General features: G+C 68.3%; 49 protein-coding genes and 1 pseudogene (1 of these 50 cut by a window edge). 26 read left to right on the top strand and 24 right to left on the bottom strand.

Annotated elements, in window-relative coordinates:
• A protein-coding gene (locus AC1Z3O_RS34610) for a LysR substrate-binding domain-containing protein (RefSeq protein ID WP_483521752.1) crosses the window boundary here: on the bottom strand, positions 1–741 show its 5' portion. The gene continues 165 nt to the left of window position 1, outside the view; the window shows 741 of its 906 coding nt (coding positions 1–741); its start codon is at positions 739–741; its stop codon lies beyond the left edge, outside the window.
• Between AC1Z3O_RS34610 and AC1Z3O_RS34605 the strand changes: the two genes are divergently transcribed.
• Both AC1Z3O_RS34605 and AC1Z3O_RS34600 read left to right on the top strand, forming a co-directional pair.
• Positions 740–1900 carry a 4-oxalomesaconate tautomerase gene (locus AC1Z3O_RS34605; RefSeq protein ID WP_483521750.1) on the top strand — a complete coding sequence of 387 codons (1161 nt, stop codon included), beginning with the start codon at positions 740–742 and terminating at the stop codon, positions 1898–1900. The genes AC1Z3O_RS34610 and AC1Z3O_RS34605 overlap by 2 nt on opposite strands.
• Before the next feature lie 102 nt (positions 1901–2002).
• Positions 2003–2992, top strand: coding sequence for a Bug family tripartite tricarboxylate transporter substrate binding protein (locus AC1Z3O_RS34600; RefSeq protein WP_483521748.1), 990 nt, complete (start codon positions 2003–2005; stop codon positions 2990–2992).
• Positions 2993–3013: 21 nt separating this feature from the next.
• Here AC1Z3O_RS34600 and eutC read toward each other — a convergent pair whose 3' ends face one another.
• The gene (gene eutC, locus AC1Z3O_RS34595; protein ID WP_483521746.1) at positions 3014–3826 is read right to left on the bottom strand and encodes an ethanolamine ammonia-lyase subunit EutC; all 813 of its coding nucleotides are present in this window, start codon (positions 3824–3826) and stop codon (positions 3014–3016) included.
• 10 nt (positions 3827–3836) lie between these two features.
• Positions 3837–5219: an ethanolamine ammonia-lyase subunit EutB gene (locus AC1Z3O_RS34590; protein WP_483521744.1), complete on the bottom strand. Its 1383-nt coding sequence runs from the start codon at positions 5217–5219 to the stop codon at positions 3837–3839.
• A 285-nt stretch (positions 5220–5504) separates the two neighbouring features.
• Here AC1Z3O_RS34590 and AC1Z3O_RS34585 point away from each other — a divergent pair, with 285 nt between their 5' ends.
• A complete protein-coding gene (locus AC1Z3O_RS34585; RefSeq protein ID WP_483521742.1) occupies positions 5505–6542 on the top strand; it encodes an AI-2E family transporter in 1038 nt (345 codons plus the stop codon).
• A gap of 108 nt (positions 6543–6650) precedes the next feature.
• On the opposite strand, the gene AC1Z3O_RS34580 is transcribed toward AC1Z3O_RS34585, so the two are convergent.
• Positions 6651–7322 carry a FadR/GntR family transcriptional regulator gene (locus AC1Z3O_RS34580; RefSeq protein WP_483522147.1) on the bottom strand — a complete coding sequence of 224 codons (672 nt, stop codon included), beginning with the start codon at positions 7320–7322 and terminating at the stop codon, positions 6651–6653.
• A 235-nt stretch (positions 7323–7557) separates the two neighbouring features.
• Here AC1Z3O_RS34580 and AC1Z3O_RS34575 point away from each other — a divergent pair, with 235 nt between their 5' ends.
• The 4 genes from AC1Z3O_RS34575 to AC1Z3O_RS34560 all read left to right on the top strand — a co-directional run bounded on the left by AC1Z3O_RS34575 (position 7558) and on the right by AC1Z3O_RS34560 (position 12576).
• The gene (locus tag AC1Z3O_RS34575) at positions 7558–8340 is read left to right on the top strand and encodes a (Fe-S)-binding protein (RefSeq protein ID WP_483521740.1); all 783 of its coding nucleotides are present in this window, start codon (positions 7558–7560) and stop codon (positions 8338–8340) included.
• Entirely contained in the window at positions 8337–9113 is a 777-nt protein-coding gene (locus AC1Z3O_RS34570; RefSeq protein WP_483521738.1) for a LutC/YkgG family protein, read from the top strand. Before AC1Z3O_RS34575 ends, AC1Z3O_RS34570 begins: the two co-directional genes overlap by 4 nt.
• A complete protein-coding gene (locus AC1Z3O_RS34565; protein WP_483521736.1) occupies positions 9110–10555 on the top strand; it encodes a LutB/LldF family L-lactate oxidation iron-sulfur protein in 1446 nt (481 codons plus the stop codon). The genes AC1Z3O_RS34570 and AC1Z3O_RS34565 overlap by 4 nt, the downstream gene beginning before the upstream one ends.
• 311 nt (positions 10556–10866) lie before the next feature.
• Positions 10867–12576 carry a lactate permease LctP family transporter gene (locus AC1Z3O_RS34560; RefSeq protein ID WP_483521734.1) on the top strand — a complete coding sequence of 570 codons (1710 nt, stop codon included), beginning with the start codon at positions 10867–10869 and terminating at the stop codon, positions 12574–12576.
• Between the two features lie 740 nt (positions 12577–13316).
• Here AC1Z3O_RS34560 and AC1Z3O_RS34555 read toward each other — a convergent pair.
• The 5 genes from AC1Z3O_RS34555 to AC1Z3O_RS34535 form a co-directional block, all read right to left on the bottom strand.
• Positions 13317–14459 (bottom strand): CaiB/BaiF CoA transferase family protein, encoded by a 1143-nt coding sequence (locus tag AC1Z3O_RS34555; RefSeq protein WP_483521732.1) that lies wholly within the window; start codon positions 14457–14459, stop codon positions 13317–13319.
• A gap of 53 nt (positions 14460–14512) precedes the next feature.
• Positions 14513–14953, bottom strand: coding sequence for a PaaI family thioesterase (locus tag AC1Z3O_RS34550; protein ID WP_483521730.1), 441 nt, complete (start codon positions 14951–14953; stop codon positions 14513–14515).
• Between the two features lie 75 nt (positions 14954–15028).
• Positions 15029–16015 carry a tripartite tricarboxylate transporter substrate binding protein gene (locus tag AC1Z3O_RS34545; protein WP_483521728.1) on the bottom strand — a complete coding sequence of 329 codons (987 nt, stop codon included), beginning with the start codon at positions 16013–16015 and terminating at the stop codon, positions 15029–15031.
• 118 nt (positions 16016–16133) lie between these two features.
• Positions 16134–17129: a Bug family tripartite tricarboxylate transporter substrate binding protein gene (locus tag AC1Z3O_RS34540; protein WP_483521727.1), complete on the bottom strand. Its 996-nt coding sequence runs from the start codon at positions 17127–17129 to the stop codon at positions 16134–16136.
• Between the two features lie 129 nt (positions 17130–17258).
• Entirely contained in the window at positions 17259–19085 is a 1827-nt protein-coding gene (locus AC1Z3O_RS34535) for an acyl-CoA dehydrogenase family protein (protein ID WP_483521725.1), read from the bottom strand.
• 186 nt (positions 19086–19271) lie between these two features.
• On the opposite strand from AC1Z3O_RS34535, the gene AC1Z3O_RS34530 reads away from it, so the two are divergent.
• The 4 genes from AC1Z3O_RS34530 to AC1Z3O_RS34515 all read left to right on the top strand — a co-directional run bounded on the left by AC1Z3O_RS34530 (position 19272) and on the right by AC1Z3O_RS34515 (position 23093).
• The gene (locus tag AC1Z3O_RS34530; RefSeq protein ID WP_483521723.1) at positions 19272–20186 is read left to right on the top strand and encodes a LysR family transcriptional regulator; all 915 of its coding nucleotides are present in this window, start codon (positions 19272–19274) and stop codon (positions 20184–20186) included.
• 401 nt (positions 20187–20587) lie between these two features.
• Positions 20588–20896, top strand: a complete 309-nt coding sequence (locus tag AC1Z3O_RS34525) for a FeoA family protein (RefSeq protein ID WP_483521721.1) — start codon at positions 20588–20590, stop codon at positions 20894–20896.
• A gap of 20 nt (positions 20897–20916) precedes the next feature.
• Complete coding sequence (feoB, locus tag AC1Z3O_RS34520; protein WP_483521719.1) at positions 20917–22770, top strand: ferrous iron transport protein B; 1854 nt, start codon at positions 20917–20919, stop codon at positions 22768–22770.
• 32 nt (positions 22771–22802) lie between these two features.
• Complete coding sequence (locus AC1Z3O_RS34515) at positions 22803–23093, top strand: DUF6587 family protein (protein ID WP_483521717.1); 291 nt, start codon at positions 22803–22805, stop codon at positions 23091–23093.
• Positions 23094–23707: 614 nt separating this feature from the next.
• On the opposite strand, the gene AC1Z3O_RS34510 is transcribed toward AC1Z3O_RS34515, so the two are convergent.
• Positions 23708–25081: a hypothetical protein gene (locus AC1Z3O_RS34510; RefSeq protein ID WP_483521715.1), complete on the bottom strand. Its 1374-nt coding sequence runs from the start codon at positions 25079–25081 to the stop codon at positions 23708–23710.
• 596 nt (positions 25082–25677) lie between these two features.
• Between AC1Z3O_RS34510 and leuA the strand changes: the two genes are divergently transcribed.
• Both leuA and AC1Z3O_RS34500 read left to right on the top strand, forming a co-directional pair.
• Complete coding sequence (gene leuA, locus AC1Z3O_RS34505) at positions 25678–27399, top strand: 2-isopropylmalate synthase (protein ID WP_483521713.1); 1722 nt, start codon at positions 25678–25680, stop codon at positions 27397–27399.
• 313 nt (positions 27400–27712) lie between these two features.
• On the top strand, positions 27713–28354 hold the full coding sequence (locus tag AC1Z3O_RS34500; RefSeq protein ID WP_483521712.1) for an OmpW/AlkL family protein: 642 nt from the start codon (positions 27713–27715) through the stop codon (positions 28352–28354).
• Positions 28355–28503: 149 nt separating this feature from the next.
• Here the strand turns inward: AC1Z3O_RS34500 and AC1Z3O_RS34495 are convergent, their stop codons facing one another.
• Entirely contained in the window at positions 28504–29991 is a 1488-nt protein-coding gene (locus AC1Z3O_RS34495; protein ID WP_483521711.1) for an AMP nucleosidase, read from the bottom strand.
• 189 nt (positions 29992–30180) lie between these two features.
• Between AC1Z3O_RS34495 and AC1Z3O_RS34490 the strand changes: the two genes are divergently transcribed.
• The 3 genes from AC1Z3O_RS34490 to AC1Z3O_RS34480 are packed head-to-tail and all read left to right on the top strand — an operon-like array spanning position 30181 to position 31584.
• Entirely contained in the window at positions 30181–30570 is a 390-nt protein-coding gene (locus AC1Z3O_RS34490; protein WP_483521709.1) for a GNAT family N-acetyltransferase, read from the top strand.
• A 19-nt stretch (positions 30571–30589) separates the two neighbouring features.
• On the top strand, positions 30590–31024 hold the full coding sequence (locus AC1Z3O_RS34485; RefSeq protein ID WP_483521708.1) for an EamA family transporter: 435 nt from the start codon (positions 30590–30592) through the stop codon (positions 31022–31024).
• 56 nt (positions 31025–31080) lie between these two features.
• Positions 31081–31584 carry a cupin domain-containing protein gene (locus AC1Z3O_RS34480; protein WP_483521706.1) on the top strand — a complete coding sequence of 168 codons (504 nt, stop codon included), beginning with the start codon at positions 31081–31083 and terminating at the stop codon, positions 31582–31584.
• Positions 31585–31631: 47 nt separating this feature from the next.
• On the opposite strand, the gene AC1Z3O_RS34475 is transcribed toward AC1Z3O_RS34480, so the two are convergent.
• The 4 genes from AC1Z3O_RS34475 to AC1Z3O_RS34460 form a co-directional block, all read right to left on the bottom strand.
• Positions 31632–32195, bottom strand: coding sequence for a hypothetical protein (locus AC1Z3O_RS34475; RefSeq protein ID WP_483521704.1), 564 nt, complete (start codon positions 32193–32195; stop codon positions 31632–31634).
• 161 nt (positions 32196–32356) lie between these two features.
• Positions 32357–33328 (bottom strand): Bug family tripartite tricarboxylate transporter substrate binding protein, encoded by a 972-nt coding sequence (locus tag AC1Z3O_RS34470; protein ID WP_483521702.1) that lies wholly within the window; start codon positions 33326–33328, stop codon positions 32357–32359.
• 124 nt (positions 33329–33452) lie between these two features.
• The gene (locus AC1Z3O_RS34465) at positions 33453–33794 is read right to left on the bottom strand and encodes an AtuA-related protein (RefSeq protein WP_483521700.1); all 342 of its coding nucleotides are present in this window, start codon (positions 33792–33794) and stop codon (positions 33453–33455) included.
• Entirely contained in the window at positions 33791–35155 is a 1365-nt protein-coding gene (locus tag AC1Z3O_RS34460; protein ID WP_483521699.1) for an acyclic terpene utilization AtuA family protein, read from the bottom strand. The genes AC1Z3O_RS34465 and AC1Z3O_RS34460 overlap by 4 nt, the downstream gene beginning before the upstream one ends.
• A gap of 136 nt (positions 35156–35291) precedes the next feature.
• Here AC1Z3O_RS34460 and AC1Z3O_RS34455 point away from each other — a divergent pair, with 136 nt between their 5' ends.
• Complete coding sequence (locus tag AC1Z3O_RS34455) at positions 35292–36227, top strand: LysR family transcriptional regulator (protein ID WP_483522145.1); 936 nt, start codon at positions 35292–35294, stop codon at positions 36225–36227.
• 20 nt (positions 36228–36247) lie between these two features.
• Here AC1Z3O_RS34455 and AC1Z3O_RS34450 read toward each other — a convergent pair whose 3' ends face one another.
• The 7 genes from AC1Z3O_RS34450 to AC1Z3O_RS34420 form a co-directional block, all read right to left on the bottom strand.
• Complete coding sequence (locus AC1Z3O_RS34450; RefSeq protein ID WP_483521697.1) at positions 36248–37021, bottom strand: SDR family oxidoreductase; 774 nt, start codon at positions 37019–37021, stop codon at positions 36248–36250.
• Between the two features lie 232 nt (positions 37022–37253).
• The gene (locus AC1Z3O_RS34445) at positions 37254–37766 is read right to left on the bottom strand and encodes a DUF1269 domain-containing protein (RefSeq protein WP_483521696.1); all 513 of its coding nucleotides are present in this window, start codon (positions 37764–37766) and stop codon (positions 37254–37256) included.
• A 157-nt stretch (positions 37767–37923) separates the two neighbouring features.
• Positions 37924–39393: an acetate kinase gene (locus AC1Z3O_RS34440; protein ID WP_483521694.1), complete on the bottom strand. Its 1470-nt coding sequence runs from the start codon at positions 39391–39393 to the stop codon at positions 37924–37926.
• 84 nt (positions 39394–39477) lie between these two features.
• Positions 39478–40269, bottom strand: a complete 792-nt coding sequence (locus tag AC1Z3O_RS34435; RefSeq protein ID WP_483521693.1) for a flagellin — start codon at positions 40267–40269, stop codon at positions 39478–39480.
• A gap of 26 nt (positions 40270–40295) precedes the next feature.
• Entirely contained in the window at positions 40296–40997 is a 702-nt protein-coding gene (locus AC1Z3O_RS34430; RefSeq protein ID WP_483521692.1) for a C39 family peptidase, read from the bottom strand.
• Positions 40994–41380, bottom strand: coding sequence for a hypothetical protein (locus AC1Z3O_RS34425; protein ID WP_483521691.1), 387 nt, complete (start codon positions 41378–41380; stop codon positions 40994–40996). Before AC1Z3O_RS34425 ends, AC1Z3O_RS34430 begins: the two co-directional genes overlap by 4 nt.
• A 196-nt stretch (positions 41381–41576) precedes the next feature.
• Positions 41577–43043 (bottom strand): hypothetical protein, encoded by a 1467-nt coding sequence (locus AC1Z3O_RS34420; RefSeq protein WP_483521689.1) that lies wholly within the window; start codon positions 43041–43043, stop codon positions 41577–41579.
• A gap of 544 nt (positions 43044–43587) precedes the next feature.
• Between AC1Z3O_RS34420 and AC1Z3O_RS34415 the strand changes: the two genes are divergently transcribed.
• From AC1Z3O_RS34415 to AC1Z3O_RS34400, 4 genes are all read left to right on the top strand, one after another.
• The gene (locus AC1Z3O_RS34415) at positions 43588–44370 is read left to right on the top strand and encodes a GntR family transcriptional regulator (RefSeq protein ID WP_483521687.1); all 783 of its coding nucleotides are present in this window, start codon (positions 43588–43590) and stop codon (positions 44368–44370) included.
• 95 nt (positions 44371–44465) lie between these two features.
• The gene (locus AC1Z3O_RS34410) at positions 44466–45497 is read left to right on the top strand and encodes a tripartite tricarboxylate transporter substrate binding protein (protein WP_483521685.1); all 1032 of its coding nucleotides are present in this window, start codon (positions 44466–44468) and stop codon (positions 45495–45497) included.
• 4 nt (positions 45498–45501) lie between these two features.
• Positions 45502–46785, top strand: a complete 1284-nt coding sequence (locus AC1Z3O_RS34405) for a 3-isopropylmalate dehydratase large subunit (RefSeq protein ID WP_483521683.1) — start codon at positions 45502–45504, stop codon at positions 46783–46785.
• A complete protein-coding gene (locus AC1Z3O_RS34400; protein WP_483521681.1) occupies positions 46782–47297 on the top strand; it encodes a LeuD/DmdB family oxidoreductase small subunit in 516 nt (171 codons plus the stop codon). The genes AC1Z3O_RS34405 and AC1Z3O_RS34400 overlap by 4 nt, the downstream gene beginning before the upstream one ends.
• 56 nt (positions 47298–47353) lie before the next feature.
• Here the strand turns inward: AC1Z3O_RS34400 and AC1Z3O_RS34395 are convergent, their stop codons facing one another.
• Positions 47354–48052 (bottom strand): phosphoribosyltransferase, encoded by a 699-nt coding sequence (locus tag AC1Z3O_RS34395; protein WP_483521679.1) that lies wholly within the window; start codon positions 48050–48052, stop codon positions 47354–47356.
• A 767-nt stretch (positions 48053–48819) separates the two neighbouring features.
• Between AC1Z3O_RS34395 and AC1Z3O_RS34390 the strand changes: the two genes are divergently transcribed.
• The 5 genes and pseudogenes from AC1Z3O_RS34390 to AC1Z3O_RS34370 form a co-directional block, all read left to right on the top strand.
• Entirely contained in the window at positions 48820–49140 is a 321-nt protein-coding gene (locus AC1Z3O_RS34390) for a hypothetical protein (RefSeq protein ID WP_483521678.1), read from the top strand.
• Positions 49141–49888: 748 nt separating this feature from the next.
• Positions 49889–50776: a response regulator transcription factor gene (locus AC1Z3O_RS34385; RefSeq protein ID WP_483521676.1), complete on the top strand. Its 888-nt coding sequence runs from the start codon at positions 49889–49891 to the stop codon at positions 50774–50776.
• 90 nt (positions 50777–50866) lie between these two features.
• Positions 50867–51142, top strand: coding sequence for a glycosyltransferase family 2 protein (locus tag AC1Z3O_RS34380; RefSeq protein ID WP_483521675.1), 276 nt, complete (start codon positions 50867–50869; stop codon positions 51140–51142).
• A 375-nt stretch (positions 51143–51517) separates the two neighbouring features.
• Positions 51518–53494, top strand: a complete 1977-nt coding sequence (locus AC1Z3O_RS34375; RefSeq protein WP_483522143.1) for a polysaccharide biosynthesis protein — start codon at positions 51518–51520, stop codon at positions 53492–53494.
• A gap of 438 nt (positions 53495–53932) precedes the next feature.
• Positions 53933–54136, top strand: a pseudogene (locus AC1Z3O_RS34370) (transposase domain-containing protein); the annotation flags it as partial.
• Between the two features lie 238 nt (positions 54137–54374).
• On the opposite strand, the gene AC1Z3O_RS34365 reads toward AC1Z3O_RS34370, so the two are convergent.
• The gene (locus AC1Z3O_RS34365) at positions 54375–55649 is read right to left on the bottom strand and encodes an NAD(P)-binding domain-containing protein (RefSeq protein WP_483521673.1); all 1275 of its coding nucleotides are present in this window, start codon (positions 55647–55649) and stop codon (positions 54375–54377) included.
• Between the last annotated feature and the right edge of the window lie 335 nt (positions 55650–55984).

The raw sequence follows: 55984 nt of genomic DNA, 5'->3' as shown, positions 1-55984 counted from the left end.
CCTCGGCACGGCCGCCACGCCCAGTCCGGCCTCGACCAGGCCAAGCAGGGAGGACACGTGCGCCACCTCGAAGAATCCCGTGGGCCGGCGCGGCAACTCTGCCAGCGCGGCATCGAGCAGCACGCGGTTCCCACTCGAACGGTCGACCGTCATGAAACGTTCGTCGGCCAGTTCTTCCCAACGCACCCTGCGCCGTGATGCCAGGCGGTGGTCGTTGCGCACGGCGAGGACGAAGCGTTCGCTGAAGATGCGCTCGAAGCGCACCTCCGGCTCCTGCGTGCCCAGGAAACTGACACCGAAATCCGCCCGTCCCGCGATCACCGCATTGAGCACCGTGTTGGCGCTCTCGTCGAGGATGCGTACCCGGATGCGCGGATAGCGTTCCGAGAATTCCGCCATCACGGAAGGCAGGAAGTAGTAGGCGGCGGATGGCACGCAGGCTACCGTGACCAGGCCGCTGCGTTGCAAAGCCAGGTCGGAAATGCCAAGCAGGCCGCTCTCCAGTTCCTCCAGCGCAGCACGCGCGTGGTCGAGGAACAGCCGCCCCACATTGGTCACGGTGACGTGGCGCGTGCTGCGTTCGAACAGGCGGGCACCCAGCAAACCCTCCAGCTTTTCGATGCGGCGGCTCAATGCGGGGGCCGACAGGTGCAGGTCCTCGGCAGCGGCGCGAAAGGAGCTCCGTTCCGCGACAGCAACAAAGGCCTGCAGCTCCTGCAAATCGAAATTGATGCGTGCCATGCAACTGTCCTTCCGATCATTGCAATTCACAAAGTATGGCACGCCAACCAAGATGGCAGCCATGCACAAGGACATTCCCTGCGTACTGATGCGCGGCGGCACCTCGCGCGGACCCGTGTTCCGCGCCGACTGGCTGCCCGCAGACCCGGCCAGGCGGGATCGCATCTTGCTGGCGGCGCTCGGTTCGCCGCATGAACTGCAGGTCGACGGCATCGGTGGCGGCAACCCGCTGACCAGCAAGGCCGCCATCGTGGCGCGCTCGACGCGCGCCGGCTGCGACATCGACTACCTGTTCGCCCAGGTCGCCACGCAGCAGGCGCTGGTGGACACACGGCCCAACTGCGGAAATATGCTCGCGGCCGTGGCGCCTTTCGCGGTGGAAGAGGGCCTGGTGACTGCCCGCGATGGCGAGACCCGCGTGCGCATCTTCAACGTCAACACCAGCTCGGTGGTGGAGGCGATCGTGCAGACACCGGGCGGTAGCGTCACTTATGAGGGCGACACACGCATCGACGGCGTAGCCGGCACCGGCGCGCCCATCCTGATCGACTTCGCCGGCGCCTGGGGCGGTGTGACCGGCGCACTGTTCCCCACCGGCAAGCGGCTCGAGCTGATCGACGGCGTGCCGGTGACCTGCATTGACGCGGCCATGCCGCTGATGATCGTGGCCGCCGATGCGCTCGGGCTGCGCGGCGACGAAACGCCGGCGGAACTCGACGCCCAGGCCGCGCTGCTGGCCCGGCTGGAGGCGCTGCGGCGCGAAGCCGGCCGGCGCATGGGCATGGGCGAGGTGGGCGGCAGCGTCGTGCCCAAGCCGGCGGTGATCGGCGCCGCCGGGCGGCCGGCCGCAGTGCTGTCACGCTACTTCACGCCGGCATGCTGCCACCGCGCGCATGCGGTGACCGGGGCCATCGGCATCGCGGTGGCCATGTTCACGCCGGGCACGCTGGTCCGGCGCTATGCCGGCCTTGCCGACGGCAGCGGGCAAGCGGCGGGGGGACGCGCAGCCATCCTGCACCCTGCCGGTTGTATCGAGATTGCGGTACGTGCGGAACGCATCGGCCCAGACGTACAGGTGCGCGGCGCCAGCGTGATACGGACAGCGCGCCGGATCATGAAAGGCCAGCTGTCCGTGCCGCTCGACGCCCTTGGCGGCTGAGTCTTACCACGCCGGCGCTCCCCTGATCGCTGGGCAATCCCGAGACACCGGGCTGCGCGCGCACAGCCGCCTGCCCGGTCCACAAGAACCAGGAGACAAGACATGAAGCACGCGATCCACGCGCCCACAATCTGGCGGCTGGCAACCGCGCTGGCCGTCGCCCTGCTGGCCGCGCTGCCTTTCGGCCCGGCCCAGGCTTTCCCCGACAAGACCGTCACCATTGTGGTACCCACTGCCGCCGGCGGCGCCAACGACGCCATGGCCCGCGTGCTGGCACAGCACATGACAAGCACGCTGGGCAAGCCGGTGATCGTCGAGAACAAGGCCGGGGCCAACGGGGCGATCGCCGCGGAGTATGTCGCACGCGCCAGCCCCGACGGCCACACCATCCTGTTCGGCTACATCGCCACGCACGGCATCAGCCCCGCGCTGCAGAAGCTGCGCTACGACCCGGTCAAGGATTTCGCCCCCATCGGCCTGGTGGCCAGCTCGCCCACCGTGCTGGTCGTCAACGATGGCGTCGCGGCGAAGGACGTCGGGCAGTTTGTCGCGCTGGCGCGAAGGAGGGAGGCGCGGCTGAACTACGCTTCCGCCGGCAACGGCACGGCGCCGCATGTTACCGCCGAGCTGTTCCGCCTGGTCACCGGCGCCGAGCTGCTGCACGTGCCCTATAAGGGATCGGCACCCGCGCTGTTGGATGTGGTGGCAGGCAATGCGCAGGTGATGTTCCCCAGCTTGTTCACCGCCTACCCGCAGATCAAGAGCGGCAAGCTGCGCGCGCTGGCGGTGGCGGGCGACCGCCGCACGCCGCTGCTGCCGGACGTGCCCACGCTCAGGGAAGCCGGCGTGGGCGGCGTCTCGGTGGATCAGTGGTATGCGATGTTCGCGCCGGCCGGCACGCCGCCGGCCGTGGTTGCCAGGCTCCATCGTGCACTCGGCCAGGCACTGGCGGACCCCACCGTCGCGGCACGGATCGCCGACCAGGGCGCCTATGTGCAGGCCAGCACGCCGGCCCAGCTGGGCGAAAGAGTCAGCGCCGAACTGCGCCGGTGGCGCGGCGTGGTGCAGGCGGCCGGCCTGCGCCCGGACTGAGCCGGGGCCGGCCTGGGCGTTTCAGTGTGATTCAGGCGGCGCCAGCTGCGTCGCACTGTCGTCCTTCAGATCGACGCCCGAGCGCCCCAGCGCCAGCGCCCCGCGCAGCAGGAAGGCCAGCCGCGCCGCCGCCTGCGTATAGGACAAGCCTTCCGGGCGCACATTGGAGATGCAGTTGCGCTCGGCATCGGTACGGCCGACGCGCGGCGCGTGGGTCAGGTAGATGCCCAGGCTGTCCGGTGAGCTGAGGCCGGGCCGCTCGCCGATCAGCATCACGACCTGGCGCGTACCCATTTCTGCGCCGATCTCATCGCCCAATGCCACCCGCGCCTGTTCAGCGACGACCACCGGGCCGATGCGCCAGCCAGGCAGCAGCCCGCGCACGGCCTCCAGCACCGGCAGGGCGTGGCGCTGTGCCGCGATGGCCGACAGGCCGTCGGCGATCACGAAGACCACGTCGGGGCCGGGGTTCGTGCGTGCCTGCGCCAGCGCGGCACGGCCGGCGTCATCCAGGCGGCGGCCCAGGTCGGGCCGGCGCAGGTAGTGCTGGCGGTCGGCGGCGGCACTGTGCACGCCCAGCCAGGCCAGCCCGGCGGCATCCAGGGCCTGGCCGATGGCCGCGCGCGCCAGCGGTTCGTGCACGGCGTCGCGCGCCTGGGCGTGCGCCAGGCCGAAGGCCAGTACCGTTTCCGTGGTCTGGCTGTGGCCTGCACGGCCGAGGGCGATGCGCGCGGGGGTGAAGCGGCGCAGGCGGTCCCAGGCATCGCTCGGCGTGCCGGAATCGGACGGTGCCGCAGGTACTGTCGGTGCGGCTGGCTTGGCCGGCTCGGTCATGGCGGTGACCTCACAAGTCGTGCGCGAGTTGCAGCAGCGGCTGGCGTTCCGGGGGCTGCTGCAAGCGGCCGGCGTCGTCGACGATGCCCATGCGCCGCAGCCAGGCTTCGAACTCGGGGGCCGGGCGCAGGCCCTGCGTCTCGCGCAGGTAGAGGGCGTCGTGGAAGGACGTGCTCTGGTAGTTCAGCATGATGTCGTCGGCCCCCGGCACGCCCATGATGAAGTTGATGCCCGCCACGCCGAACAGGGTCAGCAGCGTGTCCATGTCGTCCTGGTCGGCCTCGGCGTGGTTGGTGTAGCAGACGTCGCAGCCCATCGGCAGGCCCAGCAGCTTGCCGCAGAAATGGTCTTCCAGCCCGGCGCGGATGATCTGCTTGCCGTCGTACAGGTACTCCGGCCCGATGAAGCCGACCACGGTGTTGACCAGCAGCGGCGAGAAGGCGCGCGCCACGGCATAGGCGCGCGCTTCCATGGTCTGCTGGTCGACGCCGTGGTGCGCATTGGCCGAAAGTGCGCTGCCCTGCCCCGTCTCGAAGTACATCAGGTTGTCGCCCACGGTGCCGCGCGCCAGCGCGCGCGCCGCATCCCGCGCTTCGGCCAGCAGCGCCAGGTCGATCCCGAAGGCGGCATTGGCGCGCTGGCTGCCGGCCACCGACTGGAACACCAGGTCCACCGGGGCGCCCTGCTCGATGGCGCGCAGCGTGTTGGTGACGTGCGTGAGCACGCAGGACTGCGTGGGCACGTCGAAGCGGCAGCGCAGCTCGTCCACCAGGCGCAGCAGGGCGACGATGGCGGCCAGGTTGTCGGAGGCGGGATTGATGCCGATGGTGGCGTCGCCGCAGCCGTAGAGCAGGCCGTCGATGATGGCAGCGGCGATGCCCTTGGGGTCGTCGGTGGGGTGGTTGGGCTGCAGGCGCACCGACAGCCTGCCCGGCAGGCCGATGGTATTGCGGAAACGCGTGACCACGCGGCACTTGCGCGCGACCGAGATCAGGTCCTGGTTGCGCATCAGCTTGCTGGCCGCCGCCGCCATCTCCGGGGTGATGCCGGGCGCCACGCGCGCCAGCACGGCGGCATCGGTCTCGTGCAGCAGCAGCCAGTCGCGCAGGCCGCCCACGGTCAGCGCCGCGATCTCGCGGAAGGCAGCGGCGTCGTGGCCGTCGACGATCAGACGGGTGACTTCGTCATCTTCGTAGGGTACAACCGCCTCGGACAGGAAATGCGACAGCGGCAGCTCGGCCAGCGCCATGCGGGCGGCCATGCGCTCCGCCTCGCTGGCGGCGGCCACGCCGGCCAGGCAGTCGCCCGAGCGCGCCGGGCCGGCCTTGGCCAGCAGGGTCTTCAGGTCGGCGAAGACATGGCGCTGCGCGCCGACGGTATGGGTGAAGGCCACGGCGTTCAACCTCCCTGGGCGAAACGACAGGCGCCGGGAGCGGCGGAGACGGCGAGGGCTGACGGTGTCGGGACTGGCACGTTGGCTCCTGCGGTTGGCGGCTCGCGTGACGAAGCCACGGGCGGCACGCATCGAGCGCGCATCCGGCTCGCTGCGCGCGCTACACGCATCATCGCGCAAACCCTGCCCTGCGCGCCACCTGCCGCCCTTGCCATCGGCCCCGGCCGCGCAGACAATCGTTGCAGAGAGACGGTGCCGGCACATCGGCACCGCATTGGAGAACTCATGAAGGAACCCGAACCTAACCCGTCGCAGCGCAACGCGCTGCCGGCCTGGGTCAACGTCGGCACGATCGCCTATACGCTGAGCGCGCTGTCACTCTGGGTGGTGCTGCAGGCCAACCTGGTCGCCGCGCTGCTCTCGGGGCTGCTGCTGTATTCGCTGGTCGACGTGCTGGCGCCGAAGCTGAAGCGCCTGCACCAGAAGCATGATGCGCTGGCCGTGGCCATTCTCAGCGCCCTGATCCTGCTGGCGCTGGGCCTGGCCGGCTGGGCGCTGGCGCGCTTCGTCGGCGGCGAAGGCAGGACCCTCGACAGCCTGCTCGACCACGTGGCCGACATCATCGACCGCTCGCGCGGCCAGCTGCCGGCCTGGATCAGCGATGCGCTGCCGCGCGGCGTGGACGAACTGGCCAACACGCTGATCCACTGGCTGCGCGAGCACGCGCAGATGGCACAGAAGCTGGGTGCCGAGGTGCTGCGCACGCTGGTGCACATCCTGGTGGGCTGCGTGATCGGCGCCCTGGTGGCGCTCTACCGCGCCATCTCCAAGCCGAACCGGCGGCCGCTGGCGGCCGCGCTGGTGGAGCGCGCGCGCATGCTGCAGCGCGCCTTCGCGCAGTTCATCTTCGCGCAGGTCCAGATCTCCCTGATCAACACCGCGATGACGGCCATCTACCTGCTGCTGGTGCTGCCGCTGTTCGGCGTGCACCTGCCGCTGGGCAAGACGCTGGTGGTCATCACCTTCATCGTCGGCCTGCTGCCGGTGCTGGGCAACCTGATCTCGAACACCGCCATCGTGGTGTCGTCGCTGTCGGTGTCCCTGCCCATCGCCGTGGCCTCGCTGTTCTACCTGGTGTTGATCCACAAGCTGGAGTACTTCCTCAATGCCCGCATCATCGGCGCGCGCATTCAGGCCGCGGCCTGGGAACTGCTGACGGTGATGCTGCTGATGGAGACCTTGTACGGCATTCCCGGCGTCATCGCCGGCCCCATCTTCTACGCCTACCTGAAGCGCGAGCTCGCGGCAGTCGAGCTGATCTGAGTCCGACGCGCCGCCCGGCGCGTCAGATCGAACCCGGGTTGGCCCCGGGTTGGACCAATTCCCCGCTCTCCGAGGGGCCCGGCATGCCCCTGCCGGGCCTAGCCAGGCTCAGTCGGCCTCGCGCTCGACCTCGCTGCGCACGAAATCGATATGGGCCTGCATGGCCGTGCGCGCCTCCTCGGGGCGGCGCGCGCAGATGGCCTCGCACAGGGTACGGTGCTGCAGCAGCAATCGTTCGGACGCGCTGGCGTCCTGCTCGCGCAGGCCGGTGCCGTTGATGGTGATGTGCTCGCGCAGCATGCCGATCACGCTGGTGTGCAGGTGCAGGAACATGGTGTTGTGCGAGGCCTGGGCGATGGCGTCATGCAGGCGCGCGTCGGCATCGGCTTCGGCTGCCTTGTCGTCGGTCGCGCGCGTGCGCTCCAGTTCCTGCAGCAGGGCGCGGATGCGCTGGATATCGCCGGCGTCGGCGCGCAGCGCCGCAAAGTAGGCAGTGGCGCCCTCCAGCACGCGGCGGAACTCCAGGATGTCGTCGCGCAGCGCGGGGTGGTCGGCCACCAGCTGCCCCCAGGGCGAGGCGATGCCCGAGCGCAGCTGGTCGGTCACATAGACGCCAGCGCCACGCCGGCTCTGCAGCAGCCCGCGCGCGGCCAGCCGCTGGATGGCCTCGCGCACCGTATTGCGCGCCACCGCGTACTGCTCGGCCAGCTGGCGCTCGGCCGGCAGCCGCATGCCGGGTGTCCAGGTGCCGTCCAGCAGGGCCGTCTCCATCTGGCGCATCACCGCCTCCACGCGCCCGCGCGCGCCGCCGGCCACCGTCATCGACCTCACCGCCGCCATCGTCCACTCCTTCCTGCCCGGCCGCCGCCACGACTGGTCCAACCAATTTGAACTGCCGCGCGGAAGCGGGAATTATGCGCCGAAACACGCCGAGCGGCAGCAGGTCGCACCGGCGTGCCGGCGTCCCCCACCCCCAGACAAAGGCAGGCACAGTCCGAGCCTAGCGGAGCGAGACATGATTCCACGGCAATATCCCGCCGCCCCGGCGCAGGTCTACCTGTTCGCCACCTGCCTGGTCGACCTGTTCGTGCCGCAGGCCGGGCTCGACGCGGTCCGGCTGCTCGAACGCGAAGGCCTGACCGTCCACTTTCCCCGCAAGCAGAGCTGCTGCGGCCAGCCCGCCTACAGCAGCGGCAATCCCGAGGACGCGCGCGCCGTGGCGCGCGCCCAGCTTGACCTGTTCAGCGAGCCCTGGCCCATCGTGGTGCCCTCCGGCTCCTGCGCCGGCATGATGCGCCACCACTGGCCGCGCCTGTTCGAGGACGATGCCGAGAACGGCCCCAAGGCGCGCGCGCTGGCCGAGCGCGTGTTCGAGCTCACCGAATTCCTGCTGCACGTGCTGAAGCTGGACGTGGCCGCCCTCGCGCCGGCCGGCCAGCCGCACGAGCGGGTGGTACTGCACACCTCCTGCGGCGCACGTCGAGAAATGGGTACGCGCGAGCATGGCGTGGCCATGGTCGACGCCCTGCCCGGTGTGACCCGCGTCGAACATGCGCGCGAATCCGAATGCTGCGGCTTCGGCGGCACCTTCTCCTTGAAGCACCCCGACATCTCAGGCGCCATGGTCCAGGACAAGATCGCCTCGGCCTGCGCCACCGGCTGCGAGCGGCTGGTCTCGGCCGACTGCGGCTGCCTGCTCAATATCGGCCACGCCGCCACCCACCAGGGCGCGCCGCTGCCGGTCGAGCACCTGGCCAGCTTCCTGTGGCGCCGCACCGGCGGGGAGGGCAAGGCATGAGCGCACCGAACCTCGCCAAGGGCGGCCAGGGCGCGCGCGAGCGCATGCTCGGCCGGCTGCGCGCGGCCGCAGCCACCGTGCCGCCAGGCGCGAACCAGCCGGCCACAGCGGCCGATGCAGCAGCGCTAGACCGGCGCATCGACGCCCACTACGCGGCACGCCGCCCGGCCACCGCCCCGTCGGCCGCCGCACTGGCGCAAGCCATGCAGGGCGCGCTGGAGGCCTCGCACGCCGAGGTCTGGCGCACCGACTCTGCTTCCTGGCCCGCGCTGCTGGCCACGCAACTGGCCGCGGCCGGGGTGCGCCGCCTGCTGCTCGATGTGGCCAGCGCCGAAGGCGCCGCGCTGGCGCGCGCCCTGCCGGCCGCCGTGCAGCCGATGTCCTACACGCGGCCTCTGGAGCAATGGAAGGCCGAGCTGTTCGACACCGTGGACGCCGGCTTCACCGTCGCCCGCTCCGGCATCGCCGCCACCGGCACGCTGGTGCTGGCGCCCGATGCCGGCAGCCCGCGCACGGTCTCGCTGGTGCCGCCGCTGCATGTGGCGCTGGTCTACGCCAGCGCGCTGCACGCCGACCTGCACGCAGCGGTGCAGGCCGAACGCTGGGCGGACGGCATGCCGACCAACCTGGTGATGGTGTCCGGGCCCTCCAAGACCTCCGACATCCAGCAGACGCTCGCCTACGGCGCGCACGGTCCGCGCCGGCTGTGGGTACTGATCGTCGAAGATGGCGCCGCGCAGGCGCCCGCAGGAGAGCCAGGAGAGCCGCGATGAGCGCCCAACCCATGCATTTCGTGCCCGCCGCCGATTTCAAGGCGCGCGCCCGCGCCGCGCTGGATGACCCCAAGCTGCGCGCCAGCTTCCGCGGCGCGATGGACTTCCTGCAAGGCAAGCGCGCCGTGCAGTTCCCCGACGGCGACGAACTGGAACAGTTGCGCGACCTGGGCGAGGCGGTGCGCCAGCATGCGCTGGCACGCCTGCCCGAACTGCTGGTGCAGCTTGAGGAAAATCTCAGCGCCGCCGGCGTGCAGGTGCACTGGGCCGAGACCGCCGACGAGGCCAACGCCATCATCCACGGCATCGCCCAGGAGCGCGGCGCGCGCCGGGTGATCAAGGGCAAGTCGATGGCCAGCGAGGAGATGGAGCTGAACCATTACCTCGCCGAGCGCGGCGTGGACTGCATCGAATCCGATATGGGCGAGTACATCGTGCAGCTCGCCGGCGAGAAGCCCTCGCACATCGTGATGCCCGCCATCCACAAGACGCGCGGCGACATCGCCGAGCTGTTCGAGAAACACATCCCGGGCACGCCCTATACCGAGGACGTCGACGAACTGATCCAGACCGGCCGGCGCGCGCTGCGCCAGGCTTTCGTCGAGGCCGACATCGGCCTGTCGGGGGTCAACTTCGCCGCCGCCGACACCGGCACGCTGTGGCTGGTGGAGAACGAGGGCAACGGCCGCCTGTCCACCACCGTGCCCGACGTGCACATCGCCATCATGGGCATGGAGAAGGTGGTGGCGAAGCTGGAGCACATCGTGCCGCTGTCGAGCCTGCTGACGCGCTCGGCCACCGGCCAGGCCATCACCACCTATTTCAACCTGATCTCGGGCCCGCGCCGCGCCGGCGAGATGGACGGCCCGCGCGAGCTGCACCTGGTGCTGCTCGACAACGGCCGCAGCCAGGCCTATGCCGACTCTCAGCTGCGCGCCACGCTGCAGTGCATCCGCTGCGGCGCGTGCATGAACCACTGCCCCGTCTATACGCGCATCGGCGGCCACGCCTACGGCACCACCTATCCGGGCCCGATCGGCAAGATCATCTCGCCCCACCTGCTGGGGCTGGAAGCCACCGCCGACCTGCCCACCGCCTCCAGCCTGTGCGGCGCCTGCGGCGAGGTATGCCCGGTACGCATTCCGATCCCGGAGCTGCTGGTGCGGCTGCGCACCGAGGCCAACCGCGACCCGCACGAACAGGTGGCCCACCCGCTGCGCGGCCAGGGCGCCAAGTACAGCCGCGGCGAACACCTGATCTGGCGTTTCTGGAGCGGCGCCTTCGCCCATCCGGCGCGCTACCGGCTGTTCCGCTGGGCCGCCACGCGGCTGCGCGCGCTGGCGCCAGCGCAGCAGATGGGCTGGACCCGGCACCGCGCGCCGCTGGTACCTGCCGAGCGCAGCCTGTCGGACCTGCTGCGCGAGCGCGGGCAGCCGGAGTAGCGAGGGAAGTACCAGCAAAGCGACAGTCTGCTCCCCTCTCCCGCTTGCGGGAGAGGGGTCGGGGGAGAGGGCAGGCGTTCGCCAGAACGAAGGCGTTTGCTTTGCTCGAGCGCTTGCCCTCTCCCCCGGCCCCTCTCCCATTGCATGGGAGAGGGGAGCAAACCGAGCGCGGCGCGGCCGCACGTTAGAAGAACACAGACGAGACACGACGGGAATGCCGCCGCCGAACGCGGCAGCAACGGCGACAAGACAAACAGTAGCCGCCCCCAAGCACCACCACCCATTCACCAAAATCCCTCAGGAGACGACAAGTGCAACCCTGGACCCAGATCTACACGCCGCTCGGCAGCCTCGGGCTGTCCGCGCTGGCGGCGGCCATTCCCATCCTGTTCTTCTTCGTGGCGCTGACCGCGCTGCGCCTGAAGGGCCATGTGGCGGCGGCCATCACCCTGCTGCTGGCGCTCGGCGTGGCCGTGTTCGCCTACGGCATGCCGGCGCAGCAGGCGCTGGCGGCGGCCGGCTTCGGCTTCGCCTACGGCCTGTGGCCGATCGCCTGGATCATCGTGACCGCGGTGTTCCTCTACAAGATCGTGGTCAAGACCGGGCAGTTCGACGTGATCCGCGCTTCGGTGCTGGCCATCACCGACGACCAGCGGCTGCAGATGCTGCTGATCGGCTTCGCATTCGGCGCCTTCCTCGAAGGCGCGGCGGGCTTCGGCGCGCCGGTGGCGATCACCGCGGCGCTGCTGGTGGGCCTGGGCTTCAATCCGCTGTACGCGGCCGGGCTGTGCCTGATCGCCAACACGGCGCCGGTTGCCTTCGGCGCGATGGGCATTCCCATCATCGTGGCGGGCCAGGTGACCGGCATCGACGCCATGCACATCGGCGCCATGGCCGGCCGCCAGCTGCCGCTGCTGTCGCTGGCGGTGCCGTTCTGGCTGGTGTTCATGATGGACGGCGCCAAGGGCGTCAAGGAAACCTGGCCGGCGGCGCTGGTCGCCGGCGGCAGCTTCGCCGTGTCGCAGTACTTCACCTCCAACCATATCGGCCCGGAACTGCCGGACATCACCTCGGCCCTGGTCAGCCTGGTCTCGCTGGCAGCCTTCCTGAAGGTGTGGCAACCGCGCGGCGCGCGCCAGGCAGCGGGCGCCGCTGCCGCCGTCGGCGGCGGCACGGCGGCACTGGCGGGCTTCGGCGGCGGCCTGGGTGGCGGCATGGCGCGCGCGCGCACCGCCTCGCCCTACAGCGCCGGCCAGACGCTGCGCGCCTGGTCGCCCTTCCTGATCCTGACCGCCGTGGTCACCGTATGGAGCCTGGCCCCGTTCAAGGCCCTGTTCGCCGGCAACGGCGCGCTGGCGGGCACGGTGCTGAAGTTCAAGATCCCCGGCCTGGACCAGATGGTGGTCAAGGCCGCGCCGATCGTGGCCTCGCCCAAGCCCTACGAGGCCGTGCTGAAGCTCGACCTGCTGTCGGCGGTGGGCACCGCCATCCTGTTGACGGCGCTGATCTCGGCGGTGCTGCTGCGCATGAAGCCGCGCGCTCTGCTGGCCACCTTCGGCGAGACACTGCTGGAACTGCGCCGGCCCATCCTGTCGATCGGCCTGGTGCTGGCCTTCGCCTTCGTCGCCAACTACTCGGGCATGTCGTCCACGCTGGCGCTGCTGCTGGCGGGCACCGGCGCCGCCTTCCCCTTCTTCTCGCCCTTCCTGGGCTGGCTGGGCGTGTTCCTGACCGGTTCGGACACCTCGTCTAACGCGCTGTTCTGCTCGCTGCAGAGCACCACCGCACACCAGATCGGCGTGCACGATACCCTGCTGGTGGCGGCCAACACCACCGGCGGCGTGACCGGCAAGATGATTTCGCCGCAGTCGATCGCCGTGGCCTGCGCGGCTACCGGGCTGGTGGGCAAGGAATCGGAGCTGTTCCGCTTCACGGTGAAGCACAGCCTGTTGTTTGCGGTGATCGTCGGCATCATCACCATGGTGCAGGCGTACTGGCTGACGGGGATGATTCCGGGCTGAGTCACGGGTGGAATGCGATAGCGCTGCGGGCGTGTAGAACACCGAGGGCTTCGCTTGTACATGACGCCTTGCTAGACCACCCCTCACCCCAACCCTCTCCCCTGAGGGGAGAGGGGGTCAAGACACTGTGCATGGCCGACGGTGTTGGCGCATCCTGTCGGCTTCGTCTTGCCTTGGCGGCTGAACAACACCGACGGCTTCGTTGTTCGTGGCGCCTTGCTAGACCACCCCTCTCCCCAACCCTCTCCCCATGAGGGGAGAGGGGGTCAAGACACTATGCTTGGCCGACGGTGTTGGCGCATCTTGTCGGCTTCGTCTCGCCTTGGCGGCTGGGCAACACCAACGGCTTCGTTGTTCGTTGCGCCTTGCTAGACCACCCCTCACCCCAACCCTCTCCCCATGAGGGGAGAGGGAGCCAAGACACTATGCTTGGCCGACGGTGTTGGCGCATCCTGTCGGCTTCGTCTTGCCTTGGCGGCTGAACAACACCGACGGCTTCGTTGTTCGTTGCGCCTTGCTAGACCACCCCTCACCCCAACCCTCTCCCCATGAGGGGAGAGGGAGCCAAGACACTATGCTTGGCGATTGGTGTTGGCGCATCTGGTCGGCTTCGGCTGGCGCCGGGCTTCGCGCCGCGCCGGTTTGCTCCCCTCTCCCGCTTGCGGGAGAGGGGTCGGGGGTGAGGGCAGGCGCTCGCCAATACCGAACACCTTCGCTCCAGCATACGCCCCCTCCCGCCGCTACTCCTCACGCGGCAAGAACGCCTCCCCTTCCGTCAGCGGCGCGTGCCGGTACGTGGCCGGCGTGCGGCTGAGCTTGACCGGCGCGCCCAGCCCCGTGTAGCCGCCCTCCATCTCCACCACCATGCCGCGATGGGCGGTGTGCGGATGGCGCAGCGCGTCCGGCACCGACAGCACCGGCGCGCACGGCACGCCGGCGGCGACCAGCGTGTCGGCCAGTGTCTTGCCGTCCAACTTCGCCATGCAGCGCTCCAGTTCCACCTTCAGCGTGGCGCGATTGACCGAGCGCGCGCCGGCGGTGGCGTAGCGCTCATCGTCGGCCAGCGCGGCGATGCCGAGGTGCTCGCACAGGATGCGGAACTGCTTGTCGTTGCCCACCGCCAGGAAGATCGGATCGGTGGCGGTGGCCACGGTGTCGTAAGGGTAGATGTTGGGATGCGCATTGCCGGTGCGGCCCGGGGTCTTGCCGTTCATGAACCAGTTGGCGGCATGCGGGTGCAGCAGCGACAGGCCGGAGTCGTACAGCGCGGCCTCGACGAACTGGCCGCGGCCGCTGCGCTCGCGCTCCTGCAGCGCCAGCAGCACGCCCAGCGCTGCGTTCAGGCCGGTCACCATGTCGACCACCGGCAGACCCGCGCGCAGGGGATCGCCGTCGGCCTCGCCGTTGATGCTCATGATGCCGGTCATCGCCTGGATGGCGGCGTCGTAGCCGGGCAGGCCGCCGAGCGGGCCGTCCGCGCCGAAGCCGGACACCCGGCAGTGCACCAGGCGCGGGAAGCGCTGCGACAGCGTGTCATAGCCCAGGCCCCACTTCTCCATGGTGCCGGTCTTGAAGTTCTCGATCAGCACGTCGGCATCGGCCAGCAGGGCCAGCAGCACCTCGCGCTCGGTGGGCTGGGTGAGGTCCAGCTTCATCACGCGCTTGTTGCGGTTCAGGCCGAAGTAGTACGAGGCCACGCCGTCCTTGAACGGCGGGCCCCAGGTACGGGTGTCATCGCCCTGCGGCGGCTCGATCTTCAGCACGTCGGCGCCATGGTCGCCCAGGATCTGCCCGCAGTACGGGCCGCCCAGGATGCGCGACAGGTCGACCACGCGGATGCCGGCAAGCGCGCCGGCGGTGGCGGCAGCAGGTGCAGCGTTCATGTGTAGGGTTCCTCGATGCAACGGATGGGATAAAGGGCGGCCAGTGCGCGCCGTCAGGCGGCGCGCTCGACCAGCTTGAAGGTACCGGTGGCGAGCGCGAGCAGCTCGCCGGCTTCGTCGCGGACTTCGCCGCGCACGAAGCTCAGCGCGCGGCCGCGCCGTTCGCAGAAGCCATGGCCGATGACATCGCCGCGCCCCGGTGCGATGAAGTGCACGGTCAGGTCGACGGTGACCACGCCGTAGCGGGACGGATCGTGCGCGCGCGCCGCGCACGACAGCGCGCAGTCGAGCAGCGTGGCGATGGCGCCACCGTGGACGTCGCCCCGGCTGTTGGTGTAGTCGGCGTTGTGCTGCATGCGCACGCGCGCGCGGTCATCGCCGATGGCCTCGCCGCGCAGGCCGAAGGCGCGTGCCATCGGCATCGGCAGGCCGAACAGCACGCCGGGCGCCTCGTTGGAGAAATCGTAGGCGGGGGTCTCGTTGGGTTGATGCATTGCAGTTCAGAAGCAGGGACAGTCGGATCCGCCATGATACGGCGCCCGCGCCCGCGTTGCAGGCGCCGCCTGTGCTCAGTCCACCAGGCCGCGCTCACGCAGGCTGGCCACGCGCGCCTGCTCGCGCGCGGTGGCCTTGAGTGCGTAGCTGCGGTAGGCCTCGGCGCCCATGTAGTTCATCGGCTGGTTGAGCTGGTCGAGCACGCGCTGGCCGGGCGCGGATTCCAGCGCCTTGCGGAAGGCTTCCTGCACGGCCTGGATGTGCTCCGGCGCCATGCCGGCCGGGCCGGCGATGCCGTAGGGCGAGTCGATGTAGGCATCGATGCCCTGCTCGCGCAGCGTGGGCAGCTCGGGATAGCGCTTGACGCGCTTGGGCGTGAGCATCACGAGGTAGCGCAGCTTGCCCGCGTCGATGTGCGGCACGGCCACGCCGGACAGCGGTGCCGCATCGATATGGCCGCCCAGCAGCGCATTGGTCAGCTCGGCATCGCCCTTGTAGGGCACGATGTTGAACTGCAGCTTGGCGGCGGCGGCCACCTCGTCCATCACGATGCGCGGCGTGCCCACCGCGCCGGTGGCGCCGATATTGACGCGCCCCGGACGACGCTTCGCCTCGGCGGCGAGGTCGCCCCAGCTCTTCCACGGCGAATCGGCACGCACCGCCAGGCCGAAGGCATAGTCGGACAGCAGCGCGATATAGCTGAAGCTGGTGGCCGGCGCGAAGCCGACCTTGTTGATGTACGGCTCGCGGAACACGGAGGCCGGCAGCACCGCCAGCGTGTAGCCGTCGGGCCGGGCCCGCACCAGCGCTGCGGCGCCGTTGGTGCCGCTGGCGCCGGGCCGGTTGTCCAGCACGATGGACTGGCCCAGCAGCTTGCCGGCCTCGTCCGCCAGCACGCGCAGGTGCTGGTCGGTGGGACCGCCCGGGGCGTAGGGAACGATCAGGGTGATGGGGCGCTGCGGGTAGCGCTCGGCCAGCGCGAGCGCGGGCACCGCGCCCAGGCCGGCGGCCGACAGCGCCAGCGCGCTGCGCAGCCATTGTCTGCGGGTAGTCGATGTCATGCTTGTCTCCGTTGCGGGCGGTCCTGCCGCGGCGCCGAACGCCGCCGCAGGGAACCGCTTTCTCGTGGTCGTTCTTGTTCTCGTCATCGCCGGCCGTCGCGGCGCGGCCGCACGGCAATCAGTCGAGCTGCGCCCCGGACTTCTTCACCACGTCGCGCCACTTGACGACCTCGGACTTGATGAAGCCCTCGAGCTGCTGCGGCGCCGTGGACGAGGCGAACTCCAGCCCCTGCGCCTGCAGGGTCTTGCGCACGGACGGCTGCTGCAGCGCGTCGGCAAAGGCATGGTTGAGCTTGCCGATCACCTCCGGCGGTGTCCCGGCCGGCGCGACCACGCCGAAGAAGACGGAGACGTCGAAGCCCGGCACGCCCTGCTCGGCCACCGTGGGCAGCTCGGGCAGCGCCTGCGAGCGCGCCTTGGTGGTCACGCCCAGCGCGCGCACCTTGCCGCTCTTGATGAAGGGCAGCGCGGTCAGCACGTCGGTGAAGGTCATGCTGACCTGGCCGCCGAGCAGGTCATTAAGCGCGGGGCCGGTGCCCTTGTAGGGGATGTGCTGGAAGTCGGTGCCGGCCAGGTTGTTGAACAGCACGCCGGCCAGGTGCGAGGACGCGCCGTTGCCCGAAGAGGCATAGCTGAGCTTGCCCGGGTGCGCCTTGCCATAGGCGATCAGCTCGCTCACGTTCTTGGCCGGCACGCTCGGGTTGACCACCAGCACATTGGGCAGCTGGCCGATCTCGATCACCGGCGTGAAGCTCTTGACCGGGTCATAGTTGATCTTGCGGTATAGGCTGACGTTGATGGCCAGCGGCGCCGAGGTGCCGAACATCAGCGTGTAGCCGTCGGCTTCCGCGCGTGCTACCGCCTCGGCACCGATATTGCCGCCGGCGCCGGCACGGTTCTCCACCACCACGGGCTGGCCGAGGCTGGTCCTCAGCGCGGCGGCCAGCGTGCGCGCCATCGCATCGGTCGGGCCGCCCGGCGGATAGGTCACGACCAGCATGATGGGCTTGCTGGGGAATTCCTTCTGCGCGTAGGCGGGCGCGGCGGCCAGGCTCAGGGCGCAGGCGGCAAGCGCGGCGAAGCGTTGCCAGAGGGGCGTCTTGAGGAAAGTCATGCTTGTCTCCAGGTGTTGTCTTATCTCGGCACGGCCGGCCAGAACGGCGCAAGCGGTGCCGGCGCCCGCGCGCGGATGCCGTGGCGGGCGGTTGCGGAACCTCGCCGCGCGGCGAGGCTCGAGTGCACGTTAGAACAGGTTGACGGCGTCAACCGGGCCGGCCGTCCGCACCGCGCCGTCGGCGGGCGGTGCAACGGTGTCGGCCAGCCACTCAGGTTCGGCCGCGCCGGCCAGCGGATCCTGCGGCAGCACCCGGTGCAGCAGCACCAGTTGCGCCAGGCGCATGCGCCGTGCCGAGCCGATGCGGCCCGCTTCCCACGCCATCGCGACGGCGGTGGTCACGTGGTACAGGGCGGAGGCGGCCTGGCGCGCCAGCACGTCGCCGTCGGCGCCAGCCTCGGCGGCGTGCGCGGCCAGCGCGGCCGCGCGCGCGACTGCCGCCTCGAAGGCCTTGCGCGCCTCGGCATGCAGCGGCGTATCGGCCAGCAGGCCGGCGAGGTGGGCCTGCAGCACCGGCAGCGCGCCTTCGCGGCGGATGGCGCGCAGCACGTCGAGCGCGACGATATTACTGGTGCCCTCCCAGATCGAGCCGAGATGGGCATCGCGCACCAGGCGCGGATCGCTCCACTCCTCGATGTAGCCGCAGCCGCCGCGCACTTCCATGGCGTCGCCGGTGACCTTGCGCGCGTCGCGGCAGGCGCGGAACTTGATCAGCGGCGTGAGGATGCGCATCAGCGGGTAGGCGTCGGCCTCGCCGGCATCGGCGCGGCGCAGCGCCTCGGCGGTCTGGAACACCATGGTGCGCGCCTGCTCGGTGGGCAGCGTCAGCTTGAGCATCTGGCGGCGCATCAGCGGCATGCCGTCGAGCCGCTTGCCGAAGGCCTGGCGCTCGCGCGCGATGAACTGCGCCTCGGTCAGCGCGCGCCGCATCAGGCCGGCCGCGCGCACGCCGTTGGACAGGCGTGAGTTGTTGATCATGTCGGCCATCTGCACGAAGCCGCGGCCCAGCTCGCCGACCAGGTAGGCGTGCGCGCCCTCCAGGCGGATCTCGCCGCTGGCCATCGAGCGGGTGCCCAGCTTGTCCTTCAGGCGGATGATGCGGAAATGGTTGGCGCTGCCGTCGGACAGGGCGCGCGGCAGCAGGAACAGCGACACGCCCTTGATGCCGGGGGCCGCGTTGCCTTGCTCGTCCTCCACGCGCGCCAGCACCATGGCCAGGCCGGCGTCGGGGTTGGAGCAGAACCATTTGTCGCCAGACAGGCGCCAGCCGCCCTCGACCTGCGGGTCACGCACGGCGCGCGTGGTGGTGGCCGCCACGTCGGAACCGGCGCCCTGCTCGGTCATGAACATGGCGCCCTGGTACAGGTCCTCGAAGACCTGGGTGGTCAGGCTGGGCAGGTAGCGCTCGACCAGGGCCGGGTCGCCGAACTTGCGCAGCGTGCGCGTCAGCGAATCGGTCATCGACAGCGGGCAGCACAGGCCGAACTCGGCCTGCACGAAGAGATAGGTGAGCGCGTACTTAGCTGCCGGCGGCATCGGCGCGTCCCAGCCCAGCACGCCGCCGCGGTGCGACAGCGCGGCCAGGCCGAACTCCGAGAAGGCCACGCGCTCCATCTGGATGTAGGCGGGATGCTTGTCGATGCGCTGGGCGTCGACGCCGCTACGGGTGCGGTAGGACAGCGTGGGCGGGTTCTGGTCGGCGGTGCGCGCCAGCTCGTCCAGCACGCCGCCCGCGAGCGCCCCCATGTGTTCCAGGTGGGGCACCAGGTGCGAGAACAGCGCCTGGGGCAGGTAGAGCGGCAGCAGCGCGCGCAGTTCGGGATCGTCGGCGAACAGGTTGCTGCCATGCCGGTCGGGCACCGGATGCGCCACCGCGGCGGCGTCGGGAACGGCATTGGCGGTGGATTCGCGGTACGCAGAAACGGGTACGGCCTGGCGGGTGGCGCTGTTCGGCATGGGTGGTCTCCTGATTTTCTGCCCCGCCGCCGACATCGGCTCCGCAAGCGGCATGTGCCGGGAGAGCATCCCGGTGGGCCGGTGCGATGCCAGGCGCGGGGGGACTGGCTCAGTCGCATTATTCAAACCCCGGCGATTCGTGTCTAATTCTAAAATTGGCTCGATCAATATATTTTTTGTATTGCCATGGAATTCCGCCACCTGCGCTATTTCCTCGTGCTGGCCGAGGAACTGCACTTCGGCCGGGCCGCGCGCCGGCTCTCGATCTCGCAGCCGCCGCTGTCGCTCAATATCCAGCAGCTGGAGGCCTCGGTGGGCGCGCGCCTGTTCGAGCGCGACAGCCGCGGCGTGCGCCTGACCGCGGCCGGGCGCGCCTTCCGCGAGTCCGCCACCGCCTTGCTGGCGCAGGCCGAGGAGGCGCGGCTGCTGGCGCGCCAGATCGAGGCCGGCGCCGTGGGCCGGCTGCGGGTGGGCTTCGTCGGCTCGATGCTGTACCGGGGGCTGCCACAGCGCCTGCGCGAGTTCCAGGCGCGTTTCCCCGGCATCGAGGTGGCGCTGACCGAGCTGAACTCGCAAGAGCAGATCGATGCCCTGCTGCACGGCCAGCTCGACGCGGGCTTCGTCCACACCCGCCACCTGCCGGACGAGCTGGGCGCCACGCTGGCGCACAGCGAGCCCTTCGTGTGCTGCATGCCGCACGATCATCCGCTGGCGGCCCGGCAGTCGGTGGCGCTGGCCGAGCTGCGCGGCGAACCCTTCGTGCTGTTCTCGCGCAAGGCCTCGCCCGACTACTACAACCGGATCTTCGAGATGTGCGCGGCGCAGGGCTTCTACCCGCAGATCCGCCACGAGGTGCGGCACTGGCTGTCGGTGGTGTCGCTGGTGTCGCAGGGCATGGGGGTGGCGGTGGTGCCGGCGGCACTACAGCGCTCGGGCATGGCGGGCGCCGCTTTCCGGCCGCTGGCGGAATCCACCGTGCCGTCCGAGGTCTACTGCGCGTGGAAGCTGCTGCCGGACCACCCGGCGCGCGAGCACTTCGTGGAGATGGTGCGGCAGGCGGCCGCGGCGGACGGCGTCGCGGCCGGGCCCGCGCGGCCGTGAGAAAAAAGCCACCCGCCCTGGGGGCCGGTGGCCTTGAAGTACGCGTGGAACGGGGGTGTTCAGCGTGCGTGCAGCTTACTTGCGGGGGCAGGTTTCAACCAATAACGCAATTGCGTTAATCGGCTCCGCTGTCCTTCCGCTGTCCTGTTTCTCTGCAGGCCGAGTCCGCGCGATCCTCCTGTCACCAGCGTCGCTGGATTCGTTGCCCTGGCGGGAACGAAGGCGGCCGGACAAATCACTTGAAGCGCGCGAACAGTGGTGAAAACCACGCCGAGAAACGACGCACCACCCATAATGAGATACAATGAAAACGATTTTCATTCACGTATCCAGGATGCGGTTTCCCCGTTCCTTCCAGAGGGGATCCTCGTTGGGAAACCGGTCCACGCACTGGAAACATCATGCGGTTGCCTGAATTGCCGCGGCGCACCGCCGCCATCGTGACCTCCGTCGAGGACGCCATGCCGAACGACCCGGTTTCGCGCCGCTTGCGCGAACTCGGCTTCGTGCCCGGCGAGACGGTGCAGGTGGTGGCGCACGGCCCCTTCGGCAGGGATCCGCTGGTGGCCCAGGTCGGCTTCACACGCTTCGCGCTGCGGCGCGCGGAAGCCGACCGCATCGCGGTCGAGGTTGCCAGTGCATCCATCTCCAGCATCGCGCCAGCCACGCAAGACGGGCATGCCCCGCAAGCGCGGCGCTCGGCTGCCTGACTGAGTCTCTCCCAAACAACATGTCAGTCGCTTCGACTATTCCGGCCCTTCGCATCGCGCTGGTCGGCAATCCCAACTGCGGCAAGACCGCGTTGTTCAACCGCCTGACCGGCTCCCGCCAGAAGGTGGCCAACTATGCCGGCGTCACCGTCGAGCGCAAGGAAGGCCATTTCGTCTCGCCCGCCGGCCGGCAGGTGCGCATCCTCGACCTGCCCGGCGCCTACAGCCTGCACGCCGCCAGCCTGGACGAGGCCATCACGCGCGACATCTGCCTGGGCCAGCGCGCGGACGAGCCGCGCCCGGACCTGCTGGTGTCGGTGGTGGATGCCACCAACCTGCGCCTGCACCTGCGCTTCGTACTCGAACTGCGCCGGCTTGGCCTGCCCATGGTGCTGGTGCTCAATATGTGCGACGCGGCCGCAAAGCGCGGCATCCACGTCGATGCCGGCAAGCTGTCCGCCGCGCTGGGCGTGCCCGTGGTGGAAACCGTGGCGATCAAGCGCAATGGCGCTGCGGCACTGCTGGGGCTGCTGGACGAGGCGCTGCCGGCGCCGCCGGTGGTAGCGGCGGTGGAAGGCGACGTGCATGCCGAGGTCAAGCGCCTGCTCGATGCCGCCATCACCATGCCGGCCCGTACCGCGGCGCTGGACGACCGGCTCGACGCCATCGTGCTGCACCCCGTGTTCGGCCTGCTGATCCTGGCCGTGCTGCTGTTCCTGATGTTCCAGGCCGTGTTCTCCTGGGCCGCTCCGCTGATGGACGGCATCGAGGCCGGCGTACATGCCTTTGGCGAACTGCTCGGCACCTACATGCCGGACGGCATGCTCAAGAGCCTGCTGGTCGACGGCCTGATCGCCGGTGCCGGCAGCGTGGTCGTCTTCCTGCCGCAGATCCTGATCCTGTTCCTGTTCATCCTGTCGCTGGAGGAATCCGGCTACCTGCCGCGGGCGGCCTTCCTGCTCGACCGGCTGATGATGAATGCGGGCCTGTCGGGTCGCTCTTTCATCCCGCTGCTGTCGAGCTTCGCCTGCGCGATTCCAGGCATCATGGCCACGCGCACCATCCAGGACCCGCGCGACCGGCTCACCACCATCCTGGTGGCCCCGCTGATGACCTGCTCGGCACGCCTGCCGGTCTATACGCTGCTGATCGCCGCCTTCATTCCGCAGCGCACGGTGATGGGCCTGTTCAACCTGCAGGGGCTGGTGCTGTTCGCCCTGTACGTGGTCGGCATCCTCAGCGCGCTGGCGGTGGCCTACGTGCTCAAGTACTTCCGCCGCGACCGCACCGACCACCCCCTGCTGATGGAGCTGCCGTCCTACCGCATCCCCAACCCGCGCGACCTCGCCCTGGGCCTGTGGGAGCGTGCCCGCATCTTCCTGTCGCGCGTCGGCAAAGTGATCCTGGCCCTGACCGTGCTGCTGTGGTTCCTGGGCAGCTTTCCGGCGCCGCCGGCCGGCGCCACGGGTCCGGCCATCGACTACAGCTTCGCCGGCATGATCGGCCAGGCCCTGGAAAAGGTGTTCGCGCCGATCGGCTTCAACTGGCAGATCTGTGTGGCGCTGGTGCCCGGCCTGGCCGCGCGCGAGGTGGCCGTCGGCGCCCTCGCCACGGTTTACGCGCTGTCCGGCGGCGGCGGCGACGATGCGATGGCCGCGCAGCTGGCGCCCGTGATCGCCGCGCAATGGTCGCTGGCCACCGCGCTGGCGCTGCTGGCCTGGTACGTGTTCGCGCCGCAGTGCATCTCGACGATGGCGGTGATCCGCCGCGAAACCAACTCGTGGAAGGTGATGGCCGCGTCGGTCGGCTACCAGGCAGGCCTGGCCTACCTGGCCGCCTTCGTCACCTACCGCGTCGCACTGCACTTCAGCTGAGCAGGCCGCCCCCCAATCGCAGGAGCCACGCCATGAGCCTATACCACGCCTTCGAAAGCCTGCTGGTGCCGCTGATCGTGCTGGTGTGCGCGCTGTCGGTGGCGGCCCGCTACGCGCCGCGCACGCGCGAACGCGTCAAGGCCGCGCTGGCGGCCCGGCTGGGTGGCAGCGGGGCGACCGGCTGGCGTGCCCGGCTGGTGGCGAGGCTGGCCCCGCAGGCAGCCGCCGGCTGCGCCAGCGGCTGCGACAGCGGCGGCTGCAATACCTGCGCATCAAGCACGGCGCCGGCCGAGCAACCGGTGCGGCTGGTACGCAAGCCCTGAACGGCCAGCATCGCCGCACTGCCTCACAAGCGTCCCGCCCCGGGCCTCCGTGCCCCCTCTTCCCCGCCTGCATCGGCCGGGCAAACCTTCCCTTCCCCCGCCCCCTCCAACGCCTTGCCGCCTGCCCCTTGAAGGCCGGCGCATGGCCGCGCGCTGGGCGTGCGCTCGTCTTTCCACGTCCCGCCGACGCACGCCAGAGGCAGGGTCGAATGCCTTCCCCCAGGGGCGGCCGACGGGCACGCAGAAATGGGTACGCTCGTACCTCACGATGCAGCGAGCCACGGTGTGAGCGAGGGCTGCGACCCCGTCATGTCATGGGATTTTCGCCGCCGATGCCGCGCTTGGGGAGGTCGACAGGCCTTGGCCCGACGCACGCAGAAATGGGTACGCTCGGGCCATCCGGCACTGCGCGCGGGTGTTTTGCGGCACGTCGGGGAGGGCCCTTTCGGTCGTCGGGACGCAAGGAAACTGCATGAAACACCCCCTTCGGGGCCTCACCAAGGCGCACGCAGAAATGGGTACGCCCAGCGGCACGGCAGTGCCCGGGGCCCCAAAAAAAGAAGCCCCCGCGAGGGGGCTTGCACTGGCGGCACCGCCTGCCGCGGCACCAATGGCTACATCGCCGTGCCAGTAATGAGCAGCGACAGAGGCTCGCTATCCTTGACCGTGGTGCACGTCACCGTCAGCGTGACGGGACCGGATGCCACCGGCGTGACCAGCTTCTGCGCATCGCTGATGCCCGGAGCCAGGGTCACGTTCGCACTGCCGCTCCATGACCAGTTCGCGCAGTTCAGGTAGGTATCGCTGCTGCCCAGGTGCTTGAGCGTCGCCGTGATCGGCAGCGTGCCGGGAAACCGCAATGGCATCGGCCCATCGTAGGCCAGTGCCCAGGTCGGCTGCTCGGTGATGACAAGGTTGGCCTTGGGCTTGTCCGGCAGTGTGGTGCTGGCCGCCATCACCTGCAGCAGGCCCGGCAGCGGGCTCTGGCCATTGGCACGGCTGGTGCTGATCTGCGCGCTGCGCGTGCTCGCATCGGCTGCCACGGTCAGGGTGGGCGAGTTCGTCGTGTAGGTCCACGCGCCATCGAAGCTGGCGGTGGCATCCTGCCCGTCACTGCGCAATACGCGCGCCGCCACCGTCTGCGCGTAGCCGTTGAGCACGGACAGCGCACTGATGGGCGTGCCGTTCTGCGACAGTTCGAGCCGATAGCCCAGGGCGCCGTTCTTCAGCACGGTGACGAGGATCTGCGCGGCCAGCGCGTTGCCGTTGGGCGCGGTGAGCGCTACCGTCACGGTGCCGATCAGCGGGGTCGTGGTCGAACTGTTCTGGCCCAGCAGCGTCGCGCTGTTCTGATTGGCGCTGACCTGCACCCCGCTGGTGTTGCTGGTCCAGATCCAGTTCTGCACCGATGACGAGACATCGCTGCCGTTGCTGTCCAGCAGCACCGCCTTGACCGGCAGCGATTGGCCGTTGGCAAGTTCCATCACTGGATTGGGCACGGCCAGTGTGTAGCTGCGGCTGCCTCCGGCGAGCACGGCAACGGCGGCGCTCAATGGCGCGAGCTGGGTCGTGCTGCCGTCTGCGGCGGTGACTGCGATCTGCGCCTGGATGGTGGCATTGCCCGCCGCCACACCACCGATCACAGCGCTGCCCGCCACACCGGCACCGGCGGCAACCGTCGCGATGGCGCTGCTTGAGGTGCTCCAGTTGACCGCGCTGTTGCCGGTCACGTCATTGCCGTTGTTGTCCACCACCGTGGCGGCAATGGGGATGGTGCTGCCCGCCGGCACCTGTACCGTGACTGGGCTCAATGTCGCGGTATAGCTGGTAGGTGCGACGGTACCGCTCCCTGCGCCGGCACCGGAGCCGCTACCGCTACCGCTACCGCTGCCGGTACCGCTACTGCTGCTGCTGGCGGCGGCGTTGGAACCGGCACTGTCACCACCGCCGCCTCCGCCGCCACAGGCGGCCAGAACGAATGCCGCCACGCAAATCAGCCAGGCTGACCCGAGCCTCCTCACCATGGTGCCGCTCCCTTGTTCTTCTTCTTTCGTACTCTCAGGCTAGGCGCTACGCGCGTCCGCATGTACCGAACAGAAGGTTGAGGCCCGGGCTCGGCCAGCAGCGCCAAGGCTGTGCGCCCGCAGATTTCTTCATTCCTTTGGCTGAGCTGCAAGGCGTGGCGCGCCACTTTTCTTCATCCCCACCCAGCCGTCCAGCCGAGTCCGCGAAGACCGCGCGAAGTCCGCGAAATGCGCTGCGCGGCGTGTTCACGCAAGCAGGCGCCGCCTTGACATCGGGCGCGCTTCTCACCTACCCTCCATGCACTCATCCTCTTCCGGCATGATGACCCGACCGAACCACCTCTCCCGCCACGCTTCCGGTGCCCTGCGCACCGAGGTGTCCGCGCGCGTGCTGGTGGCGGCCCTGGCCTCGTGCCGCGCCCTGCGCGCTTCCTCGCTAGCGCTACGCCTACCGACCGGTTGCCGGGCCTAGTGCCCCGTGGCAGTTCGGCAGCCTCGCGCCACCCTTTTGCGTTTTTCCCTTTGTGTATCGCATCTTCCCGCGAGGAAGGAGATCGTCCATGCTGTCCAATCCCGCCGTCAAATACCGCCCCGCCGCCACCGTCGACCTGCCTGACCGCACCTGGCCCAACCGCACCATCACGCACGCTCCGCAATGGATGAGCACCGACCTGCGCGACGGCAACCAGGCGCTGATCGAGCCGATGGACGCGCAGCGCAAGCTGCGCTTCTTCGAACAACTGGTGAAGATCGGCCTGAAGCAGATCGAGGTGGCCTTCCCCGCGGCATCGCAGACCGACTTCGACTTCGTGCGCATGCTGATCGAGGAGGACCGCATTCCCGCGGACGTGACCATCGTGGTGCTGACGCAGTCGCGCGATGACCTGATCCGCCGCACTGTCGAGTCGGTCCGTGGCGCGCGGCGCGCGGTGGTCCACCTGTACAACCCGATCGCGCCGGCGTGGCGCCGCATCGTCTTCAATGCCAGCCGCGAGGAGATCAAGGAAGTGGCGCTGGCCGGTACGCGCCTGATCCGCGAGCTGACGGATGCGATGCCGGAGACGGCCTGGACCTACGAGTATTCGCCCGAGACCTTCAGCCTGGCCGAGCTGGACTACGCACTGGAAGTGTCCGATGCGGTCTCGGCAATCTGGGAGCCCGGCCCCGCGCGCCCGATGATCCTGAATCTGCCGACCACGGTGGAATGCAGCACGCCCAATATCTTCGCCGACCAGGTCGAATGGATGCACCGCCATCTGGCGCGCCGCGAGCACATCGTGCTCTCGGTGCATCCCCACAATGACCGTGGCACCGCGGTGGCCGCAGCCGAACTGGCGGTGATGGCTGGCGCAGACCGTGTTGAAGGCTGCCTGTTCGGCAACGGCGAGCGCACCGGCAACGTGGACCTCGTCACGCTCGCGCTCAATCTCTATACGCAGGGTGTTTCGCCCGGGCTCGACTTCTCCGACATCGACGAAGTCCGTCAGTGCGTGGAGCACTGCAACCAGCTGCCCGTGCATCCGCGCCACCCTTATGTCGGCGACCTGGTCTTCACGGCCTTCTCCGGTTCGCACCAGGACGCCATCCGCAAGGGCTTCGCCCAGCAGAAGGCCGATGCGATCTGGGAAGTGCCCTACCTGCCGATCGACCCTGCGGACCTCGGCCGCAGCTACGACGCCGTGATCCGCGTCAACAGCCAGTCCGGCAAGGGTGGCATGGCCTATCTGCTCGAACAGGTGCACGGCATCTATATGCCGCGCCGGCTGCAGATCGAGTTCAGCCGCGCCGTGCAGCGCATGACCGACGAGACCGGACTCGAAGCGAGCGCCGACGACCTCTATGCGCTGTTCCGCAGCGAGTACCTGGACCAGCGGTCGCCGCTGGTGTATGTGTCGCACCGGATGGTGTCGGACGCCGGCGCGCGGGTCGAGATCGAGATGACACTGCAGCGCGACGGCGAGGCTCGCCGCGTGCGCGGCAGCGGCAATGGCCCGATCGATGCCGTGGTGAATGCGCTCGCCACCGAGCTCGGCACGACGGTGCGCGTGATGGATTACCACGAACACGCGATGACGCCCGGCGCAAGCGCGAACGCGGCCTGCTATGTGGAAGTGCGTGTCGGCGATTCGGCCACCGGCTTCGGCGCCGGTGTCGACGCCAGCCTGGTGACGGCCTCGCTCAAGGCCGTGCTGTCGGGTGTCAACCGCCACCTGGCCGCAGGCGCGGCAGGCGCGATGTGTGCGGACACGGCGGCCCAAACCCGCGAGACAGCCACGGCCTGACGGCCGCAAAAGAAGGCCGGTGCGCCCCGCCCCCACGGGGCGCACCGGGAAAGACGCCCTTGCGGACATCCACGACATGCTCGTTGCATAGACCGTGCGCATAGCGTAAAGGCAGGCGCAGCGCAGCGCCACGAAGGATTCCGCATGTGCATAGACGCACCGCACGCGATGCGCGTTCGCATGCGCGCGCGACTGCGCTCCGCTCTTCTTGTTTTGGGTCAAGGCCAAAAAGAGTGGCCTCGTTCACACTGTCTTCGACATTGGGCCGAGCCGATCGGCCACAGCGACTTTAGAGACCTGAAGCAAGAAGACCATGACTTTGAGAAATCCCCTTCCGACACGAGCCGCCTGCATCGCCCTTGCCGCGCTGTCCCTGTGCGCCGCCGCACCCGCCTCCGCCGCCGATACCGAGCCGGAAGGCAACTGGATGGTGCGCATGCGCGGCACCTATCTGAAGATGGACAATTCGTCGGACCCGATCGGCGGCGTCGGCGCGCACGACCGCGCGACGGTCAACAACAAGTGGATCCCGGAACTCGACGTCACCTACTTCATCACGCCACACTTCGCCACGGAACTGGTGCTGACCGTGCCGCAGTCGCAAGACGTCTATCTCGATGGCAGCAAGATCGGCTCGTTCAAGCACCTGCCTCCCTCGATCATGCTGCAGTACCACCTGCAGCCTGAGGGCACCTTCCGTCCGTACCTGGGCGTGGGCCTGAACGTTACGCGCATCTGGGGCGCGGATCTCGCCGGCGGCCTGGCGCTCGACAAGTGGAGCGTGGGTCCGGCCCTGCAGGTCGGCATGGACTACAGGCTGAGCAAGCACTGGTTCCTGAACGCCGACATCAAGAAGATCTGGATCTCCAGCGACATCAAGTCCAACGGCACCAAGGTCTCGGCCGTCAGCCTCGATCCGTGGCTGTTCAGCATGGGCGTGGGCTACCGCTTCTGATCGCACCACGGACACCGCGCCATGCGGCCCGCTTGCGCGCCGGCGTGATCCCCGTGATCCTCGCCTGCGGCGCAGGTGCTGGTCCTGTCTTTGGATTCTTGGCGGACGGCGGCAGGCTCCGCCCGCCGCCGCCTCAGCGCCTCAACGCCTCAGCGGAAAGCCGGCTCGTCGAAGCTGCGCAGCTTGCGCGAATGCAACTGGTCCACGCCATTCTCACGCAGGATGCGGATCGCCTCCAGGCCGATCGTCATGTGCTGGCTGACGCGCTGGCGGTAGAAGGCGTTGGCCATGCCGCGCAGCTTGAGCTCGCCATGCAGCGGCTTGTCCGACACGCACAGCAGCGTGCCGTAGGGCACGCGCAGCCGGAAGCCGTTGGCGGCCACCGTGGCGCTCTCCATGTCGATGGCGATCGCGCGTGACTGGTTGAAGCGCGCATACAGCGTCTTGGACTTCAATTCCCAGTTGCGGTCGTCGGTCGACACGACCGTGCCGGTGCGCATGCGCGTCTTCATCTCGGTGCCCGACAGCCCGGTCACGCGCGCCACGGCCTCCTGCAGTGCCACCTGGATCTCGGCGATGGGCGGCACCGGCACCCAGGGCGGCAGGTCCTGGTCGAGCACGTGGTCGTCCCGTACGTAGGCATGGGCCAGCACGTAGTCGCCTAGCTGCTGCGAGCGGCGCAGGCCGCCGCAGTGGCCGACCATCAGCCAGCAATGCGGGCGCAGCACCGCCAGGTGGTCGGTCATGGTCTTGGCATTGGACGGGCCCACGCCGATATTGACCAGGGTCACGCCCAGCTTGTCGCCCCGCACCAGGTGGTAGGCCGGCATCTGCGGCAGCGCGCGCGGGCGGCCGGCGTCGTCCGGCACCGGGCTGCCGCGCTCCTGCACCACATCGCCGGGCTCGACGAAGCTCACGTAGTCATCGCCCGCGTCGTCCGGCGGCGCTGCCATCCAGGAGCGGCCCAGTTCGATGAACTCGTCGACGTAGCGCTGGTAGTTGGTGAACAGCACGAAGCGCTGGAAGTGCTCGGGCGCAGTGCCGGTGTAGTGGTACAGGCGCTGCAGCGCGAGATCGACACGCTCGGCCGGGAACATCGACAGCGGATCGGCCTCGCCCGACACCGGCTCGAAGGTGCCGTTGGCGATGGCGTCGTCGATGCGGCTCAGCTCCGGCAGGACGAAGGACGCGGCGAGCTCGCGCGCCTGCACGTCGCTGATGTCGGTGGTCGATGCCTCGATCACGAAAGGCAGCGGGATCGGGCGGCGGCTGGTGCCGACCACCACCGGCACGCGGTGGTAGCGCATCAGGCGCTCGATCTGGTCGCGGAAGTATTCGGCGAACAGGTCCGGCCGCGTCAGCGTGGTGCCGTAGACGCCGGGGTAGGCGACCGTGCCCCACGAAGGCCGGCTGTCGGTCACCATGGTCTCCAGGTTGACCGAGATGCCCAGGTAGGGATAACAGGCATGCGCCGCCGAGGGCAGCGGCCGGCCCTGCGCGAAGGCCTCGAAGCGTGCCTTGATGGCGTCGACCGAGTGCTTGTAGATCTCGGTGATGCGCGCCAGCGCGGCATCCGCGTCGGCATACTCGGCCAGTTGGTCGGCGGGATGGGCGGAGGAGTAGATCGCGGCGTTCATGCAGTGATGATACCGCGCTGCCCGCGCCGGCGGGCCCTCCCGTGAAATTGACGCTGGCGCACCCGCTCGCTAAACTCTGCGCCAAGTTACGCCGCCCGGCACATGCGGGCGGCGTCCCGGACTCACTGCGCGACCGACGGCATGGACGCGCAGCGGAGGGCTGTACACGCTTGGCAAGGAGAGCCGTTGATGGAAATCCGAAATCTGGTGCCCGAAGACATTGAGGCCGCCAGGCGGCTCCTTCTAGATACCGGCTGGACGCAGCGGGTCAACAATCCCGAACGCTTCGCGCTGCTGATCGCCAATTCGCAGCACGTGGCCGTCGCGGTCGACCAAGGCCAGATCGTCGGCTTCGCGCGCGCGCTGTGCGACGGCGTCTGCAACGGCTACCTGTCGATGGTGGCGGTCGCCCCGAGCCACCGGCGCCAGGGCGTGGGCCGCGCCCTGGTGCGGCACATCATGGGGGACGATCCGGATATCACCTGGGTGCTGCGCGCCGCGCGCTCGTCCGAAGCGGCCTTTTTCGGCCAGCTCGGATTCACGCCCTCCATGGTGGCGATGGAACACCGCCGCTCCTGACCCCCGTTCCCTCGCCCCCATGTCCTCTTCCGCCACCTGGTTCCACTGGGCGCTGCTGTCGGCTGGTTTCGCCGCGCTCACGGCGATCTTCGCCAAGATCGGCCTGGAGGGCGTCAATTCCGACCTCGCCACGCTGATCCGCACGGCGGTCATCATCGTGGTGCTGAGCCTCTTCGTCCTGTATACGGGCAAGTGGAGCAATCCGCTCGCCCTCTCACCCAGGACCTGGACCTTCCTGGTGCTGTCGGGCCTGGCCACGGGCGCCTCCTGGGTCTGCTACTTCCGCGCGCTCAAGGTGGGCGACGCGTCCAAGGTGGCCCCGGTGGACAAGCTCAGCCTGCTGCTGGTGGCCGTGTTCGCTGTGATCTTCCTCGGCGAGCGGCCCAGCCTGCGCGAATGGGCCGGCATCCTGCTGGTGGGCGCCGGCGTGCTGGTGCTCGGCTTCAAGCGCTAGTCCGGCCGCAGGTTCTAGACTGAAGGCAGCAGCTTTTCGTCGAGGAGAGCGCGGCCATGAAAGACAGTCATCCCCTGCTGCTGCGTGCCGACCAGGTTCAGGCGCGCATGCACACCTTCCGCCACCCGTGGAACCCCAACTCGGAGATCACCGGCGCCAGGCTGGGCCGCATGCTCGGCTTGCGACGCACCGGCGTCAATTTCACCACGGTGCCGGTCGGCAAGGAATCCTTCGTGTATCACGCGCATCACCTGGAAGAGGAGTGGATCTATATCCTCTCCGGCCGCGGCGTTGCCGAGATCGATGGTGAGGTCTTCGAGGTAGGTGCGGGCGATTTCATGGCCTTCCCGGCGACCGGCATCGCCCACCACCTGGTCAATGCCGGCGACCAGGAGCTGGTCTACCTTTGCGGTGGCGAAAACCGCGAGGCCGAGATCGTCGACTTCCCGCGCCTGGGCAAGCGCTCCGTGCGCACCGGCGACACGGTCGAAGTGTTCGACCGCGCCAGCGCCGAGCCGCTTGGGCCGCAGGCACCGGAGCCATGCCCGCCTGACTCATGATGCGCGGCCGGGCGGCATCCAGTGCCGCCGTGACCGGGCACCAGCCGTCATGCGCCGGCTGCGGCCAGGAAGCGCAGCACAGGCGCGAGCCCTTCCAGTGCGGGTGCACTGGCGCCGGCCTGCGCTGCGTCGCACCAAGGATATGGCAGCCGGGCCAGCCAGCCGTCGATGACGGCCGCCGCGTCCGCGGCCGGCAGGATCTCCATCGCCTCGATGACGATGTCCAGCGCCTGCACGCGGCGCGGTGAGGTGGTGCCCAGGCGCCAGTCGTAATAGCCGCAGCCCACGCGCACGCCGCCGCTTTCCTTGTCGGTCATGCCCACCAGCCATGTGCAGGCGTGCACGCCGGCATCGGCGGCGGGCGGCTCGCCCAGGCAGAAGGTGTAGACGTTGTCGTAGCGCTGGCCGAACCGGCGCACCAGCACGTCGGCGATCTGGTCGACGCCCTCGCTGGCCGCCGGGAAGGCGATGGCCTCGCTCTTCACCGTCATGCGCAGGCGCGCATCGGGGGCAAAGGCACGGGCCATCAGATGGGGACGGTTCTCGTCCTTGGCGCGGATATAGGTTTCGATCAGCGCCTGGGCATTGTTGGCAGGTACGGATGCGGACATGGGTTGAGGCTGGGGCTCCGATAGGGACTGCGATAGGGACTGCCCCATCTTAGCCGCCCGCACGCCTGCGTGGCGGCGAGCCCCTGCCGTCCGCAGGGCCAAGCCGGGCCGGCCCGCGCGGGGGGACGGGCCGGACGGGTCGGCAAAGCAGCGCGCCTGCCTTATTCCGGCTGGATGTTCGCGGCCTTGATGATGCGGCCCCACTTGGCGGATTCCTGCGCCTGGAACTTCGCCAGTTCCGCCGGGCTGCTGGTGAAGACCTCGGTGCCGGTGGTCTGGTAGAAGGTGGCCGCGGTCTCGCTGTGCGCGGCCTTGACCAGCAGCGTGTTGAGCCTGGCCACCACCGCCGGGGGCGTGCCCGCCGGCGCATAGGCGGCGAACCAGTAGCTCATCTCATACCCCTTCACGCCGGCCTCGTCGATGGTGGGCACGTCCGGCGCCAGCGGCGAGCGCGCCTTGCCTGACACGCCCAGCGCGCGCAGCTTGCCGCTCTTGACCTGGGGCAGGCCTGTAGCGGTGTCGGTGATCATCATCTGGATCTGGTTGCCCAGCAGATCGGTAATCGCCAGCGGATTGCTCTTGTAAGGCACGTGCAGCAGTTCCACGTGGGCCATCTGCTGGAACAGCTCGCCGGCGATGCGCGAGGACGAGCTGCCGCTGCCGAAGCTGAGCTTGCCCGGCTGCTTCTTCGCCAGCGCGATGAAATCGCCCACGGTCTTCACCGGCAACTGCGGGTTGACCACCATGATCTGGCCGCCCCGCCCCAGCGCGGTCAGCGGCGCATAGTCCTTGACCGGATCGTAGGGCAGCTTCTTGAACAGGTGCTCGTTGGCCGCGTGCGTGGTGTTGGTACTGATCAGCACGGTATAGCCGTCCGGGCTGGCCTTGGCCACGTCACTGGCGGCGATGAAGCCGTTCGCGCCCGGCTTGTTGTCCACCACCACAGTGACCTTGGCATCCACCGTCATCGCCTGGCCGACCGCGCGGGCGAGCTGGTCGGTGGCGCTGCCGGCGGCAAAGGGCACCACGAAGCGGATGGGCTTGTCCGGGAACTCGGCCCACGCGCTGCCTGCCGGCAAGGCGAACACGGCGAGCGTGGCTGCGGCGATCATGGCGCGGCGGATGGCTGGCATGATGGTTGTCTCCTGTTGGAATGGTCTGGATCGGAAAGCGGATCTATGCAGATCTATGCGGAAAGATGCGGGTCTATGTGGAACGTTGCGGGTCTCGATGGCCTCCTGCCGGTCTCAGCCGACTTCAGCCGGCTTCGCGCAGGCGCGGGGGCAGCGGGATCTCCATCTGCAGCAGCAGGAAGGCCAGGGCCTTGCCATGCGTGTCGAGATTCAGGGCATCGTTGACGCCGCCGTCCAGCACGCCATCGATGACGAAATTCATCGCATGCAGCGAGGGCACCAGATAGCGCTGGATGGCGGTCGGCCGGCGATGGCGGAAGAGCGCGGCGACGGCCTGCTCGGTAACGTGCTCGACGAGGTGGGGAAAGTCCTGCGACTCGTAGGCGATCACGCTGATGTTGCAGCGATTGCCCTTGTCCCCGGTGCGGCCGTGGGCGAAACGATGGAGCGCGGCGGTGGCGGTCATGATGCGATCAGGGTATGGCTGGGGGACACGGCGCTGCGCGGCACCAGGCAGGAAGCGGCATTGAGGCGCGAGCGCAGTGCCGTGCGCACGCCGCCGCCGCCGGCGGGACCACAGGTATAGAGTGCATTCACCTCGCGCAGCAGCGCCTGCGCCACGGCGCGGTCCTCGTGCGCGAGCGCGGCGCGCAGGCGCACGTCGTCGGCTTCGGCTTCGCGCGGCTGCGGCTGTTCGATCAGCACGCCGCCGTCGTCTGCAAACACGCTGAGCACGCCGATCAGGTCGAAGCGGATCGGCACGGCATGGCCGAGCATCGCCATGCGCTGGCGCACGATCTGCGCAGCCAGCCGCGCGCGCGCTGCCGCATTGGGTCCGGCGTAGGAAATCTCGCCCTCCGCGATCCAGCCGCCCTCATAGAACAGATTGGCCTTGAGCTGAGCGGGACGCGCATGGCCGCGCACATTGCGCACGGCAACGCGATCCGGGCCGAGTTGTTCGAGCGTGACCGCGCTGATATCGGCCACCACGTCCGGCGTCAGGTAGGCCGCGGGATCATGCACCTCGTACAGCAACTGTTCCTTCACGGTGCGCAGGTCCACGCATCCGCCGGTGCCCGCGGCCTTGAATATCTCGATAGCGCCGTCGGCGCCGAGCCGGGCGATCGGGTAACCCAGCGCATGCACATCCGGAACGTCCTTGAAGCCGGGATCGGCAAAGTAGCCGCCAGTCACTTGTGCGCCGCATTCGAGCAGGTGGCCCGCCATGGTGGCGCAGGCCAGCCTGTCCCAGTCCTGCCAGGACCAGCCGAAGTGCGCCATCGCCGGACCGACCGCGAGCGCCGGATCGGCCACGCGGCCGCACACCACGACCTGCGCACCCGCCAGCAAGGCATCCGCGATGCCTTGCGCGCCGATGTAGGCATTGGCGCAGACCAGGCGCCCTTCATCGAAGCCTTCGCCTGCGATGCTGCGCAGCAGGGCGCGGCCTGCCGGGTGCGACAGGTCATCGCCTTCCACCACCGCGACACGCGGCGCCGGCAGGTCCAGGCTGGCGGCCAGCGCGAGCACCCGGCGCGCCGCGGCGCGCGGATTGGCGGCGCCGAAATTGCCGACGATGGGAATGCCGTGGGCCAGGCAGGGGCCCAGCACGGGAGCCAGCAGCGCATCGAGCAGCGGCTCGTAGCCTCCCTCAGGATCCTGGCGGCGCGCCAACTGGGCCAGCGCGAGCGTGCGCTCGGCCAGCGTCTCGAAGATCAGCACGCCAGGCTGTGCCGCCTCGATCAGGGTGCGTACCACGGGCAGGGCGGCGTCGGTGCGATCGCCGGAAAAGCCGGCGCCCGAGCCAATCAACAACGGTGCGGTCATGAAGCGGACCATCCAGGTCTGGCGCGGGCCGATTCCCGCGGACCAGGCCATTCTAGGGCCGGCCTGCTTATCTCAGAAATGGATAGTTTGGATTAATCTATCGAAATTCCAGATGAGAATGCACGGGACCGCCAGCATGAATCTCTCGGTCAAGCACCTGCGCGCCTTCGTGGCGCTCGCCGAACACCGCAACTTCACCCGCGCGGCAAACGCGTGCCACCTGTCGCAATCCGCATTCAGCACGCTGATCCACACGCTGGAGGAGCAGGCCGGCAGCCGCCTGTTCGAGCGCACCACCCGCCATGTGGAGCTCAGTACCGACGGGCGGCGCTTCGAGGAAGTGGCGCGCCGCCTGCTGGCGGATTTCGAGGGCGCGCTGGCCGACCTGCGCGACCACGCGCTGCGCCGCAAGGGCCGCGTCTCGATCGCAGCGCTGCCCTCGCTCGCCGCCGGCGACCTGCCGCCGCTGCTGTCGGCGTTCCGCACGCGTTATCCCGGCATCGACATCGAACTGTTCGACCTGCTGGCCGATGGCTGCATCGACCTGGTACGGCGCGCCCGCGCAGACTTCGCGCTGGCACCCGCACCGGCACAGGCGGCCGACCTGCGCGTCGAGCCGCTGCTGCGCGAGCGCTTCCACCTGGTCTGCCCGGCCGGCCACCCACTGGCGGCGCGGCGCAGCGTCACGCCGCAGGCGCTGGCCGGGCATCCTTTCATTCAACTGTCGCGCACCAGCAGCGTGCGCCAGCGTCTGGATGCCGCGCTGCATCCGGTGCAGCTCGCAGGCGTGATGGAGGTCGAGCAGCTCGCCACACTGGCCGGCCTGGTGGCGGCCGGGCTGGGCATCACCGCGGTGCCCACGCTGGCGCTGTTCCAGTTCCGCCGCGAAGGCCTGGCCATCCGGCCGCTGCAGATTCCGGGGCTGGTGCGCGACATATGCCTGGTCCGGCTCAAGGACCGCGGGGACACCGCTGCGGCCGCGGCCATGATCGAGGAACTGCGCGCGCACTACGACGGCCGCAGGGCCACCGAGGGGCGCCGCCGCCCTCGGTCGGTATCGGTAAAGGAATAGCGGGAGGGGCCGCGGCGCGGCTAGAAGTGCGCCAGGTAGCCGCCATCCACCGCCAGCACGTGGCCGGTGATGTAGGAAGCCGCCGGCGACGCCAGGAACACCGCAGCGCCGGCCACCTCGCCGGGCTGCCCCCAGCGGCCCAGTGCGGTGCGGTCGCGCAGCCACTGCGCCACGCCGGCGTCGGCCACCATGGGCTGGTTCGGCTCGGTGGCGAAGTAGCCCGGGGCGATGGCATTGACGGTGACACCGTCGCGTCCGAGTTCCGCCGCCATCGCCCGCGTAAGCGCATCGAGGCCGCCCTTGGTGGCGGGATACAGCACGTCTCCGTAGCGGGCCACCTGGCCGGCGATCGAGCTGACGTTGACGATGCGTCCGTAGCCGCCGGCGCGCATGCGCCGCGCCGCCTGGCGGCACAGCGAGTAGGGCGCCACCAGGTTGGTTTCCAACATGGCGCGCAGATCGGTCGCGTCGAGCTCGGCCATGGTGCTGCGCTGGCGCGCGCCGGCATTGTTGACCAGGATATCGAGACGGCCGTGCGCGGCGTCGACATGAGCGAAGGCGGCCTCCACCGCGGCCTCGTCGGTGATGTCCAGCGGCAGGCCTTCGGCACTGGCGCCGCGCTCGCGCAGTTGGGCCACGGCATCGGCCACGCGCTGCGTGGAGCGCGCCACCACCAGCACATGGGCGCCGGCGCCGGCCAGTCCCTCGGCAATGGCCAGGCCCAGGCCCTGCGCGCCGCCCGTGACCAAGGCCACGCGGCCATGGAGAGAGAACGGGGACGCCGCATCACGCATGGACGACTGCGTGCCGGAAGATGCGGAGGAGGCAGGGGAAGGCGAAGCGGATGGCGTGGTCATGCGCAGACTATACCGCAGCAAAGGCATGCCGCGCCGCGCTGCCGGCCCCGGGCGCAACGGGTGAATGGGGCAAGAGAAAAGCCGCATCCCGCCCACGCCGGGCAGGGATGCGGCTCACGCCAGCGTCGCTGGCGGTCGCCGGCCTGGTATGACCGGCAACGGCGGCCTCCTAGGGGAAGGCCGGAACGGCGGGATCCAGCCCGGCGAAGCGGGCCTCCGGATGCGTGGCCTGCAGCATCTGCTCGATCTCATCGACGCGGCTGCGCGGCACGTCCACCATCAGCAGGATCTTGCCAGCCTCGATATCGTTGGTGAAAGAGCGCAGCCGGCTGTTGGGCACGGAGCTGCCGATCATACTGGCCGCCCAGGCCCCGATGATTGCCCCCAGCACCGCCAGTACGCCCACCAGGCCCCATTGCGGCGAGTCGCTGACGATCGGGAACATGGCCACTACCACGCCCGCCACGATCCCCACACCGCCTCCGACCATCAGGCCCATCTCGGCCGCGTGCACGATGTCGGAGGTCTGGAACACATTGGCCTCGTGCAAGCCGGTCATATCCGTGTCCTCGCGCGCCACGAAGTGGATACGGCTGTGCTCGATGCGGGCCAGCAGCAGATCATCCATCGCGCGCCGGGCGCAGGATACGTCCGGTAACACCCAGAAGATACGTTTGCGCATGATCGTCTCCTCCTTTGCGCACATCACCTTCTCTGCACCCCGCCGGCCGTCGCCGTCCGCGCAGAGCGGCTGACTTCTTTGTACGCCAGCCACTTGCCGAGCGCAAGGCTGCCGCCCGGCAATGGATCGCGCGCATCACCCGGCGCCGCACGCGCCGTCAGAATGTGATGGGCAGGCGTATGGTGACCTGCAGATCCGGCGTGTCGCGCGTGAGGCCGGCGCCGACCGACAGGTTCAGCGTATAGCGGTCGTTGAAGCGGTAGGAATAGCCCACCAGCAGCGTGCCCAGCGTGACGCGCACCGAACCCGGCACGGTGGACCCGTTCAGCTTGGTCGGCCAGATGATGCTCTGGTCGTAGCCGATACTGAACGATGCCTTCTCGTTCAGCGCAAGGCCGAGGCCGAAGCTGAACTCGAAGATGTCGCCCGCCTTGATATCCCCCAGGAACTCCTGCCCCCCGGCCAGCACGTTGCGGCTGACGTTGTCGCGCGTGAAATTGTGCAGATAGCTGAACGTGCCGAAGAACACCGCAGGATCGCTCGGGAACAGCCACGTGACGCCGGGCTGGATGGCCTGGAAGCCGGTGCCAGTCGGCATCGACAGCGGCAGGCCCGTTCCCGTCGTATTGGCCACGCAGCGCGTGACGCAGTCCGTGGTCACCTCGAAGGGGTCCCTGCCGGTGCGTGACTTATAGCGCAGCCAGCCGATGAAATAGGGCAACTTCTCGGTGCCTTGGTTGAGCTGGTAGCGGAGCGTCGCCTCGACGTCGCCAAGGCCCGATCCCGATGCGCTGAACGCGGTGTCGGTGGCCGAGCCGGTGAAGATCTCGCGGCTGATCGTGTCCGTAGCCGCGTGCACGTAGGGCACCTTGACTTCCATCTCGAGCCGGTTGGTCAGCCCGTAGCGGAAGGCCAGCGCGGAGATGTAGGTCGAGGTCTTGACCTGGCGTACGTCGATCAGGCCGATCAGGATGGCGGGAATGATCGTATAGCCGATCAGCGCCGCGCGATCGGTGGCCGAATAGCCGTATTGGAAGGACGGCTCGACCACCAGTTTTCTGGCCGGCGTCAGCACACCTGGCTGTTCGGTGATCGGGGCGATCGCAGGGGGGCGCGAATCGCGCTCCGGCGCCGTGCCAACCGGCTCGGGATCGCCGGCCAGCGGCGTGCCGTCGCCCTGCGCGTTGCCCTGTGCGTTGCCCTGTGCGTCGCCGTTGGTCGCAGCGTTTGCGGCCGGCGCGCCCTGCACGACGTTTGGCTGCACGTTCGGCACGGTCTGCGCGGCGCCGGCCGAGGCAGCTGCCGCGCCGGCCGTCGCCGAGGTCGCGGCATCGCTCGGCGTCACCAGCGCGCCGCCGGCACGCTGGCCGCCTCGCTTGCGCGCCAGCGCGTCCAGTCCCAGCACATTGCGCAGTTCATGGATGGTCGCCTCCTGCTGCGCCATCGACTGCTTCATCGCATCGAGCGCGGCGGCCTGCTCGGCCACCTGCTGCTTGAGTGCCTCCAGCTTCGCGGCGGATGCGTCGACGTCGTCCGCTGTCGGCTGCGCCTGGGCGTGCGCCAGCGAACCGATCAGAAGTGTCGAACATCCAGCCAGGCCGATCCCCCGCAACGACCATGTCCTCATCGCGTCTTCCCTCCCCCGGACGGCGAATTGTTTGCGCAGGCGTCCGCGCCTGCTTGCCTGCTCCGGCTCTATAGCCTCAATTGTTCAACGTGATACCGCCGATCGGATCAGCGTACTGTTCAGTAGCGCACCAGCCTGCATAGCGCGAAAGGCGCCCAAGGTATTGACGGCTGCGCTGATGTTGGTCAGGCTCGTGATGGCCTGATTGCTTAGAGTGTTCTGGATGACCGTGGCGGGCATCGTGGCGGGCACGGTGCCGGGCGCGATACCGTTGCCGCCGCCGTTCTGGACGAGCGTCAGCAGGCCGTTCGTGGCCACGGTCGTGGTGCCGTTGCTGGCCACGCTGGCCGGCAGGCCCGGAACGCTCACCAGCGCGGCCGCGGCTGCGGCTGCGCTGGAGCCAGCGCTGCCCCCGTGCGCGCCGCCCGCGGATGCCGCCGCGGCATTGTTGGCGTTTGCCACCACCGTGCTGACGTTGCCGAGCACCGAGGCGAGCTGCGTGGCCTGCGCGGACGTGATCTTGCTGACGTCAGGAATGGTCAGGCTGGTCGACACCACGAGCTGCCCGTTGATGAAGACGGCACGATCGATGCCGAACGATACCTGCAGCCCGGTTCCGACATCGAAGCCGCCGCGCAGCGTTTCAAGCCGTTCTGCCGCGACCGGCTTCCAGGCCGCCATGTCATCGCGCGCCCGCGCCAGTGGCGACAGCACGCTGGCGCCGTCGGCCCTGGCGGAGGCGCCATCCATCGCGTCACCCGCACCATCGTCGCGCGGCGGCAGGGTCATCGATTGCGCGGTGCCGCACCAGGCCATGCCGAGGCACAGCAGCGCCATCGCTGCCCGGGCGCCGGTACGTCTGCTCGTGCGGGACATTGAGGTTGCCCACATGATCTCGATCCCTAGAAATCTCCAGGGCCATGCTTCGGCATGACCTTGAAAAACAGGTTGTCGCGATCCATCCCCACCTCCAGCGGCCCGCTGGGCGCCACGCGCCAGTCGGCGGCCAGGTTGAAGCGCGCCGCCTCCTCATGGTTGTGGATCACAAACAGCAAGTGGCTGTCCCAGATCTTCTCGAAGTGCTCACGCGAGATCGCGCGCGTGCCCATGGCCGGATCGCCGATCAGCACGCGCGAGCCGCGTACACCCTTGACGACAACGAAGTGGTGATAGCCGTTCTCGACCACCAGCACGATGGCTGGCATCTGCGCTTCCTCGAGCTTGGACAAGGGCAGCTCATAGCCGTCCGCGATGAAGCCGCGCGTCTCCAGAAAGCGCTTCATGTCGAGCAGCGAAAATCCTTCACGGCGGATCTTCGGTTGGTCGCCGTGCAGGAACATCTCCTGGAATATCGTCGCCTCGTCGATCCGGTAGCCGTACTGGTAGGTGAGGAGGGTAGCCACCGCGGCCGAGCCGCAACTGAAGTCGTACTGCTGCCGGATGGTGGTCTTGAAGCGCGCTTCCTTGAGGCTGACCACCCGGACCTGGTAGTTCTCACCCTGGCTGCCGGTCAGGCTGATGATGTCTGCGCGCGCGGCAACGAAGGGCAGAAGCCCCAGCACCAGCAGCTGCGCCGCGCTCAACAGGGAACGCGCCAGTCTCATGGCTTGAACTGGATGTTAAGGATCGTCGCGTTCTGGATCAGCACGTTCGCCCCGGAATTCTGGATCAAGGTCGGCAGGCCTGAGGCATTGGCGAACGAGCCGCCGTCGATGAGGTTCGAGCCGGTCTGGACGTTGGTCGCAACATTGTTCGAGGTCGTGCCGCTCACGCGCATATTGTTGGAGGTCTGGTACAGGTCCTCTGCGCCGCCGCGCAGTTCACCCAGGCGCGCGCTCGACACCGGCTTGCCCATGGCGGCGAACGCGTCGCCGCCGGCCACGCCGGCATCCGCCAGCGCGGGTGAGGCATCGGCCCAGGCCATCGCTCCCGCACAGGACAGGAACACGCCTGCCAGCGTGCCTACGGCCATACGGATCAATCGCATGATGATCTCCCCCCAACGCGTCACAACAAGCCGTGTCGCCCCATGCACAGATGCCGCAAGCCGGGCGACGGGCGGACAAAGCTGGCGCCAGCGCGAGCCTGACGCGGCTCGCGGCCGGCGCATGTTTCCGAGATTCGCGATGCGCTATGGCGCGGCGCCGTCCATCCTCCGGCTCCGCGCCAGCAGCCTGCGCCGCTTAGTGGCCGACGTTCAGATTCGACTGGACCGTGATAGCTTGTTGCGCCAATGACGCAATGCCGCTGTTCTGGCTCACCACCATGATGCCGGCCGCCGCATTGCCAACGCCGGACATCGTGGCGGACATGTTGAAGTTACCGGCGTTGACGGAGTTCACGCCGCCCGCGCCGCCTGTGCCACCCACGCCACCGTTGCCGACGCCACCGTTGCCGACGCCACCGGTGCCGCCGGTGCCGCCCGTACCGTTGCCGGCGTTACCGCCGTTGCCACCGGTCGCGCTACCGTTGCTGGCCAAGGTGGATGCATCGCCATTGGTGGCCGAACCGCCAGCGCCGCCGGCGCCGGCAACGGCGGTGCCGGTACCACCCGCACCGCCCGTACCGCTGGCACCGCCGCCATTGGCCGCCGACGAACCGCCGGTGCCGCTGCCACCTGCGCCGCCGCCTGCGCCCGCAGTACCGCCAGCCGTGGTGACTGCACCGCCAGAGCCACTGCCGCCCGCGGCTGCCGTCCCATTGGCACTGGCAGAACCACCCGTGCCACCGCTACTGCTGTGGTGGTTCGCGCCTCCGACCAGGCCACCCAGCGCGACGCCGCCGCTGCCCGTGCTATCACCGCCAGCACCGGCGCTCACGCCAGCCGAGCCACCTGCCCCGCTGCTCGCACGGCCGCCCCTGCCGCCCACGCCGACGCTGGCGCTGAGCGCGTCACCGCCGCTGCCACGGCCATCACCACCATCACCACCAGTAGCGGCCGCGCTGCCGCCATTGGCGCCATTTCCAGCGTGCGCGCCGGCGTTGGTCGCCGGATCGGCGTGCGCGCCGGCATTGCTTACAGTGGCGCCGTTCCCGCCGTTCCCGCCGTTCCCAGGCAGGCCACCCGCACCCGCGCCGCCGTTGCCCACGCCGCCGTTGCCCACGCCGCCGGTGCCGCCGTTGCCGCCGCTGGCGTCACCGCTGTTCCGCGCATAGTTGCCAATATTGCTGACCGAAATGCCGCTGACGGTACCGGTAAGCCTGGTCGACGCCACCGCCTTGCTGTGGTTGAACGAGTTGCTGAAATTCGCCGTCGCGGTGCTGCCATTGTTCGCGCCGGCGTTGCCAAAGGCATCGCTGAAGGTGTTCCAGCCCTTGGTCTTGGTGGTGTTCTTGGTGGTGTTCTTGGTGATGTTGTTGGTTTCCGTTGCGCTCGACGACTCATTGGCCTGCGCACCGCTGCCGGTCTGCCCGGAGACCGCAACGGCGGTCTGCCTGTTGGACCCACCACTGTTACTCGTGTTGTGGTTGTTCGGGTTCGCCATTGCCTGGCCGCCTGCACCCAATGCGAGCGCGATGGCCGACGCAAGTAAAGTCTTGTTCATGAAGTGCTCCCAGGAACGTCTTTCGACGACTACAACGCCGGCTGGCACCGCTTTCGGGGATTGGCACCCACCGGCCCCGGTCCGGCTCCTCGCCAGACCGGCCATAGGCTTCGCATATTCGATGCCAGCTTGTCGCGCCTGTCTGCGAAGCCTGGGCAAACCCAGCAGATACAAGGACTTGCGGCCCGCCCGCGATGACCGTCGGCGTCAACCGTCCGTGCGGCAGGCAACGAAGGCTGTGAACCCCACTGGACATGTCACATCGCTGTGACACGGGCCCCTCGCGCGGCCGGAAGCATGCCGCCGCCGGCAGGGAGAAATCCCATTGCTTTCAGCGCCTTAGTGGCCGGCAGCCAGCGCCGGCTTCAGCGTTTGGCGGCTGTAACGCACCTGATACGGCGTGCAACAGCCACATGTGCGCACTGCGGCAGCGGGCATCGCGTTGAACGTGCCGGATGGCCGAGGCGGCCGGCGCACACCGGCAGCGCTGGGTCGATGTTGTTTTTCGGTCTCATCTCACGCCGCGACGGAGACGATCCGCGCTAGCATAGGCGCCCGCGAGCGGTCTTCGTGCATCTGCGTGCGGCTCCATGTATGATGTAACGTACATTACGCCATTTCGTTCCTGCCAGCGTCAGCAAGGTAAGCCATGAGTGAAGCCGTCGTCCCCCTGTATCACCAGATTTACGTGGTACTCCGCCAACAGATCGTGGAGGGCCGCTTCGGCCAGGGCCCGCTGCCGGGCGAGATCGACCTGGCCAAGCAATTCCAGGCATCGCGCGTCACCATGCGCCGCGTGTTCGACAGGCTGGTCCAGGAAGGGCTGGTGCGCCGCCACCGCGGCCTGGGCACCTTCGTCAATCCGCAGCCTGTCCGGCCGGCCCCTACCGCCGAGGAGCGCGCCAACAGCCTGTTGGACAACATCATCGACATGGGCGAGAAGACCTCGGTCAAGGTGATCTCCATCGACGAGGTGCACGCCACGCCGGAGGTGGCAGAAGCGCTGGAAATCCAAGCCGGGGATCCGGTCCTGAAGGTCGTGCGGGTACGCCACTACCGCAACCGTCCCTTGTCGCACATCACGGCCTACCTGCCCGCCGAACTCGGGCGCCCGCTGACGCGCAAGGACCTGGAAACCACCCCGATGCTGCGGCTGCTCGAAGCCGGCGGCGTTGAGCTGGGCCGCGCCACCCAGGTGCTGAGCGCACGGCTCGCCGACGTGGTGGTGGCACCGCTGCTGGAGGTGCCGGTCGGCGGCGCGCTGCTGGCGGTACGCCGCGTGGTCAAGGACAAGAGCGGGCACCCGGTGCAATTCCTGCTGGGCCAGTACCGCCCGGACCGCTATGAGTACCGCATGGAACTGTCGCCGGCGGGCGGCGACAGCGCCAACGTCTGGGTCGAAAGCGAGATGCGCACCGGGCTGAACGACTGAGCCCGGCCCCTTCCGGGCGCCCGTTGGGTGCCCGCTGGGTGCTTGATGAGCGATACTGCACGGTTCCAACCGTCCCGGAACCAGGAGCCTTTGCCATGCCGATACGCAGTCAAGGTGGTCCACGCAGTCTCCGCCCGCAGTTCTCCCCCATCCTTGCAAACGCCGCGGCACGCGGCCTGCTTGCCGCGCTGGCCAGCCTGGCGGCGCTCGCGGCCGCGCCGGCGCACGCCGAGATTGCGGGCGGCAAGCCGATCCGCATCCTGGTCGGCGCGCCCGCGGGCGGCACCACCGACCTGATCGCGCGCACCATCGGCCAGGAGATCTCACGCGAACTGGGCCAGCCGGTGGTGGTCGACAACCGGCCTGGCGCGGGCGGCAATATCGCGGCGGACCAGGTCGCCAAGAGCGCACCCGACGGCACCACGCTGCTGATGAGCTTCACCAGCCATACCATCAACGCCACGCTGTACAAGAAGCTGCCCTTCGACCCCGTGCAGGACTTCACGCCGGTCTCGCTGGTGGCCACCGTGCCCAGCGTGCTGGTGGCCACGCCCGGCCTGCCCGCCAACAACGTCGCCGAGCTGATCCGGCTGGCGCACGCGCACCCCGGCAAGTTCAATTTCGCCATCGGCTCGGTCGGCTCCTCGCTGCACATGGCCGGCGACATGTTCAAGATGATGACGGGCACCTATATCGTCAACATTCCCTACAAGGGCACGGCACCCGCCATTACCGGACTGCTCGCCGGCCAGGTGGACCTGATGTTCGCCAGCACCGTCAACGTGATGCCCCACGTCAAGGCCGGCAAGCTCAAGGTCCTGGGCGTGACCAGCCCGGCGCCGCTGCCGCAGTTCCCGGGCGTGGAGCCCATCGGCAATACGGTGAAGGGCTTCGAGTCGAACGCATGGTTCGGCCTGTTCGGCCCGGCAGGCCTGCCGCGCGACGTCACGCAGACGCTGAACCAGGCTGTGCGCCACGGCCTGGACGCGCCGGCGGTGCGCAAGCGTCTCGAGAACGATGCCGCGCAGCCGGTGGGCAGCACGTCCGAAGCCTTCGCCGCCTTCGTGCGCGACGACATCAAGCGCTGGGCCAAGGTCGTCCAATATTCGGGCGCCAGTCCGGAGTGATGGCATGAGGGCACCCGCCACGCTCGCGCAGAAGCTGGTGGCACGCGCCGCAGGCGTGCACGCCGAGCCCGGCAGCATCGTCGTATGCCGGGTCGACCTGGCGATGTCGCACGATTCCAGCGGCCCGCGCCGGGTCGCGCCGCTGCTGCGCGAACTGGGGGCCAAGGTGTGGGACCCGCAGCGCTATGTGGTGGTGACCGACCATTTCCTGCCCGCCGCCGACCCCGAAGCGCAAGCCATCGTGCGCTTCACGCGCGACTGGGTACGCGAGCAGCGCTTGCCCAACTTCATCGATGGCGAAGGTATCTGCCATGTCGTGCTGCCGGAGCACGGCCACGTGCTGCCGGGCCGCTTCATCGTGGGCGGCGACAGCCATAGCCCCACCGGCGGGGCCTTCGGCGCCTATATGTTCGGCATCGGTGCGACCGAAATGGCGAGCGTGCTGGCCACGGGCGAGATCTGGCTGCGCGTGCCGCACACCATCCGCGTGCAGTGGGATGGGCGGCTCGCGGCAGGCGTGTGCGCCAAAGACATGATGCTGTTCCTCTGTGCGCGCTTCGGACTTGGCGGCGGCCGCTACGAGGCGGTCGAATACACGGGCCCGGCGGTGGCGGCACTGCCGATGCAGGAACGCATGACACTGGCCAACATGAGCGCCGAGCTCGGCGCGCAGACCGGCCTGGTCGCGCCCGACCAGACCACCATGGACTGGCTGGCCGCCGCGGGCGTCGCGCCACAGACGCTGGCCGCCATCGACCTGGCGCACTGGCGCAGCGACGCCGATGCGGCGGTGCTGGCAAGCCATGTCTTCGACGCGGCGGCGCTGGCGCCGCAGGTCGCCGCCCCTCACTCGCCGGCCAACAGCGTGCCGGTCGACCAGGCCGCGGCCGAACCGGTGCAGATCGCCTACCTCGGCGCCTGCACCGGCGCCAAGCTGGAAGACCTGCGCATGGCGGCACGGGTGCTGCGCGGGCACCGCGTGGCCGCGGGCGTCACCCTTCAGGTCGCGCCGGCATCGCTGCGCGACCAGCGCCAGGCCGAAGCCGAAGGTACGCTTGGCGTGCTGCTGGCGGCCGGCGCAACCCTGCTGGGCAACAGCTGCAACGCCTGCGCGGGCTACGGCCCGAACCGCTTCCCGGCCGGCAGCCGCGCCATCGCCTCGACCGCGCGCAACTTCGCCGGGCGCATGGGCGGCCCGGGCAGCGCGGTCTGGCTGGGCTCGCCGATGACCGTGGCGGCGAGCGCCGTCACTGGCCGCATCACAGACCCGCGCACCCTGCTCGCATGATTCCCACCACCCCGACTCCACTGCCGCCGGGCGGGCGCATCTGGCGCTTCGGCGACAACGTCGACACCGACGCCATGGCGCCCGGCGCCTATATGAAGGCCGGCATCGAGGAACTGTCCCGCCATTGCCTGGAAAGCCTGCGCCCCGGGTTCGCCGCCGCCGTGCAGCGCGGCGACCTGCTGGTGGGGGGCCACAACTTCGGGCTGGGCTCCTCGCGCGAGCAGGCACCGCAGGCGCTGAAACACCTGGGCGTGGCGGCAGTGATCGCCCACTCCTTTGCCGGGCTGTTCTACCGGAATGCGATCAACCTGGGGCTGCCGGTGCTGGTCTGCCGCGACACCGCGCCCTTGGCCGACGGCGCGCGTGCCCGGCTCGACCTCGACAGCGCCAGCCTGCAGTTGGAAGACGACCGCCTGCTGGCCTGCGAGCCGATACCCGGCTTCCTGCTGGACCTGCTGCGAGCGGGCGGGCTGATGCCCCACCTGAAAAAGCGGCTGGCCGGGGCAGGCTGAAAACCGCCATCGGCCGCCATCGGCCGGCCTTCGTGGCGCCGTCCGCTGCCCGGCCGTCAGGCGCCCGGGGCCCCGCCGCCAGCCGCGCGCAACAGCCGGAGCACCTCGTCGTCGCTGGTCTGCGTGAAATCGAGATAGAAGGCGCCGACCGCGCCGAACATGGCGGGCGTGTTCAGGCAGACCACCTGGTCCGCCGCGGCGCGCAGGCTGGCCAGGCCGTCCACCGCGCCGACCGGCACCGCCGCCACCACGCGCGCGGCGCCGGCCGCGCGCACCGCCTCCAGCGCGGCGCGCATGGTGGCGCCCGTGGCCACCCCGTCATCGACCACAAGCACGGTACGCCCTGCCAACGTCGGTACCGGCGCGCCTGCCCGGTAGCGTTGCCGGCGCACGCGGATTTCATTGAGCTGCCGCCCGCGCTCGGCATCGAAGGCACCGCTTTCAATCGCGCGCCGCGTCCAGGGATCGTCGTTGGCCACGGTATGTGGCGCGGCGTCGGCAGCGCAGCCTTCCACCACGGCGCCCAGCGCCAGCTCCGGATAGCCGGGCGCGCCGATCTTGCGCACCAGCAGGATATCGAGCATCGCCCTGAGCGCGCGCGCGACTTCGAAAGCCACCGGCACCCCGCCGCGTGGCAGCGCGAGCACCAGCGCCGGCGGGCCGCCCGCAGCGGTGGCATAGCCGAGCTCGGCGAGCCGCTGCCCAAGATAGGCGCCGGCCTCGCGGCGATCGGCAAAGCAGGGCGGCACTTGCATCTGCGCTCTCCAGCATGGCTTCGCAATGCGGGCCGGGCCGCTGCCCGGCATCGCTTCACCCGGATGCGGCACGGCTTGCGCTCACCACTATAGCGCGATCGCGCCGGGCTGCCTCGTCCCGCGAACGCCTTCCGGGCCGCGGGCCGCCGCGGGCCGCCGCGGGCCGCCGCGGGTCGCCGTAGCGGATCCGCTCGGGAAGCCCTCGTCCTTACGTTGCGGCACGCGCATCGGCCAAGGCGGAGCCGCCGGACGGCAACGAGACGGCAGCGCGGCTGCGAAGCGTACCCAATTCTGCGTGCCACCGCGGCACTCTCGGCGGCGTCACCGGCGCCCCTGCGGAGCCAAGCCGTTGCTGCATTCTTTTCCGATGTAACGCCGGATTAATACGCGTCGCCGCGGAGGGCGATGCCTGCCTGGTGGTGGCTCAAGCCGCCAGGCCAGCGGCGACAAGGCCTGGCGATGCGGGGCGCTGGCCGCGACGGCATCGTCCGCGCGCGCAGCGCACACCAGAACCGCTTACAAGTGTTAACGCCCGCGCACACGGCCCGCCGGTAGATTGGAGACGTGTTCAACACCATCCGTCCCCCGGAGCCCAGACATGAAACGCGCAATCGCCCTGGTGGTGCTGCTCTGCGGCGCAGCTGCCATGCTTTCCGCCTGCATCGTGGTCCCGCCGCGAGGTGGCCCGCCGCCGTACCACTACTACCGCTATTGAGTGGCGGCACCCAGCAACGGAAGCAGCCCGCAACCACGAACAGGAACACGGAATGAAGCGCCAACTACTCCTTGCCGCTGCCGTTCTGGCAGCTGGCAACGTCCTTGGACTGATCTCGCCGGCGCAGGCACAGCCGTCCGGCTACCAGTCCTACCCACGCCACGACCCGCCACCGCCGCCGCGCTATGAGCAGCGCCCGCCCGCACGACCGGGCCAGGTCTGGGTACCCGGACACTGGCGCGCCGACGGCGGCCGCTACGCCTGGGCCGGCGGCTACTGGGTACACGCACGCTCGGGCTACCGCTACGTCCCCGACAGCTGGGTGCGAAGCCCCCACGGCTGGGTGCTGCGCCCGGGATATTGGGCGCGCTGAATGGCGGCCGGCGCCCGGCTTGCGTGAGGCCCTCCGTCCGGCGGGCCGGCCCCTTCGCCGCGCCGCCGCCAGCGGAAGATGTCCGCCCAGAGGGATGGGCGGAAGGAAGCAGCGGGACATGGGCCCCGAGGCCTCCACCACAAGACTGAGTGCGGATCCTCCTTTTGCATTAGTTTGGGAGTGTTCTCCTTCCACCTGCCAGGATGCGCCCCCTCGTGAAGTGCAGACCGGCAGCTGGACGCAGGCGTTTCAGAAATGGAGCAGGAACGCCCGCACAGATAATCAGCCGTCCCCCATCCGGGTCATTGAATATGCCAAATCCCAGACCCAGCACCAAAATCGGTTACAGGGCTGAAACCGAATCCGCACCCATCTGTTTCACCGACGCAACCGCAATTCTTCGATTTTGGATGGCGCATGCACAACTCCGAAATGCCAGTCTGGACAAGGCTTTCCGGCTCAGCACATAAATTTCTCCACCACCCCGGAATGAGGAATTTGCGCGTGCTTGCATTCATTTCAATCAGCCCATAAGATGGTTTTACGCTGATTTAGCAGCGAGATTTTCCGGGTAAGGGTCGGGTCAGGCCTCCATCGCGAGGACAGGTTTCCGCCACAAGGGAACCACGAGCGAGATGGTTGAACGGGGTTGCCGTAGTCATGACGGGTTGTACCGCCATGCCATCCCATCTTCCATCTAGCAAGGCACCAAACGCCCCCGCCCGGTTGAACGGGGAGCAACAACAACATGAACGCCTTGCTGATCGAGGAGCATCCTCTGCTCCGTCTCGGCCTCTGTCAGATGCTCGGGGACATCCGGTGCTGCGACCAGGCCTTTGCGCTCACGCCATCCGACATGGCAGCCTACGAGAACTATCGCGGCAGCATTGACCTGATGATCTTCGGCATGCCCGACGACACCTCGGTCGGCTGGCAGCAACTGGTCCATGCCCGCGAGTTGTTCGCGCCGCAGCGCATCCTGGTGCTGGCCGACGTGTTGCCGCTGCACGCACCGACACCGGAAAGCGCCGGCGGCATCTGCGGTTGCCTGCCCAAGACCGCGTCGCTGGCCGTGCTGGAAGCCGCCATCCGCCTGGCGGTATCGGGCAGCCAGGGCCTGGTGATGGCCGGCGAGAGCGCGGCCCCGCCGGCGGCGTCGCGACTCGGCCTGCCAGCCACCCCATCGCTCGCCTCGTCCGTGCCCCTACCCCTGCCACCGGCCATGCCCGCCGAGGCGCGACTGTCTGCGTCATACACCACGCACGGCGTGTCCCCCAAACCCTGGGCCACGGAGCATGCCCCGGCGATGAACGAAGAGCCAAGCTACGACGAAGCCGAAATGCTCAAGATCACGCCACGGCAGTACGAAGTCCTGGTGCTGCTCGCGCGCGGCTATCCGATCAAGACCGTCAGCCGCATGCTCAACATCTCGGTGGCCACAGTGAAGAGCCACGCTTGCACGCTGTATCAGCGGCTTAAGGTGCGCAACAAGGGCGAGGCCGTCTACGCAGCGCTCCAGCGCGGTGCGACGCTGGAATGGGTGAGCGGAGATGATCGGAATATCCCGGGCAGCAGCATGCGCCCGGTCGTGCCACAGCGCAATGATGCGGCCTACGAAGCCGCCCCGACGCACTGAGCGCGAGTACCTAGGCCGCGGCCGCATCAGGCGGGCCGGCGCAAGCCCGGTCCGCCCCCCCGGGCCAGGAATCAGGACGGGGCGGCAGACATGCCAGCCAGTACATTGCTGCCCTCGTTTTCCGTGGGCATCTGCACGCGCGACCATGCCGAGGGCTTGCGGCAAACCCGCGAGTCCCTCCTGGAATTCACCACGCCGCCGCACCAGATCATCATGTCGGACGACAGCGCCAACTACGACACACGCCAGATGATGCGCGACACGTTTGGTGGGATCCCTTATCTGGAAGGCCCGAGGCGTACCGGCGCGGCGAGCGCCTGTGCTCGGTCGTTCCTCTGCCTCGCTGACCCATCGCGTCGCGCCTAGGTGCGGCCGGCGAGATCGCCGTACCCTTTTCTGCGGGCCGCCAAACGTGCCGCTGGCATGTTCGGCAACCCACGCAGCCGCGTTGCGCCCGCGGCCCCAGCCACGATACTTCTTTTAAGCAGGGACATAGTCGTGCCTTGATCCGCCACGCAGGCGACATGTTCAGAGGCGTCTGGTCCCGACGGGCTGTCTGTAACCGGCGAATTGCTGGTGCCCAGTGGCCGGGCGCCTGGGAACAAACACGCGACGGGACAAGCAATGGGTGTGCATCGAGATTTCCTGGCTGGCTCAAGGAGGCAGCGTGGGCGCGGTGGCCGCGCCCTCCCGGCGAAATCCGCCAAGGCCGCGCGTCCTCGCCGCTGGAAGGTCGCCTTGATGATCTTGGCGGACCTGCTGGCTCTGCCGCTGTGTTTTGCGCTGGCCTTGTTCCTCCGCGCCGGCAATTTCGAACTGATCCGGCAATACGGGTGGATCCCGGCATTGGTAATCGCTACCTGTACCATCCCGGTCTTCTCGCTCAGCGGTCTTTACCGCATGGTGGTGCGCTACGTTGACCTGAAGGTGCTGTGGATTTCAGGCCTGAGCCTGGCCTGCCTGGTTGGCCTGACGTATTTGCTGTCCTTTCTCGTCCATGACAATCTGCTGCCCCGTACTGGTTTGTTGATCTACTGGTTCATCGCGTTCGCCTATGTGGTGATGTCACGCTTCCTTGCCCGCGCAGTACTGCTGCGTTCGCAGCAGCAGCGCGGCACGGGCGATGGGCGCGCTGCCCGGCGCGTAGGCATCTACGGCGCTGGCGACGCAGGCTTCCAGCTTGCCGTGGCCATGCGCGCCAGCGTCGACCACAGGGCAATCTGCTTCTTTGATGACGATGCTACCCTCGACAACAAGATCTTTGCCGACCTGCCGGTCTACCACACTTCCCGTCTCACGGAGCAACTCTCCCTGCGGGCGATCAACGAAGTGGTACTGGCGGTGCCCTCACTGTCGCCAGAACACCGCAAGCGCATCGTCGACAAGCTCCACCGCCACGCTGTGAGCGTGCGCACCTTGCCGACCTTGCTTGAACTGGTGGATGGCAAGATCACCATGCAATCCATCCGCGACATCAAGGTGGAAGACCTGCTGGGCAGGGAAACCGTCCCTCCCCGCGAAGACCTGTTTGCCAAGTGCACGCACCGCAAGGTGGTGATGGTGACGGGCGCCGGCGGCTCGATCGGCAGCGAACTTTGCCGCCAGATTGCCACTCTCGAGCCCAATCGCCTGATCCTGTTCGATCATTCCGAGTACGCGCTCTATGCCATCGAGCAGGAACTTCGGCAGCGCTACCCGGACCTGCAGATCACCGCGCAGATCGGCTCCGTCTGCGTTGCCGACGCCGTTTCCGCTTCGCTGCGTGGGCAGCAAGTGGATACCATCTACCACGCCGCTGCCTATAAGCATGTTCCCCTCGTCGAGGGAAACATGGCGGAAGGCATCCGGAACAATGTCCTTGGTTCATGGACCATCGCCAATATGGCTGACCGCTTTGGCGTGCAAACGTGTGTGCTGATCTCCACCGATAAGGCAGTTCGCCCGACCAACATCATGGGCGCCAGCAAGCGCATCGCTGAACTCGCCTTCCAGGCTGCCGCTACGCGTCAGAACACGGGAACCACGTTCTCAATGGTTCGCTTTGGCAACGTGCTCGGCTCATCCGGCTCGGTGGTTCCGCTGTTCCGCAAGCAAATCCGCGCTGGCGGACCGGTGACGATCACCCACCCCGAAGTCATCCGGTTCTTCATGCTGATTCCCGAGGCGGCCCAACTCGTCATTCAGGCTGGCGCGATGGCCAAGGGTGGCGAGGTATTCGTGCTCGATATGGGAGATCCTGTCAGGATCATCGACCTGGCCCGCACCATGATCGAGATGTCAGGACTGGTTGAGAAAACGCGTAAGAACCCTGCCGGCGACATCGAGATCAAGGTGGTTGGCCTGCGTCCTGGGGAGAAGCTTTACGAGGAATTGCTGATTGGGGGCGAGGTCACCCCCAGCGAGCATGACCGCATCATGTGCTCGCACGAGCCTTTCATTGAAGAGGCGGAGTTCCGGGAAAAGCTGGGCCGGCTGTTCTCGGCCTGCGAAACGCGCGACGAACTGGCGATCCAGGCAACCGTGCAAGATCTTGTCCCCGAGTACGCTCCATACAGCTCGCTGGATTCACCACGCCGCAAGGCTGCGCAGTCTCAGGACGAGACACGGCAACCGCCGCAGCTATCGTTGCTCCGCCTGGGGTCGCGCAAGCAGGCCTCTGCCGATGCAGCGAACGACAAAGAGCACCCAAACCTCTCCGGTTCGGGCGAGCTCACCTGAGGCCAGAACGTTCCGTATCGATGCAATCGCGCGATTGCGCGATTTCGCCGGTGCACGGTAAGCGCCCGGGCAACTCATCGTGAGTTGCATTGAAGGTCTTGGGAGCATCGTGTCCACTTAACGATTAGGTGGACACGTGAACACGGTCGAAGATGAAGCGCCGCTGGGACGGCGTCGTCTGCTCCGCTATCGCCGCGAATTCAAGTCTGGCTGCCGCATGCCAGGGACCAGGAGTCTCGATAGCAGCCATTGCGTTGCATCACAAGCTCAACGCGAATCTACTCAGGCGCCGAGTTGATCAGGCCGAAGGGAATGTGCACGCACTGAGCCTCGGTGTCGCGGTGATCGTCCAACCCGCAACGACGCCGGCATTCGTGCCTGTTCTGCTCGATCCGAGGAATGCGCACCCACCGGAGATCCGCATTGAGCTGCGTCGCGCGGCCGATTGCCGTCGGCCGGACCAATTGGCTGTTTGCCGGCTCGCTGCGGCCAGGCCGTCGTGCTGCAGTGGTGATGAGCCTGATTCAGTCAGCCAAGCTGAACGGCCACGATCCCTACGCCTATCTCAGGGATCTCCTCGCACGACTACCAACGCAGCCCGCGAGTCTCCTCGGAGAGCTTCTGCCTGATCGCTGGCAACCGCTGTCCTCGCAACGCGCGGCGCTGTCGCCAAGACGAGGTAACCGCGCGCTTAGGGTGCACGAAGCAAGGTGCAGGAAGGCCTTTGACTTGCCCGCCCACCTGATGCGATGCAAGTCACAAGGCAATGGATCGCGAGTCAGCGCCAGTATGGATTCACGGCGTTGTGAAATCCGGCGCTACCCCACCCCCCTTCCCGGGCTTGAAGGATGCTTTGTCGATGCAGGCCGCCCCCGTCATCTCACTCGACCAGCTCTGCCGGGACCGCCTGGGCCTCGATGACACGATTCCCTTCCTCCCTTTTGAAGCATCGACTGATGTGCCGTGCCAAGTGTGGAGCCGCATATTTTGCGCCATAGACGAAACGCAGTGCAGGCCCGAAGGACGACGCAGCGGCCGGCCCGACAACGTACAGGTCGCGTACGCTGGTTTCGAAATTGCGCGTCAGACTTGGCGATCCGTCAATGAGTGAGAGCGAATTCACGAGTTCCTCGGAAAGGAAGGAATGCTTCGCCATATCAACCTTGAACCCTGTGGCGAGAACAACATGATCCGCGCTGATGCAGGACATCCCGTTCGTGGTCGCGACTTGCAGGACTATCTGGCCGTTCTTGAGTTCGGCATGCTTGATCTCGTTGTGCGTCGAGATCTCAATCTTCCCTTCCACGCGATTGCGCAGCCACCACGCACCCGACGGTGCCCACCCCGTCTCTAGGATTCTCCTGCGATGCTCAAGATTCATCATGTGGAATACAACAGGGTACTCGGAGAGCAAGAAGGACATCAAAAGAGTACCTGGACTCATTGAATTCCAACCACGCCCCAAGCCGACGCGCGCGCGCAGCAGCCTTGAGACACCCCCGCGGGAGATAGGCGATCCTCCCCCCCAATTCACCTCACCACGCACAAGCAGACGAACTCGCGCTCCGAGTTCGCTAAACAGTGCAGCAAGCCCGATTGCCGACTGGCCTCCGCCGACAATGACGAGAGTCTTGCCTTTCGCCCATGCCAGGCTTCCAAATTCACCAGAGTGAAGCACATAAGGCCTCGGCATGCCCTCTAGTGCCGAAGGCTTCTGCGCAAATCCCTTCAGGCCCAAAGCCATTACCACTCGCCGTGCCACCAGTGAACTGCCATCGTCCAGGCCCAGCCGGAAGAATCCATCCTTGCGGCCCATCTTGACAACGTCCACTGCGCGCGCGTGACTGACCAATTGCGACTGAAACCAAAGCCCGTAGTCCACGAAGAGTTCCAGCGGCATACGGATTCCAACCGGTTTGTATTCGATGCGGTTGCGACGGCAATATTCTTCCATCGTGCAGCCGCCCCCCGGCGCATAGAGATTCGAGGCAAAAGGTTCCGAGCGCATGAGCATCCCGGGAGGCATGAAATTTCTCCACGCCTGCATTGGTTGCCCAAGAACCTGATTGGGCACGCCCGCCCTGGTCAGGTAGGCCGAAACCGATAAGCCATAGGGGCCAGCACCGACAATCACCGTATCCGTTGACGAGATCATTACTGCTCTTCCTCTTAGGGTTGCCTGGCACTGCGGAGCCGCACCATCCTCCGTTGTTTCGATCGCGCCGCCCAGCCAGATTTCATCAATCTAGAACCAGCTTGCTGTGTCTGCTGTGTCATCCGTACGGGCGCGCACACTCACTTTGTGAATGTGTGAATGCTCTTCGGGAAGCCTGACGTGGCTTGCACGCATGCGCCGGACGCGATCTCGCGCGGCGTGGCGGCACGTGGCCTCGACCACATTGGGTGCTTCACACAGGACCACGGCCCTGGTTAGATAGATCCCGAAGCGGAAATCCGGCATCCGTCGGACGGCGACCGTGAATGCCGCTT

The organism is Cupriavidus sp. 09_S30, from assembly GCF_056930435.1.
Note: the sequence above shows the minus strand (reverse complement) of the source record. Positions and strands in the feature narration are given on the sequence as shown.

What these genes read in the sequence shown, in the direction of transcription:
- AC1Z3O_RS34540 (WP_483521727.1), bottom strand. Translation starts at nt 17,129, where the DNA reads ATGACTTTCCTCAAGACGCCCCTCTGGCAACGCTTCGCCGCGCTTGCC.
- AC1Z3O_RS34545 (WP_483521728.1), bottom strand. Translation starts at nt 16,015, where the DNA reads ATGACATCGACTACCCGCAGACAATGGCTGCGCAGCGCGCTGGCGCTG.
- AC1Z3O_RS34565 (WP_483521736.1), top strand. Translation starts at nt 9,110, where the DNA reads ATGAGCGCCCAACCCATGCATTTCGTGCCCGCCGCCGATTTCAAGGCG.
- AC1Z3O_RS34585 (WP_483521742.1), top strand. Translation starts at nt 5,505, where the DNA reads ATGAAGGAACCCGAACCTAACCCGTCGCAGCGCAACGCGCTGCCGGCC.
- AC1Z3O_RS34550 (WP_483521730.1), bottom strand. Translation starts at nt 14,953, where the DNA reads ATGCATCAACCCAACGAGACCCCCGCCTACGATTTCTCCAACGAGGCG.
- AC1Z3O_RS34470 (WP_483521702.1), bottom strand. Translation starts at nt 33,328, where the DNA reads ATGCCAGCCATCCGCCGCGCCATGATCGCCGCAGCCACGCTCGCCGTG.
- eutC (WP_483521746.1), bottom strand. Translation starts at nt 3,826, where the DNA reads ATGACCGAGCCGGCCAAGCCAGCCGCACCGACAGTACCTGCGGCACCG.
- AC1Z3O_RS34435 (WP_483521693.1), bottom strand. Translation starts at nt 40,269, where the DNA reads ATGTCCCGCACGAGCAGACGTACCGGCGCCCGGGCAGCGATGGCGCTG.
- AC1Z3O_RS34465 (WP_483521700.1), bottom strand. Translation starts at nt 33,794, where the DNA reads ATGACCGCCACCGCCGCGCTCCATCGTTTCGCCCACGGCCGCACCGGG.
- AC1Z3O_RS34480 (WP_483521706.1), top strand. Translation starts at nt 31,081, where the DNA reads ATGAAAGACAGTCATCCCCTGCTGCTGCGTGCCGACCAGGTTCAGGCG.
- AC1Z3O_RS34525 (WP_483521721.1), top strand. Translation starts at nt 20,588, where the DNA reads ATGCGGTTGCCTGAATTGCCGCGGCGCACCGCCGCCATCGTGACCTCC.
- AC1Z3O_RS34430 (WP_483521692.1), bottom strand. Translation starts at nt 40,997, where the DNA reads ATGAGACTGGCGCGTTCCCTGTTGAGCGCGGCGCAGCTGCTGGTGCTG.
- AC1Z3O_RS34490 (WP_483521709.1), top strand. Translation starts at nt 30,181, where the DNA reads ATGGAAATCCGAAATCTGGTGCCCGAAGACATTGAGGCCGCCAGGCGG.
- feoB (WP_483521719.1), top strand. Translation starts at nt 20,917, where the DNA reads ATGTCAGTCGCTTCGACTATTCCGGCCCTTCGCATCGCGCTGGTCGGC.
- AC1Z3O_RS34390 (WP_483521678.1), top strand. Translation starts at nt 48,820, where the DNA reads ATGAAGCGCCAACTACTCCTTGCCGCTGCCGTTCTGGCAGCTGGCAAC.
- AC1Z3O_RS34410 (WP_483521685.1), top strand. Translation starts at nt 44,466, where the DNA reads ATGCCGATACGCAGTCAAGGTGGTCCACGCAGTCTCCGCCCGCAGTTC.
- AC1Z3O_RS34515 (WP_483521717.1), top strand. Translation starts at nt 22,803, where the DNA reads ATGAGCCTATACCACGCCTTCGAAAGCCTGCTGGTGCCGCTGATCGTG.
- AC1Z3O_RS34375 (WP_483522143.1), top strand. Translation starts at nt 51,518, where the DNA reads ATGATCTTGGCGGACCTGCTGGCTCTGCCGCTGTGTTTTGCGCTGGCC.
- AC1Z3O_RS34600 (WP_483521748.1), top strand. Translation starts at nt 2,003, where the DNA reads ATGAAGCACGCGATCCACGCGCCCACAATCTGGCGGCTGGCAACCGCG.
- AC1Z3O_RS34455 (WP_483522145.1), top strand. Translation starts at nt 35,292, where the DNA reads ATGAATCTCTCGGTCAAGCACCTGCGCGCCTTCGTGGCGCTCGCCGAA.
- AC1Z3O_RS34400 (WP_483521681.1), top strand. Translation starts at nt 46,782, where the DNA reads ATGATTCCCACCACCCCGACTCCACTGCCGCCGGGCGGGCGCATCTGG.
- AC1Z3O_RS34405 (WP_483521683.1), top strand. Translation starts at nt 45,502, where the DNA reads ATGAGGGCACCCGCCACGCTCGCGCAGAAGCTGGTGGCACGCGCCGCA.
- AC1Z3O_RS34385 (WP_483521676.1), top strand. Translation starts at nt 49,889, where the DNA reads ATGAACGCCTTGCTGATCGAGGAGCATCCTCTGCTCCGTCTCGGCCTC.
- AC1Z3O_RS34380 (WP_483521675.1), top strand. Translation starts at nt 50,867, where the DNA reads ATGCCAGCCAGTACATTGCTGCCCTCGTTTTCCGTGGGCATCTGCACG.
- AC1Z3O_RS34440 (WP_483521694.1), bottom strand. Translation starts at nt 39,393, where the DNA reads ATGAGGACATGGTCGTTGCGGGGGATCGGCCTGGCTGGATGTTCGACA.
- AC1Z3O_RS34420 (WP_483521689.1), bottom strand. Translation starts at nt 43,043, where the DNA reads ATGGCCGGTCTGGCGAGGAGCCGGACCGGGGCCGGTGGGTGCCAATCC.
- AC1Z3O_RS34535 (WP_483521725.1), bottom strand. Translation starts at nt 19,085, where the DNA reads ATGCCGAACAGCGCCACCCGCCAGGCCGTACCCGTTTCTGCGTACCGC.
- AC1Z3O_RS34580 (WP_483522147.1), bottom strand. Translation starts at nt 7,322, where the DNA reads ATGCGCCAGATGGAGACGGCCCTGCTGGACGGCACCTGGACACCCGGC.
- AC1Z3O_RS34570 (WP_483521738.1), top strand. Translation starts at nt 8,337, where the DNA reads ATGAGCGCACCGAACCTCGCCAAGGGCGGCCAGGGCGCGCGCGAGCGC.
- AC1Z3O_RS34445 (WP_483521696.1), bottom strand. Translation starts at nt 37,766, where the DNA reads ATGCGCAAACGTATCTTCTGGGTGTTACCGGACGTATCCTGCGCCCGG.
- AC1Z3O_RS34555 (WP_483521732.1), bottom strand. Translation starts at nt 14,459, where the DNA reads ATGAACGCTGCACCTGCTGCCGCCACCGCCGGCGCGCTTGCCGGCATC.
- AC1Z3O_RS34450 (WP_483521697.1), bottom strand. Translation starts at nt 37,021, where the DNA reads ATGCGTGATGCGGCGTCCCCGTTCTCTCTCCATGGCCGCGTGGCCTTG.
- AC1Z3O_RS34500 (WP_483521712.1), top strand. Translation starts at nt 27,713, where the DNA reads ATGACTTTGAGAAATCCCCTTCCGACACGAGCCGCCTGCATCGCCCTT.
- AC1Z3O_RS34415 (WP_483521687.1), top strand. Translation starts at nt 43,588, where the DNA reads ATGAGTGAAGCCGTCGTCCCCCTGTATCACCAGATTTACGTGGTACTC.
- AC1Z3O_RS34485 (WP_483521708.1), top strand. Translation starts at nt 30,590, where the DNA reads ATGTCCTCTTCCGCCACCTGGTTCCACTGGGCGCTGCTGTCGGCTGGT.
- leuA (WP_483521713.1), top strand. Translation starts at nt 25,678, where the DNA reads ATGCTGTCCAATCCCGCCGTCAAATACCGCCCCGCCGCCACCGTCGAC.
- AC1Z3O_RS34475 (WP_483521704.1), bottom strand. Translation starts at nt 32,195, where the DNA reads ATGTCCGCATCCGTACCTGCCAACAATGCCCAGGCGCTGATCGAAACC.
- AC1Z3O_RS34575 (WP_483521740.1), top strand. Translation starts at nt 7,558, where the DNA reads ATGATTCCACGGCAATATCCCGCCGCCCCGGCGCAGGTCTACCTGTTC.
- AC1Z3O_RS34395 (WP_483521679.1), bottom strand. Translation starts at nt 48,052, where the DNA reads ATGCAAGTGCCGCCCTGCTTTGCCGATCGCCGCGAGGCCGGCGCCTAT.
- AC1Z3O_RS34425 (WP_483521691.1), bottom strand. Translation starts at nt 41,380, where the DNA reads ATGCGATTGATCCGTATGGCCGTAGGCACGCTGGCAGGCGTGTTCCTG.
- AC1Z3O_RS34495 (WP_483521711.1), bottom strand. Translation starts at nt 29,991, where the DNA reads ATGAACGCCGCGATCTACTCCTCCGCCCATCCCGCCGACCAACTGGCC.
- AC1Z3O_RS34530 (WP_483521723.1), top strand. Translation starts at nt 19,272, where the DNA reads ATGGAATTCCGCCACCTGCGCTATTTCCTCGTGCTGGCCGAGGAACTG.
- AC1Z3O_RS34365 (WP_483521673.1), bottom strand. Translation starts at nt 55,649, where the DNA reads ATGATCTCGTCAACGGATACGGTGATTGTCGGTGCTGGCCCCTATGGC.
- AC1Z3O_RS34460 (WP_483521699.1), bottom strand. Translation starts at nt 35,155, where the DNA reads ATGACCGCACCGTTGTTGATTGGCTCGGGCGCCGGCTTTTCCGGCGAT.
- AC1Z3O_RS34605 (WP_483521750.1), top strand. Translation starts at nt 740, where the DNA reads ATGCAACTGTCCTTCCGATCATTGCAATTCACAAAGTATGGCACGCCA.